The organism is Bacillus sp. FSL R5-0712, from assembly GCF_038593285.1.
GTDB classification, from domain to species: Bacteria; Bacillota; Bacilli; order Bacillales; family Bacillaceae; genus Bacillus; species Bacillus safensis.
Genome location: NZ_CP151981.1, coordinates 3,678,004 through 3,735,674 on the forward strand (window position 1 = coordinate 3,678,004; position 57,671 = coordinate 3,735,674).

The 57,671-nt window shown below is 41.5% G+C and carries 49 protein-coding genes and 1 riboswitch; of the genes, 25 read left to right on the plus strand and 24 right to left on the minus strand.

Annotation, left to right across the window (positions count from 1 at the left end; translation table 11 throughout):
• The first annotated feature begins 216 nt into the window (after positions 1 to 216).
• Positions 217 to 2,037 carry an acyltransferase family protein gene (locus tag NSU11_RS19000; RefSeq protein ID WP_024423944.1) on the plus strand — a complete coding sequence of 607 codons (1,821 nt, stop codon included), beginning with the start codon at positions 217 to 219 and terminating at the stop codon, positions 2,035 to 2,037.
• Between the two features lie 152 nt (positions 2,038 to 2,189).
• Here NSU11_RS19000 and NSU11_RS19005 read toward each other — a convergent pair whose 3' ends face one another.
• Both NSU11_RS19005 and NSU11_RS19010 read right to left on the minus strand, forming a co-directional pair.
• The gene (locus NSU11_RS19005; RefSeq protein ID WP_342493724.1) at positions 2,190 to 3,287 is read right to left on the minus strand and encodes a saccharopine dehydrogenase NADP-binding domain-containing protein; all 1,098 of its coding nucleotides are present in this window, start codon (positions 3,285 to 3,287) and stop codon (positions 2,190 to 2,192) included.
• Positions 3,284 to 3,991, minus strand: a complete 708-nt coding sequence (locus NSU11_RS19010) for a class I SAM-dependent methyltransferase (RefSeq protein ID WP_024423945.1) — start codon at positions 3,989 to 3,991, stop codon at positions 3,284 to 3,286. The genes NSU11_RS19005 and NSU11_RS19010 overlap by 4 nt, the downstream gene beginning before the upstream one ends.
• 129 nt (positions 3,992 to 4,120) lie before the next feature.
• Here NSU11_RS19010 and NSU11_RS19015 point away from each other — a divergent pair, with 129 nt between their 5' ends.
• The gene (locus NSU11_RS19015) at positions 4,121 to 5,128 is read left to right on the plus strand and encodes a helix-turn-helix transcriptional regulator (protein ID WP_024423946.1); all 1,008 of its coding nucleotides are present in this window, start codon (positions 4,121 to 4,123) and stop codon (positions 5,126 to 5,128) included.
• 36 nt (positions 5,129 to 5,164) lie between these two features.
• Here the strand turns inward: NSU11_RS19015 and yidA are convergent, their stop codons facing one another.
• Complete coding sequence (gene yidA, locus NSU11_RS19020) at positions 5,165 to 5,977, minus strand: sugar-phosphatase (protein WP_024423947.1); 813 nt, start codon at positions 5,975 to 5,977, stop codon at positions 5,165 to 5,167.
• Positions 5,978 to 6,278: 301 nt separating this feature from the next.
• Here yidA and NSU11_RS19025 point away from each other — a divergent pair, with 301 nt between their 5' ends.
• Positions 6,279 to 6,638 (plus strand): MerR family transcriptional regulator, encoded by a 360-nt coding sequence (locus NSU11_RS19025; protein WP_073208013.1) that lies wholly within the window; start codon positions 6,279 to 6,281, stop codon positions 6,636 to 6,638.
• A gap of 129 nt (positions 6,639 to 6,767) precedes the next feature.
• On the plus strand, positions 6,768 to 7,751 hold the full coding sequence (locus NSU11_RS19030) for a Gfo/Idh/MocA family oxidoreductase (RefSeq protein ID WP_151862743.1): 984 nt from the start codon (positions 6,768 to 6,770) through the stop codon (positions 7,749 to 7,751).
• A gap of 40 nt (positions 7,752 to 7,791) precedes the next feature.
• Here NSU11_RS19030 and NSU11_RS19035 read toward each other — a convergent pair whose 3' ends face one another.
• A complete protein-coding gene (locus tag NSU11_RS19035; RefSeq protein ID WP_073208019.1) occupies positions 7,792 to 9,306 on the minus strand; it encodes a PAS domain-containing protein in 1,515 nt (504 codons plus the stop codon).
• A 315-nt stretch (positions 9,307 to 9,621) separates the two neighbouring features.
• Between NSU11_RS19035 and NSU11_RS19040 the strand changes: the two genes are divergently transcribed.
• On the plus strand, positions 9,622 to 10,959 hold the full coding sequence (locus tag NSU11_RS19040; protein WP_044334970.1) for an amino acid permease: 1,338 nt from the start codon (positions 9,622 to 9,624) through the stop codon (positions 10,957 to 10,959).
• A 31-nt stretch (positions 10,960 to 10,990) separates the two neighbouring features.
• Here NSU11_RS19040 and NSU11_RS19045 read toward each other — a convergent pair whose 3' ends face one another.
• The 6 genes from NSU11_RS19045 to NSU11_RS19070 form a co-directional block, all read right to left on the minus strand.
• Positions 10,991 to 11,974 carry a DNA alkylation repair protein gene (locus tag NSU11_RS19045; RefSeq protein WP_259279832.1) on the minus strand — a complete coding sequence of 328 codons (984 nt, stop codon included), beginning with the start codon at positions 11,972 to 11,974 and terminating at the stop codon, positions 10,991 to 10,993.
• Positions 11,975 to 12,189: 215 nt separating this feature from the next.
• Entirely contained in the window at positions 12,190 to 13,518 is a 1,329-nt protein-coding gene (locus NSU11_RS19050) for a GntP family permease (protein ID WP_024423953.1), read from the minus strand.
• Positions 13,519 to 13,542: 24 nt separating this feature from the next.
• The gene (gene gntK, locus NSU11_RS19055; RefSeq protein WP_342493725.1) at positions 13,543 to 15,087 is read right to left on the minus strand and encodes a gluconokinase; all 1,545 of its coding nucleotides are present in this window, start codon (positions 15,085 to 15,087) and stop codon (positions 13,543 to 13,545) included.
• 184 nt (positions 15,088 to 15,271) lie between these two features.
• A complete protein-coding gene (locus NSU11_RS19060; protein WP_034624103.1) occupies positions 15,272 to 16,129 on the minus strand; it encodes a MurR/RpiR family transcriptional regulator in 858 nt (285 codons plus the stop codon).
• A 162-nt stretch (positions 16,130 to 16,291) separates the two neighbouring features.
• Entirely contained in the window at positions 16,292 to 16,630 is a 339-nt protein-coding gene (locus NSU11_RS19065; protein ID WP_024423956.1) for a DUF3969 family protein, read from the minus strand.
• Positions 16,631 to 16,633: 3 nt separating this feature from the next.
• Positions 16,634 to 17,077 carry a hypothetical protein gene (locus tag NSU11_RS19070; protein WP_024423957.1) on the minus strand — a complete coding sequence of 148 codons (444 nt, stop codon included), beginning with the start codon at positions 17,075 to 17,077 and terminating at the stop codon, positions 16,634 to 16,636.
• Positions 17,078 to 17,457: 380 nt separating this feature from the next.
• Here NSU11_RS19070 and NSU11_RS19075 point away from each other — a divergent pair, with 380 nt between their 5' ends.
• Positions 17,458 to 19,134: a hypothetical protein gene (locus NSU11_RS19075; protein WP_024423958.1), complete on the plus strand. Its 1,677-nt coding sequence runs from the start codon at positions 17,458 to 17,460 to the stop codon at positions 19,132 to 19,134.
• Positions 19,135 to 19,149: 15 nt separating this feature from the next.
• On the opposite strand, the gene NSU11_RS19080 is transcribed toward NSU11_RS19075, so the two are convergent.
• Positions 19,150 to 20,049 carry a LysR family transcriptional regulator gene (locus NSU11_RS19080; protein WP_122632005.1) on the minus strand — a complete coding sequence of 300 codons (900 nt, stop codon included), beginning with the start codon at positions 20,047 to 20,049 and terminating at the stop codon, positions 19,150 to 19,152.
• A gap of 172 nt (positions 20,050 to 20,221) precedes the next feature.
• Between NSU11_RS19080 and NSU11_RS19085 the strand changes: the two genes are divergently transcribed.
• The 7 genes from NSU11_RS19085 to NSU11_RS19115 all read left to right on the plus strand — a co-directional run bounded on the left by NSU11_RS19085 (position 20,222) and on the right by NSU11_RS19115 (position 29,805).
• Positions 20,222 to 21,217: a LacI family DNA-binding transcriptional regulator gene (locus tag NSU11_RS19085; RefSeq protein ID WP_024423959.1), complete on the plus strand. Its 996-nt coding sequence runs from the start codon at positions 20,222 to 20,224 to the stop codon at positions 21,215 to 21,217.
• Between the two features lie 172 nt (positions 21,218 to 21,389).
• The gene (locus NSU11_RS19090; protein ID WP_024423960.1) at positions 21,390 to 22,655 is read left to right on the plus strand and encodes an extracellular solute-binding protein; all 1,266 of its coding nucleotides are present in this window, start codon (positions 21,390 to 21,392) and stop codon (positions 22,653 to 22,655) included.
• Between the two features lie 167 nt (positions 22,656 to 22,822).
• Positions 22,823 to 24,040 carry a sugar ABC transporter permease gene (locus tag NSU11_RS19095; RefSeq protein ID WP_303623496.1) on the plus strand — a complete coding sequence of 406 codons (1,218 nt, stop codon included), beginning with the start codon at positions 22,823 to 22,825 and terminating at the stop codon, positions 24,038 to 24,040.
• Position 24,041: 1 nt separating this feature from the next.
• Positions 24,042 to 24,884: a sugar ABC transporter permease gene (locus NSU11_RS19100; RefSeq protein WP_024423962.1), complete on the plus strand. Its 843-nt coding sequence runs from the start codon at positions 24,042 to 24,044 to the stop codon at positions 24,882 to 24,884.
• A gap of 11 nt (positions 24,885 to 24,895) precedes the next feature.
• Complete coding sequence (locus NSU11_RS19105; RefSeq protein WP_024423963.1) at positions 24,896 to 26,104, plus strand: glycosyl hydrolase 53 family protein; 1,209 nt, start codon at positions 24,896 to 24,898, stop codon at positions 26,102 to 26,104.
• A 23-nt stretch (positions 26,105 to 26,127) separates the two neighbouring features.
• On the plus strand, positions 26,128 to 28,197 hold the full coding sequence (locus NSU11_RS19110) for a beta-galactosidase (protein ID WP_311164957.1): 2,070 nt from the start codon (positions 26,128 to 26,130) through the stop codon (positions 28,195 to 28,197).
• A 279-nt stretch (positions 28,198 to 28,476) separates the two neighbouring features.
• Positions 28,477 to 29,805 carry a citrate:proton symporter gene (locus NSU11_RS19115; RefSeq protein WP_024427570.1) on the plus strand — a complete coding sequence of 443 codons (1,329 nt, stop codon included), beginning with the start codon at positions 28,477 to 28,479 and terminating at the stop codon, positions 29,803 to 29,805.
• 41 nt (positions 29,806 to 29,846) lie between these two features.
• Here NSU11_RS19115 and NSU11_RS19120 read toward each other — a convergent pair whose 3' ends face one another.
• The 7 genes from NSU11_RS19120 to NSU11_RS19150 all read right to left on the minus strand — a co-directional run bounded on the left by NSU11_RS19120 (position 29,847) and on the right by NSU11_RS19150 (position 36,599).
• Entirely contained in the window at positions 29,847 to 30,275 is a 429-nt protein-coding gene (locus tag NSU11_RS19120; RefSeq protein WP_024427571.1) for a DUF4064 domain-containing protein, read from the minus strand.
• Between the two features lie 24 nt (positions 30,276 to 30,299).
• A complete protein-coding gene (locus tag NSU11_RS19125; protein ID WP_034624085.1) occupies positions 30,300 to 31,250 on the minus strand; it encodes an ABC transporter permease in 951 nt (316 codons plus the stop codon).
• A complete protein-coding gene (locus NSU11_RS19130) occupies positions 31,247 to 32,176 on the minus strand; it encodes an ABC transporter ATP-binding protein (protein WP_025093740.1) in 930 nt (309 codons plus the stop codon). The genes NSU11_RS19125 and NSU11_RS19130 overlap by 4 nt, the downstream gene beginning before the upstream one ends.
• A gap of 319 nt (positions 32,177 to 32,495) precedes the next feature.
• The gene (locus NSU11_RS19135; protein WP_024423969.1) at positions 32,496 to 32,834 is read right to left on the minus strand and encodes a zinc ribbon domain-containing protein YjdM; all 339 of its coding nucleotides are present in this window, start codon (positions 32,832 to 32,834) and stop codon (positions 32,496 to 32,498) included.
• Positions 32,835 to 32,927: 93 nt separating this feature from the next.
• A complete protein-coding gene (locus NSU11_RS19140) occupies positions 32,928 to 34,067 on the minus strand; it encodes a glycerate kinase (protein ID WP_197202742.1) in 1,140 nt (379 codons plus the stop codon).
• Positions 34,068 to 34,096: 29 nt separating this feature from the next.
• Positions 34,097 to 35,368 carry a GntP family permease gene (locus tag NSU11_RS19145; protein WP_197202741.1) on the minus strand — a complete coding sequence of 424 codons (1,272 nt, stop codon included), beginning with the start codon at positions 35,366 to 35,368 and terminating at the stop codon, positions 34,097 to 34,099.
• A 118-nt stretch (positions 35,369 to 35,486) separates the two neighbouring features.
• The gene (locus NSU11_RS19150) at positions 35,487 to 36,599 is read right to left on the minus strand and encodes a sugar diacid recognition domain-containing protein (protein ID WP_342493726.1); all 1,113 of its coding nucleotides are present in this window, start codon (positions 36,597 to 36,599) and stop codon (positions 35,487 to 35,489) included.
• 161 nt (positions 36,600 to 36,760) lie between these two features.
• Here NSU11_RS19150 and NSU11_RS19155 point away from each other — a divergent pair, with 161 nt between their 5' ends.
• The 5 genes from NSU11_RS19155 (at position 36,761) to NSU11_RS19175 (ending at position 43,667) form a co-directional block, all read left to right on the plus strand.
• Positions 36,761 to 37,411, plus strand: coding sequence for a TetR/AcrR family transcriptional regulator (locus NSU11_RS19155; protein WP_171464824.1), 651 nt, complete (start codon positions 36,761 to 36,763; stop codon positions 37,409 to 37,411).
• A 69-nt stretch (positions 37,412 to 37,480) separates the two neighbouring features.
• Positions 37,481 to 38,734 (plus strand): MFS transporter, encoded by a 1,254-nt coding sequence (locus NSU11_RS19160; protein ID WP_281237466.1) that lies wholly within the window; start codon positions 37,481 to 37,483, stop codon positions 38,732 to 38,734.
• Positions 38,731 to 41,058 carry an ABC transporter permease gene (locus NSU11_RS19165; protein WP_171464826.1) on the plus strand — a complete coding sequence of 776 codons (2,328 nt, stop codon included), beginning with the start codon at positions 38,731 to 38,733 and terminating at the stop codon, positions 41,056 to 41,058. Before NSU11_RS19160 ends, NSU11_RS19165 begins: the two co-directional genes overlap by 4 nt.
• 13 nt (positions 41,059 to 41,071) lie before the next feature.
• Complete coding sequence (locus NSU11_RS19170) at positions 41,072 to 41,833, plus strand: ABC transporter ATP-binding protein (RefSeq protein ID WP_133744354.1); 762 nt, start codon at positions 41,072 to 41,074, stop codon at positions 41,831 to 41,833.
• Positions 41,834 to 42,488: 655 nt separating this feature from the next.
• Entirely contained in the window at positions 42,489 to 43,667 is a 1,179-nt protein-coding gene (locus NSU11_RS19175) for a Rap family tetratricopeptide repeat protein (RefSeq protein ID WP_151039575.1), read from the plus strand.
• Positions 43,668 to 43,764: 97 nt separating this feature from the next.
• Here the strand turns inward: NSU11_RS19175 and NSU11_RS19180 are convergent, their stop codons facing one another.
• The 4 genes from NSU11_RS19180 to NSU11_RS19195 all read right to left on the minus strand — a co-directional run bounded on the left by NSU11_RS19180 (position 43,765) and on the right by NSU11_RS19195 (position 49,225).
• Entirely contained in the window at positions 43,765 to 44,613 is an 849-nt protein-coding gene (locus NSU11_RS19180) for a PRD domain-containing protein (RefSeq protein WP_171464827.1), read from the minus strand.
• A 30-nt stretch (positions 44,614 to 44,643) separates the two neighbouring features.
• Positions 44,644 to 46,110 (minus strand): glycoside hydrolase family 1 protein, encoded by a 1,467-nt coding sequence (locus NSU11_RS19185; protein WP_342493727.1) that lies wholly within the window; start codon positions 46,108 to 46,110, stop codon positions 44,644 to 44,646.
• A 4-nt stretch (positions 46,111 to 46,114) separates the two neighbouring features.
• Positions 46,115 to 47,974: a beta-glucoside-specific PTS transporter subunit IIABC gene (locus NSU11_RS19190; protein ID WP_103131829.1), complete on the minus strand. Its 1,860-nt coding sequence runs from the start codon at positions 47,972 to 47,974 to the stop codon at positions 46,115 to 46,117.
• Between the two features lie 351 nt (positions 47,975 to 48,325).
• Positions 48,326 to 49,225 (minus strand): hypothetical protein, encoded by a 900-nt coding sequence (locus NSU11_RS19195; RefSeq protein WP_281237465.1) that lies wholly within the window; start codon positions 49,223 to 49,225, stop codon positions 48,326 to 48,328.
• 194 nt (positions 49,226 to 49,419) lie between these two features.
• Between NSU11_RS19195 and NSU11_RS19200 the strand changes: the two genes are divergently transcribed.
• Positions 49,420 to 49,971, plus strand: a complete 552-nt coding sequence (locus NSU11_RS19200; RefSeq protein WP_024423982.1) for a PadR family transcriptional regulator — start codon at positions 49,420 to 49,422, stop codon at positions 49,969 to 49,971.
• 4 nt (positions 49,972 to 49,975) lie between these two features.
• Positions 49,976 to 50,458 carry a DUF4188 domain-containing protein gene (locus NSU11_RS19205; RefSeq protein WP_171464830.1) on the plus strand — a complete coding sequence of 161 codons (483 nt, stop codon included), beginning with the start codon at positions 49,976 to 49,978 and terminating at the stop codon, positions 50,456 to 50,458.
• An 11-nt stretch (positions 50,459 to 50,469) separates the two neighbouring features.
• Here NSU11_RS19205 and NSU11_RS19210 read toward each other — a convergent pair whose 3' ends face one another.
• Positions 50,470 to 51,093: a CoA pyrophosphatase gene (locus tag NSU11_RS19210; protein ID WP_342493728.1), complete on the minus strand. Its 624-nt coding sequence runs from the start codon at positions 51,091 to 51,093 to the stop codon at positions 50,470 to 50,472.
• 170 nt (positions 51,094 to 51,263) lie between these two features.
• On the opposite strand from NSU11_RS19210, the gene NSU11_RS19215 reads away from it, so the two are divergent.
• On the plus strand, positions 51,264 to 51,470 hold the full coding sequence (locus tag NSU11_RS19215; RefSeq protein ID WP_003215336.1) for a helix-turn-helix transcriptional regulator: 207 nt from the start codon (positions 51,264 to 51,266) through the stop codon (positions 51,468 to 51,470).
• Positions 51,467 to 52,147: a DUF3169 family protein gene (locus NSU11_RS19220; RefSeq protein WP_311164966.1), complete on the plus strand. Its 681-nt coding sequence runs from the start codon at positions 51,467 to 51,469 to the stop codon at positions 52,145 to 52,147. Before NSU11_RS19215 ends, NSU11_RS19220 begins: the two co-directional genes overlap by 4 nt.
• Positions 52,148 to 52,194: 47 nt before the next feature.
• On the opposite strand, the gene NSU11_RS19225 is transcribed toward NSU11_RS19220, so the two are convergent.
• Positions 52,195 to 53,541: an amino acid permease gene (locus tag NSU11_RS19225; protein ID WP_044334843.1), complete on the minus strand. Its 1,347-nt coding sequence runs from the start codon at positions 53,539 to 53,541 to the stop codon at positions 52,195 to 52,197.
• Between the two features lie 164 nt (positions 53,542 to 53,705).
• A riboswitch (glycine riboswitch) is annotated at positions 53,706 to 53,785 on the minus strand.
• 264 nt (positions 53,786 to 54,049) lie between these two features.
• Here NSU11_RS19225 and NSU11_RS19230 point away from each other — a divergent pair.
• The 3 genes from NSU11_RS19230 to NSU11_RS19240 all read left to right on the plus strand — a co-directional run bounded on the left by NSU11_RS19230 (position 54,050) and on the right by NSU11_RS19240 (position 57,617).
• Positions 54,050 to 55,069 (plus strand): LacI family DNA-binding transcriptional regulator, encoded by a 1,020-nt coding sequence (locus NSU11_RS19230; protein WP_024423987.1) that lies wholly within the window; start codon positions 54,050 to 54,052, stop codon positions 55,067 to 55,069.
• A gap of 445 nt (positions 55,070 to 55,514) precedes the next feature.
• A complete protein-coding gene (locus NSU11_RS19235) occupies positions 55,515 to 56,696 on the plus strand; it encodes an MFS transporter (protein ID WP_024423989.1) in 1,182 nt (393 codons plus the stop codon).
• Positions 56,697 to 56,714: 18 nt separating this feature from the next.
• On the plus strand, positions 56,715 to 57,617 hold the full coding sequence (locus NSU11_RS19240) for a quinate/shikimate dehydrogenase (RefSeq protein WP_341319619.1): 903 nt from the start codon (positions 56,715 to 56,717) through the stop codon (positions 57,615 to 57,617).
• The last annotated feature ends 54 nt before the right edge of the window (positions 57,618 to 57,671 follow it).

The window sequence follows — 57,671 nt, forward strand, 5'->3', positions numbered from 1 at the left end:
CAACACCACTCCTTTTTTTCATATATTATTCTATATTATGGTTTTAAGTCAATATAAAACCAAAAATGTTATATATTAATATATGCTGGTTTACAATAAAAATTTATTGAATAAATTCAAACTAAATATTATGCGTTAACGTCTATTATATATACAATATATGAGTAACCTTTATTAAATACAGGTTCTTTTTCAATTGATGGGGGATTCATTTTCATGAACAGCAAGGAAAATCGTTTTCGTTATATTTTAGGATTAGATGGACTAAGAGCCGTTGCTGTATTGGCAGTCATTGCTTATCACTTACATATCGGACCCGCAAGCGGCGGGTTTCTTGGCGTTGATTTATTTTTTGTCATTTCTGGTTACTTGATTACAACGATCTTGTTACATAAGCAGGATTTAGGCTATCAAGAGCTTTTGCCATTTTGGATGGGACGGATCAGGAGGCTTCTTCCAGCCGCTTACATCATGATTTTTATAACCGTCAGCTGGTGCGCGATTGCTGGATCAAACGCATTATTGTCCATTCGTGGCGATGCCATATCGTCCTTTTTTTATGTCAGTAACTGGTGGTACATTTTTCACCAACTTTCATATTTTGATAGCTTCAATGCCCTATCTCCACTGAAAAATTTGTGGTCTCTGGCAATAGAAGAGCAATTTTATATCATTTGGCCGGTACTGTTGATTGCAGGGCTGAAATGGGTAAAAAACAGATCCCATCTGCCTATGATCACCTTTGGACTTGCACTTGTCTCTGCCTTATGGATGACGATTCTTTATTCACCAGATACCGATCCAAGCAGGGTTTATTATGGAACAGATACTCGTGCATTTGCGCTCCTGATTGGATGCAGCCTGGCATTTGTGTGGCCTATGCAAAGACTGTCCAGCAAAAAATTACTTCCTGTTGGCAGACGTATTTTACATATTGCCGGGTTCGGTTCGTTTGCGATTTTCCTCCTTTGTGTTTATGCAGTGGACGATTTCGATGCCTTTCTCTATCAGGGCGGCATGCTTTTATTCTGTCTGAATGCGGCCATCTTAATTGCGTGCGTCTGCCACCCTGCTAGTCTTATAGGAAAATGGCTGTCCTTTCAGCCGCTCGTCTGGCTTGGTAAGCGGTCTTATGGTATTTACCTGTGGCATTATCCCATTATCGTACTAACCACACCGGTCATTGAAATTGGACAGCCTTCCATAGCGCGTGTCACATTGCAGCTCATCGCCATTTTACTAGTTGCTGAGGCTTCCTATCGCTTCATCGAACAGCCGATCCGCCAGCATGGTTTCAGACAATATTTTTCCTCTTGGTCTATTTGGAAAAAAGGAATCAAACAGTGGTCTACATCTAATAAGGTGTTCCTTGGAATCACAGCAGCTCTTTTGATCTTATTTATCATTGGCATGTCTAACTCGTCCACTTCCTCCCCACATGTGAAGGAAGTGACGCAAATTAAGACCGCACCGAAAAAAACAGCCGAACCGGAATCAAAAGCGAAGAAAAAGAAAGAAAAGCACGAGAAAAAAGCAGCTGATCAAAAACAATTTCACCAAGTTCTTGCCATTGGTGATTCTGTCATGCTAGACATTGCGCCGAATCTTGAAAAAGCATATAAACAAATCACCATCGATGGGAAAGTTGGCAGACAGATGAACGAAGCCATCAGCATCGCCCCTCAATACAAATCATTTAATCAATCTGATGCTGCTGTTATCATTGAACTTGGGACAAATGGTTATTTTACTGAGGACACGCTGAAAGCATTCATTCAAAACTTTTCAAAGGCACATATTTTCCTAGTGAATACGAGGGTTCCAAGGTCATGGGAAAATGATGTGAATGCGGTCATTCAGCGAGTGGCTGATCAAGATCAAAACGTCACCTTAGTCGATTGGCATTCAGCCGCTACTGGACAGCCATCCTATTTTCAGTCCGATGGGGTCCACCTTTCAAAAAAAGGTTCTGACACATTGACACAGCTCATCACAGCAAGCATTAAGAAAAAAGGGGATGTGTCGACGTCATCATAAAAAGACTAGCAGAATGCTAGTCTTTTTTTCAGCGTGATAGAAAACCTTTGCAGTCGAGGAAGGGCGAGTACCGGCGCGGAGCGAATTTGACATTCGTAAGCACCGGCACGCAGACCTGACACCGAATGCGAGGGTTTGTCTGCACGCTGCTTTTATGCTGTCAAAAGGCTGGCTCTTATCGCTAATGCCTGCTCTTTCTTTGTTATTTGATCCATCAAAGCAAAATAAACGTTCTCAAATGTTAGTGAAAATAATTCTTCAATATGAAAAATTCCTGGCTGAAACCGCCTGCTCAATAAATGCAGGGCCGCAGCACAGGCGACTTGAGCTGTTGCTTGAGACTCGTCGTGTCCTTTTATACCAAGCGCTGCATGATGAACCTTTTTCCCATCCGTCCCTGCCGCTTCCACTTTGACTGCATATTGATCTGTTCCCACTTGAGAAGATTGAATCATTGAAATGGCTCTGTCCTTCATCTTCGGCAGTGTAAGGAACGACGTCAGTCCAAGGCTCCTTGTGAAGGCCAATGCACCCGTCGCGAGACGTGAATCAAAACAAAGCCTTGTCGTCACAGATGGCACACGAAGTGTGGAAGGCAATGTCTGTTGATCAGAGAAGGGGAATCGATAGGCATACCGCTTTCCAAGCTGTTCACCAAAGTTGACCTGTCTGCCTCCAGTAAAGCTTTTCACTCTTTTCCGCTGATCATGCTCAGTAAGTTCATAATCAGTATGGACATGATCAATCGTCCATTCAATGGCGGCTTTTCCATGCTGATCCCCCAACCCAAGCATAATCCCAATATCTATTTGATCCACTGATGAAAGCATAGATGCCGCTTTTGCAGCTAATAAATTTGTAAGACCGGGCGCGAGACCTACACTGAGCAAAGCCGTTGCACTGATTTGCTGCAGATCCAGCTGTGCCATTTGCTCCATATACGCCCCCTTTGCAGAAATATCAATATAATCAATGCCTGCCCGCAGAACGGTTTCAGCAAATGACGTGTCATCTTGATCGAGACACATGATCACCAGCTTTGTTTCATCCATCCAGTCAGAATGTAATGGCTGACTAACATCTAGTTTGTAAGAACGGACCCTTCTTTTTGTCTGCTGTGAAAATTGTTCGGCCTTCTCATAGCTCCTGCCCGCCGCAACAATTTGCCCTGGATACACTTCACTTAACTGAAGACATATTTGCTGTCCGACATGTCCATAGCCGCCAATTACCATCACCTGTGATCTCATCTCTCATCCGCCTCTCTACGACCTCGCTTGCAAACAAGCCCTTTGATCATTCCTGCCTGAAAATAAGGTCTGATGTCTCGAAACCCCGCCTCCATTAAATGTCCTCTCATCTCCTCCTCAGGCACAGGATATGTTGCACGTCCCACCCTGTCATTAAAGGACGAAAACACTTCTTTTCCTAGACCTTGCCGCTTCATGAAAAGAGACAGCATATGAAGCTCTTGCTGAAATGCGCTGGAATTCATCTCTCCTTGTATAAATGCGAGTACAAACGGGGCCCCTGGTTGAAGCCTTCGGGCAATCTCCTGTAAAAATGGCAGCCGATTTTCTACAAAATGAATCACGAGCAGGCTCACTGCGGCATCGTAAACAGCTTCAGCAGACACCTTGTTTAATGCGGTCTCATACCAGGTGACACGCGCCTGCATATGGAGCTGTGAAACCCGCTGTTTCGCCATATCCAGCATAGATGCAGACGGATCGACTCCTGTGATGAGCCAGTCTTCTTTTCTCTGAAGCATGTTGATGATCTCTTCGCCCCCACCCGCTCCGACAGTTAGAATACGAGAGGCCGCTCCCTTTATTTCAGTTTCTAATACATCTACTGATAACTCATGCAAAAGGTGATAGCCGGGTACTTTATGTGAAATCGTTGCTGCGTATGATTCAGCAACAGGGTCTTGCCAATGCTGGTTTCCTTTCATATGATTCTCCTCCAGTTCCTTTCCGCTTTCCATCGTTTCCTGTACACTAACGATATGACGTCTTTATTGTAAAAAGAGGCACCAGAAAAAACGATCCCTAAAAGTGGGGGTTTTTGAGGAGGAGATCATGTGGTCAATCCAGCCACTCATTTTCAGCAGATAAGGCAGCACATACGGGACGAGCTTGCTGCTGTCATTGATTTTGATGCCGTCTGTATCACAACCATCGATCCAGCCACTCTCCTCTCGACAGGTTCCTACACTGATGAACCGATTGAAGAAATTCATGACCAGCTCTTTCAAAATGAATTTTTAAAAAGGGACGTGCATCAGCATGAGTTTCTAGCCAAAGGCCCTATTCATGCTGCGAGTCTCATCCAAAGCGGGGCATATTTGAACAGCGAGCGCTATCAGCATATTTTGTTACCTAACGGTTGGTCTGATGAATTGCGGGCAGCCCTTGTGATTCAAGGAGAATGCTGGGGTATCGCCAGCCTTTATCGTCAAAAGGGCAAGGAACCTTTTCAGAAGCGAGATATACAAGCAGTCATCGATCTAACACCGGCACTTGCAGCCAAGCTGAGAGATGAGCTTTTCAAAAAAAGAGACACTGAAGATGATGATGCGGCGGAGCAGCAAGGATTTCTCATGCTTTCAACTCATTACAAGCTTCTTTATGGAAATGAGACAGGGCTCCATTGGCTTCGTACATTTCAAGCCTTTGAACAAATCCATGACCAATCCGTCATGCCCCGCCCGTTCAGAGCATTAGGCGCTAAACTTTTATACGGCGGGACCGATCAAACAGCAGCAAGCATCACAAGAATGCCTACGGGGGTCTTTCTTTCCCTTCAAGCCTTTCGATTGGCGCAGGCTGACAGGCAGGAGGAGGCTATCATGATTCACATCAAACGAGCCCAAACAAATGATATTCTTCCTTATGCAGCGAAAACGTACAGGCTGACAGAAAGAGAGATGAACGTCCTCGACTGCTTATTAAAGGGCCAGTCGACAAAGGAAATTGCGAGTACGTTATATATTTCACCCCATACCGTTCATGATCATGTGAAAGCGATGCTGCAAAAGACGAATTTAAGCAGCAGACGTATGCTTGTTTACTTTTTCTCCAATATATAAAAAAAGCGGCTACCGCACTGGCAGACCGCTCTTTTCTTATTTTCCTAAAACCAGCTCATGCAGGACATGTGCTACTCCGGCTTCATTATTAGATTTTGTTACAACATCTGCTACGGCTTTGACATCATCAATGGCATTTCCCATAGCGACGCCGCAGCCCGCAAACTCTAGCATTGAGACGTCGTTCCCGTTATCCCCAATAGCCATGACTTCTTCACGAGGAATTCCCAGCTCCTTCGCTAGAAGCTTCACGGCATTTCCCTTACTCACATCAGGATGCAGGATTTCAAGGAAGAAATCTGTACTTTTTACCATCATATACTTTTCCTTCACTTCAGATGGAATGGCTTGTATCGTTTTTTCCAAACGTTCTGGCTGATCAATATACATCATTTTTGGAAGTCTCATCGATGAATCTGCCTCTTCAACAGGCATATATTTCAGCGGGAGTTTTGTTAAGTAGGATTCAAGCACTGTGTATTCACTAATATCGCGATTCGGTGTGTATAAATTGGCTGAATCGAAATAATGCATCGGCGTGTCCAGCTGACGGCTCAATTCATATAACGAAGTTAAGTCATCATAGGATAATGTCAGCTCTGACACCACTTCATTTGTATGGCTGTTTTGAACAAGCGCTCCATTATAGGCGATCACATAATCTCCCTCTTGATCAAGCTGAAGATCAGCTAAATAGCGATTTACCCCGCCAATTGGCCGGCCTGTACATAAAACAATTTTAATCCCTTCTGCCTTAGCCTGTTGAATGGCTTCAAACACTTCATCCGGCACCATATGTTGATCATTTAATAACGTACCATCCATATCAATTGCGACTAATTTATACATTCACTGGTCCCCTTTTCTCAGCAAAAACGTGCTGTCACTATTTTGAGCCACCATTACGATGATGACAGGTTATTTCATTACTATTTACCTATTTTAGCCTATCGTTTTTTCTTCACGCTGTCTACTTGTTCTTATCTGTAACAAATATCACATGAGTCTACTCTATTATAACGCATTCTATTCATCGTGCTGATCACCCATTTGAAACAAGTAAAATAGAAAAATTGTCCACCACTATAGAATGTTTTGAAACGAGCAAATCTAATTGTATGATGAATAGCAAAGAAAGGAGGTGCAGGAAATGATTACGTTTACGAGAGGTAAATTGTCAAAAATGTCTGGAGTACATATTGAAACCATTCGTTTTTACGAAAATGAGGGGGTGCTCCCAGAACCACAGAGAGCACATAACGGCTATCGTCTATATGATAAAAAATATGTACTCATGCTGTCATTTATCACCGAAGCGAGAAAGCTAGATTTCTCACTTAAAGAAATTCGTGAAATTATCAAATCACTTTTCGAAAAACAGTCAAAAACAGAAGCTGAACAGCTGCTCGAGCAAAAAGTCGAAGATATCCAGCACTCTATTCAAGAGTTAAAAAAAAAGAAGGCAGCTATTCAATTGTTAACAAAGCAAACATTAGCAAATATCAGCTGATTGTAAGGGCTGCCAAAGGTGTGTCAGTGTTGGTCACTGGCACACCTTCGCTCAGGTATCTCAGTACACGTTCAATGAAAACATCGGTTATACTAGAGTCAGCTTAAACGAGTGGAAGGGGTTTTGAGAATGAACATCGCAACCATCGGAACAGGTATCATTGTGGAAGGCTTCCTGCAAGCGATTGAACAGCTCGACGGTGCTTCTTGTCACGCTGTCTATTCAAGAAAGGAAGCAACGGCAAAGAAGCTCGCAGACAAATTTGGAGTGCAGACAACTTATACGGATCTAACTGCTATGCTAGAAGATCCTCACGTAGAAGCCGTTTACATCGCATCACCGAATCGTTTACATAGCGAGCATGCAACGAAAGCATTGAAACACGGAAAACATGTGATATGCGAAAAGCCTTTCACCTCTAATGTGAAAGAGCTGGAAGCCTTAATCGCTCTCGCAAAGGAAAAGCAGCTTCTCCTATTTGAAGCCATTACGACCGTTCATATGCCAAACTATCATTTGATCAAAAAGCACCTTCATCAATTAGGTAAAATCAAACTGGTTCAATGCAACTATAGTCAATATTCAAGCAAATATAATCAGCTGCTAGCCGGCGAAACGCCAAATGTCTTTAACCCTGAGTTCTCTGGGGGAGCGCTGATGGATATTAATATCTATAATGTCCATTTCATCATGAACCTCTTTGGATCACCAGAGCAAGTCCGATATCAGGCAAACCGCCATCCAAACGGTATTGACACATCTGGTGTTTTGACGTTCACTTACAGTGATTTTATTGCGACAAGTGTCGGCAGTAAGGATACAAGCAGCATGAACTTTGCATTGATTCAAGGAGAAAAAGGCTTCATTCATGTGAAAAATGGGGCGAATGGGTGCGAGGAAGTGCTGCTGCATGTTGATGACAGGGTCATCTCACTCAATGCACAAACGAATCCAAATCGTCTGTTTTATGAAGCAGAAGCCTTCCAGCAGATCATTGAAACAAAAAATCATGAACAGTGCTATGCATGGCTTGATGAAAGTCTCTCCGTGATGAAAGTTCTTGATGCCGCAAGAAAAGATGCAGGTATTGTTTTCCCAGCAGATCAAATTTAATGAAAAAAACCGCCTTCTATGAGAGGGCGGTTTTTGACGATTAAATACTCTTTGAATACGCCACAAGACGCTGAGACATGTGATTCACTTCATCGACTGCAGCATTCACTTGCTCTGTTAAAGCAGCCTGAGTTTGCGTAAGAGCTGTCATATTCGAGATATTTTCAAGAATTTCATCAATTTGTGTTTTCATATCCGTTAAACTAGATTCAATATTTTCCGTTGCATTGGCACTATGCAGCGCCAGCTTTCGTACTTCATCTGCAACGACAGAGAATCCGCGGCCTTGTTCACCAGCTCTAGCTGCTTCAATCGCAGCATTTAGACCAAGCAGGTTCGTTTGGTTTGCCACTTCTTTGATTAAGTCAGAAATATTTTTTGTCTCATCTGCACTATTTTTTGCTAAGTGTGCGGCAGACGTTGACTGCTCTTGAGCGACAGCCAGCTCCTGTGCTTGATTTGTCACAGAGCTAATGCCCGAAACCATCTCACTAATAGAACTTGAAAGCTGTTCTACTTGTGAAGCCATTTCATCTGCTGTTTTCTCTTTGTTTTTTTCTAACGTGATGTCACGAATGGTTCCTGCCACACGAAGAGGCACACCTTTTTCATCACGGATGGTTTCACCACCTGCATGATACCAGCGGTACTCACCATTTTTGCGTTGCAATCTGTAATCAATATCAAACGGTGTGCGTCCAGAGTGGTCATTTAAATGATCTGCAAAGGCTTGTAAAGCCATTTCTTGATCCTCAGGATGCAGACGGTCGCTCCAGCTGCTCAGAACATTCGGGAAATCTTTTTCGTCTGTAAAGCCAAGAGTTGTTCTGAACTGCGGAGACCACCAGAATTCGTTATTTGGATTGACTGGATCGCCGGCCTCTACCACCATGTCCCAAGGAGCTTCGACAAGCGCACGGTTGATTAAGTCATATCTTGTGACAAATGCTTGCAGCTCTTCTTCTTTCAATTTCTGATCATGAATATCAAAAAGTGCTCCCGCCACACGAAGAGGGACACCATTCCGATCGCGAACAGTCGTTCCAGTTGCTTTGAACCAGCGATAATCTCCGTTTTTTAACTTTAAGCGATATTCAATATCATACGGCGTACGCCCTGAATGATCCAATAAATGCGAAGCAAATGCATCTAATGTATATTCTTGTTCATCCGGATGAATTCGAGATGCCCAACTGTCTAATAGGTTTGGAAAATCGTGCTCATTTTGAAAGCCGAGCATTTTTCGGAATTCATCCGTCCATGTGAATTCATTTTTTGGATTGACCGGGTCTCCAGCGATGACGACCATATCCCATAAGCCAACTTGAATGGCTTTTGTCACTAAATCCATCCGCATTTGAATATTTTCATTGGCATCCTGCATCTTTTGCAAAGCTTCATTCATTTGCGCCACTGCTTCTATTGTTTGGCTAGAAGAAAATGCAGCAGTATCTAATCTTGCTGAAAGGTCTCCCTTTTCAATTCGTTCTATTAATTGGCTGCTTTCACTCAGAAGGATTTCAGCCGATGAATCATTTGCTTTCCTCTTAAACATCTTTCATAACTCCTTTCAACTCTAACGTTCTTGAAATATTTTACAGTTATAAACAATTCTTTATTAGGACTTTAGTAGTACAAATGATATATCGACAAAAACTGAAAATTGTTTATGTCATAAATAAGGCAAATGTTCATTTATTTGAAGTTTCATTTTTAGGATATGGATAAAATAAGTTAATTATGGATATAAATATATGTTTTGATAGAATCAACCTCTATTTTTGTCTGAAAAATCTCTTTTTTTATATTGACACTGACGTCTTGAAAAAAGAAAATGGAACATAAGCATTTTTTAAAAAAGGAGAACGTCATGAGCGCGAATCAGGAGCAACAAGAATTAAAAAAGCTTTTATCACCGCGTCACATTCGCATGATTGCGATGGGCGGGGTCATTGGTACAGGAATCTTTAAAGGAAGTGCCGATACAATTGGTTTAGCAGGCCCTGGGGTCATTTTTTCCTATGTATTTGCCGGATTGCTGCTCCTCATTGTAATGGCAGCATTAGCCGAAATGGCCATTGTGTATCCGGGAAATAATCTTCGCGACCTTATACAAATTGCGCTTGGTCAACGTTTTTCATTTGTCGTCGGGTGGGTTTACTGTTTTATGTGGCTCACTGTATGTGTCATTGAGATTATTGCAGCTGGAAGTCTGCTTCAATACTGGCTGCCGAACGTGCCGTTATGGTCACTCTGTTTACTTTGCTCACTCTTAGTCATCGGAATTAACTTAAATAATGTAAAATACTTTGGTGAAATTGAGTTTTGGTTCGCTGGAATGAAGATTTTCGTTATTATTGTCTTTATTATTCTCGGTGCAGCATTATTATTTGGGATCATTCCAAACGAACAAAGCACACCAGCGCTTACCAACTATCAAAACTTCGTCCCGAATGGATGGGGTGCGATCTTTGCATCACTTTTAGTGGTTATTTTCTCTTACGGAGGCTCTGAATTGATTGGGCTGACCATTACTGAAACAAAGGATGCGGAGAAGGTTCTGCCTGGAGTAGTCAAAAGTATGATGTGGCGGATTATCTTATTTTACACATTGCCGATTTTGATCATCTGCGGCCTTATTCCTTGGAATCAAATTGACCCAAATAACAGTCCTTTTGTCCAAGTCTTTTCTGCTGCTGGTATGCAAGGTGCCTCTCACTTCATTAATTTCGTCTTAATTACAGCCGTTCTATCTGCCGCGAATTCCGGAATTTATGGAACGACGAGAATGATTCATTCTCTTTCTAAATCAGACGGCGGTCCGAAAAAACTGGCACGGGTCAACAAAAGAGGCGTACCCATTTTAAGTTTATGGGTTACCGTTCTATTTCTTCTCATCGGAACATTTTTTGCTTACTTATATCCAGACCAAATTTTCAGCTACATGCTGGCTATTCCTGGTTTTGCTGTTTCACTCATTTGGATCAGTATTTGTATGGCACATCTGAAGCTGCGTCCAAAATATCCACAGGAGCCGTATTTCAAAGTGTGGCTGTTTCCGTATCTAACTTTATTTGCAGGTCTTGTACTCAGTTTGAGCTTTGTTTTGTTCCTATTCAGACAAGAAAACCTGCCTAGCTCCATTATCAGTATCGGCTTCTTAGTCGCTGCCATCATCGCTTCATTCTTAATGAAAAAGAAGGCTTAAACGCCAAAACCCGCCGAAATGGCGGGTTTTTTTATGAGCTGCTATCTTCTGTTACCTCAAAATCAATCGACGCTTTTGGAATGCCGTTGATGATAATCGTTAAAGTATGGGTTCCCTCATAGTGCTTTCTCGTCGTCATATTTTGAAAGGACTGAGACCTGATAAATTCTCTATGTAACGCTGAACTTGTTTCAAACTCTGTGATTTTAAATACCTTTTGATTGCGGGTACCCCGAGCTTTGACATAGTCTATGGCATACTCTACACGCAGCTTTAGTGGCTTAGCAGCCTGAAGTGTAAATTGAAAGGTCATTTTCTCTCCAATACGAATAGGGTCTTGCACTACCTTCAAATCTGTTACTTGAACAGATGGATCATCCCCATAGCCAAACAAAGCCATGATATCTGGATCGCCTTTTTTTAGTAAGGTACGAGATGCATGTTTGATGATCCAGTTCGTATGTTCATTCGTTTCATACCAGCTTTTAGCCGTCTTCTTCATCAGATCAGGCCGAATCGCTGAAATGTCATTTAAGTGGTTTGCTACACTTTTTTGCACATAGCGCGCTGGGTCTGACTTCAAGTTTTCTAAAATAGGCAGCGTAACCGAAGGGTCCTTTTTAAGCGCAGGAACAGTTAATCCCCATGGCAAACGTGGTCTGCAACCTTCACTCGCCAGCCGCCGAATATGCTCATTTTGATTCTGTGACCATACAAGCATTTGCGCCAGCATTTTGTCTTGATCCTGAATCAGAAAAGGCCGAACGGCAAATTCAGAAGTCGAAAAAGGCGTAAAGAATTCGAGCGCCTTGATTGAGATATCCCAATGTGCTAGACCGTACGTTTCGACGTAGTCTGGAAATACAAGCGCACTAAGTCCTGAAAAATGCGGGGCTGTCTGACGCAGCACTTCAATTGCCTGCTCATAATCCTTAGGCAGACAGGCATGCATCGATTCAGTGACTCTTCTCATTCTGCCTTTTAACTCAAGCTGCTGCCAATCCTTTTGAAACACAAGCCGCTGGAATTCTCCAGCATCAAACCCAGTCGACGCTTGTACAAGTTTCTCCGCTAATTCTTCAATAAATAATTCATGATAAACATGTTTTAATGGTTCGATCGTGTCCGCCTCCCGCTTCTCAATATCTTTATTTTACCCCAATCTGAAAGAGGTGGTATTGCCAAAAGCAAAAACAGCCCAATTCCGTAGAATCAGGCTGTTGCGTTTCACTATATAAACATATTAATGATCATAATAAATGCAATGGCACTAACGGAAATGATCGTCTCCATAGCCGTCCATGTCAAAAACGTTTCTTTAATGGTCATCCCAAAATACTCTTTGATCAGCCAAAAACCAGAGTCATTGACGTGAGACAAAATCAATGAACCCGCCCCTGTAGCTAACACTAGAAGCTCTCTGCTCACATCCGGCATAGATGCAGCAATCGGTGCGACAATACCAGCTGCGGTCATCATGGAGACCGTAGCAGATCCTGTTGCCACACGAATAACCGCAGCAATCAGCCAGCTAAGCAGAATTGGTGAGATCGGCGAGTGTTTTGCTAAATCTGCAATATAATCACCAACACCCGAATCGATGAGCACATTATTGAAAGCCCCGCCTGCTCCAATGACAAGCAGAATAGAAGCAATCGGTCCTAAGCACTCATTACTAAAGGAAAGCACCCGGTCACGGCTCATCCCTTGCACAAAGCCAAGACTGAAGAAAGAATACACCGTTGCAATCAGCAGTGCTGTAATTGGATCTCCAATGTACTTAAATACCTGATACCAAATATTGTCCTCTGGTAAAATAATATCCGCCAGTGTGGCAAGAAGCATTAGAATCACTGGCACCAAAATCGTAAACATCGTATTTGCAAAGCCGGGAAGTTTTCGATCTTCATTGCGTTCAGTAAATTGCTTTCTCAGCAGCTCTGGAACTGGTTTATGAATCCGCTTTCCAATCCACTTTCCATACAGCGGCCCAGCAATAATAGCTGTCGGCAAACCGACAATAATGGAAAAGAAAATGGTTTTCCCCACGTTGGCATGATAGATGCCGACAGCTGCCATAGCAGCTGGATGAGGCGGCACAAGACCGTGAACGACAGACAAGCCAGCAATGAGCGAAATCCCAATTGTCACGAGCGAGATGCCCGTTTCAATCGCAATCGTAAACAATAAAGGAATGAGAAGAACGAATCCGACCTGGAAAAAGACAGGTATTCCTACAATAAAGGCAACAAACATCATCGCCCAATGCACATTTTTTGTCCCAAACCGGCCGATTAATGTGTGAGCGATCCGCTCAGCTCCACCTGATTCAGCCATCATTTTCCCAAGCATGGTTCCAAGCGCTAGAACTATGGCCAGCAATGATAACGTATTTCCTAAACCCGTTTTGATGGATTGAATGATTTCCTGCAGGTCCATCCCTGTGGCAAAGCCGACTAACATAGAGGTAATAATTAAACTCACAAACGGATTCAACTTAGCAACTGTTATGAGGATGAGTAAAAGGACAATTGCGGCAATCACGATGAATAAAAGCATGCTCTCCCACCTTTTCCCTGATGTTTAATGATTTTGTTTTAATTGAAGCGCACTAATGACATCAAATTCATCCTTGAGTTTGTCATAGAGACGCTCATATAAGTAAAACAGTTCTATGTATGTTTCATTGTTCTCCATATTTGGTTCATGACGAGCAGAGATTCGAATCCAATCTTGAACCTCTTCTATCTCTTCCATATAACCTAAACTATGAAGTGCGAGCACAGCCGCCCCAAGTGCTGATGCTTCGTAGCTTTCTGGGACAAGTACTTCCCTGCCCATCGTATCCGCTAAAATTTGCCGCCACAGCGGAGATCGCGCAAATCCGCCCGACGCCCTGACATCCTTTGCTGAACCGGTTAAATCCCTTAAGGCAACACCGATTGAGAACACACTCATAATGACGCCTTCTAACACAGCTCTTATAAAATGCTCCCGCTTATGCTGAAGACCGATCCCAAAGAAAGTGCCTCTCGCATTTGGATTCCAATAAGGTGCACGCTCACCTGTTAAAAATGGCAGAAACAGCAGTCCCTCTGAGCCGGCTGGAACTTTTTTCGCAATATCAATCATCAGGTTGTAAGGGTCCACTCCAAGACGCTTTGCTACCTCTACCTCCGAGGATCCAAATTCATCCTTCAGCCATCTCAGCATGATCCCGCCATTATTCGTCGGTCCTCCAACCACCCAATGCTTATCAGTCAACGCATAGCAGAACGTTCTTGACTGTTCATCTGTTATTGGTTTATCCACAACCGTACGGACTGCACCGCTTGTCCCAATCGTGACAGCCACCTCACCTTTTCCAATCGCTCCCACACCTAAGTTCGCTAGAACCCCATCATTCGCACCAACAACAAATGGTGTATCTTCCGCAATGCCCATTCGCAGGGCGATCTCTGGCTGAAGCCCTCTCAGCTGATACGTCGTGGGAACAAGTTCAGACAATTGATCAGCCTCAATTCCAGCAATACGCAGCGCCTGCTCATCCCATTGAAGCGTTTCCAAACGGAACAGTCCCGTTGCTGAAGCGATTGAATAATCGACGACATACTGACCGAAGAAATGATAAATAATATATTCTTTGATGGAAATGAATTTCGCTGCCTTCTTGAAGACATCAGGTGCCATTTCCTTGATCCACCGTATTTTTGAAAGCGGTGACATTGGATGGATCGGTGTACCGGTTCTTTTATACACTTGGAAGCCGTCCATGTCTGAAGTGATTCGCTTCGCTTGTTCTGCACTTCTGTTATCTGCCCAAATGATACTGTTCGTTAACGCCTTGCCATGCTTATCCATCACAATCAAGGAATGCATCGCTGTACTAATCCCGACGCCTATGAGATGTTTTGTATCAAATGCTGCTTTCGTCAACGCACCTCTTACACTTGCAATGACAGCTTCTAATATATGTTCAGGGTCTTGTTCAACCCATGCTGGCTGGGGCTGAATGAGATCATAAGGAACCGAATGTTTTGCTATCACTTTCCCCTGTGGTCCAAACAGAACCGCCTTTGTACTTGTTGTTCCAATATCCAAACCAATTACCGCCTGGTTTCCCTTCATCTGTATCACGCCCAATCATTGATTTGAAATCATATTTATTGTTTTGATATACCTGTTAAATCCCATTATAGGAATAATTTTTTCGACATTCAACGACTGAAAAGAAAATTATTTTCACTTAAAAGCTCACAATCGCTAACACAACAGCATTTTTCACTAATAGAAAAATTTATTTTTGAAACCATTACACCCTTTTTTGTGAAATGGTTTCTCTCATTTGTTTTAAATTTGTTAAAGTTTCCTGCTGCCTTAAGTGTGCAAGGGCAAAGTATAGTACGTCAATGACAGTGAGCTGAGCAAGTCTTGCAGACATCGCTTCTGTTCGAAAAGCCGTTTCTTGCGTAGAAGTATACAACGTGACATCGGCAAGCTGGCTCAATGGAGAGCGCTGATAGCTTGTAATACCGATGGTTTTCGCTCCTTTTTCCTTTGCTGTTTTCATCGCATCGAGTAAATCTTTATTACGGCCAGAATGAGATATACCGATCACTGTACTGTGCTGGTCGAGAAGACCGGCAGACATCGCTTGAAAATGAGAATCGGTGTGAACAATACAGTTAATGCCTGTCCTCATAAATTTATGAAAAGCGTCTGTTGCAATGAGTCCGGACCCGCCACTCCCATAAAACTCTAAGCGCTTTGCTTCATGAATGATTTGTATGGCTTTTTCTACATCCTCTGGATTCAACAATTGAAAGCTATCCTTTAATGCGGTTATATTTGCCTGAAAAACCTTTTGCATAAAAACGGCCGTATCATCATCAAGACTCATTTCTTCATCTACATAATCAGGCTTTGTTTGATCTATTTCCTGGGCAATTGCAATCTTCAAATCTTGAAAGCCCTCAAATCCAAGCCTTTTACAAAGACGAAAAATCGTTGCCTCTGAACTCGCTGTTTTTTTGGCAAGCTCAACAATTGATAAATGAATAATGTCGCCAGGTTCACTCGTAATATGTTCTGCAATTCCTTTCAGCTTTGGCGGCAATCCTCTGCTTGCTGCGCGTATTTTTTCAATACTACTTAAACTGACAGAAGCCAATTGACTTCACTCCTTCCTTAATCATGTGAGCGCATACATTTCCTCATGTTCCCATCTTATAAAAAAGAAGCCTGTTTGCACAGACTTCTTTTTTATGAATTCATCGTTTTGATCAATAAATCGAAAAAATTTACTCAAAATTTTATAATATACACTTTTAGCTCAACAATCTACCACATTATTTTCAACTTCATTTTCTGTATTTTTTTCCAGAAACCTTAAGCATTTTACCCTTATTTCTTCTAAACTATCACTTAATTCATGTGGTATTAAACTTTCTACATCTTCAAGTTCTGTTCCCAAATGAAGTATATTTATCAGCTCTTCATTTATCCCTTTCTTCTTTAAAACATCGATTGTTCGAGGACTGAACATGAGCTTTTCCGCTTCTTCTATAGTAATTAAACCTTCTTTTAACGATATGATTATACCAATGATATTTATAACAATAATCCTATCTAAATCTTCATGTGAAGAATATCTTAGTTCTATTTTATTCATAAATCATTTCACACTCCAACCTTTTTTAACTTTCACATCATACACCAAACCAGATTTACTTTGAAAATAATGTACAGAAACCTTTTTTCCGTCTTTATAGCCATCTTTATATACTTTTTTCCAAGTCCCTCCTTCAATCTGTTTTAACTCAGATAACAACTTCTTATTATTTACTGTAACTTTTTTAGTCCCATTTTGAACAGCTTTAAAACCAGCAGGATATTTAGGGGCATATTTTATTGATTTATACAAATGTTTACTTGCTTTAACCCCGTTTACAAAAATAGTCCGAATGACAAGACCCCATACAGCATCGGCTTCTTTATAACCAATTTGGACTCTTTTGTCTCTTGAAGAAGCCTCTCGATTAATATTGAATGTTACAGACGGTGAAAATAACGATACAATTAAAGTAAAAATAATGAGAAAAGGGATACGTCTTTTCAATTTAAATTACCTCCTGATATTAACTATATAAAACACAATATAACATACTAGGAATATTATAACTATTTCATTCTGTAGAAAATTAAAACGAATCTTTATACTGTTTAAAAGATATCTCTGTCTTTTAACATCTTATTTATTACAATATAAATTCATAAAGTAATGAATAAAAAAGAATATACCCCTCGGAACGTCCACAAAATATTCACTAAAATCTAATCATCTAGCGCAAGGACAATATCATTTAACCTACCGAAATATTAAAAGACCCTTTTCAACTCATTTTTTCTTAAAATTGAATTGGTATGATTCTTCTGAATCTTTTCCCCGCCTCACTCGTATATACTAAAAGAGTGATTGATTTGAAAGGAGATCTGTTTGTGGGATATATTTTGTTATTTTCGGTTGTGATCGGTCTTGTCTTGACCCTTTTGCTCACACCGCTCAGGTTGATCGTTAGAAAGAAAGGAACAGAACAGCAGGTGCCCCTCATGTGGATTGCAGGCCTTGCTTTGCTGTTCATGATCGGTATTTTTGTTTTCTATTACATTACCAATTTAGACCGTAACCCTTCATCTCTATGGCTGATTGGACTTGTTGTGACAGCAGCAGGCGCCTTTTTGTCAGTGGGATTGGAGCGTAAAATCAAAGGCGTGCTGTTTCTTATTCTATTGCTGCTCGGTGTTTACATGGCGACAGCTTTTCTATTCAATGCGAATGAGAAATTCGATGTCTCCAAAATGGAGCAAAAAGTAGAAATCAAAGCATTTGATGAAAAAGAAACACCTGCGAGTGTGCCGCCTCAATTTGCTCGGAACAAAATGAAGAAATCGTTCGGACAGGTGCCAAACACAAGCTACTATGAGCTTGGCAGCTTGCAAATTCAGAAGGTCAACGGTGAGTATGTATACATCGCTCCAGTGGAGTTCTCGGACTTCTTTAAATGGATTCGTGCAGGCAGCACGCCGGGTTATTTTACATTAAGTGCGACCGACTCCTCTGCTAATCCAAAGTTCGTGAAAACAGAGATGGTCTATACGCCTTCTTCCTATTTCAACAAAGAAATTGAGCGGCATATCCGTCTCCAGTACCCAGATTTAATTTTCTACGGCGGTACACAGCTGGAAATCAATGATGACGGCAAGCCTTATTACATTCAAACGTATGGCGATTTCATCTCTGCCCGAAACGGCTTTAAAGCTTCCGGTGTGGTCGTTGTTGATGCCAAAACAGGTGCGACGAAGAAATATGCTCTAGATCAAGTACCTGCCTTTATCGACGGTGCTGTTTCACCAGAGGCGGTCAGTCTGCAAAACAGCTATTTCGGAAACTATATTCACGGGTTCTGGAACAGTATGTTTGGAAAGTCAGATGTCAAGCTGCCTTCCGATGAAGGAACGGAAGCCAATGTGAGCCCTGTATTTGATTCAAAAGGAGATATGTATTACTTCACAGATTTCACAAGTCCGAAAGAGGGCGTTGATTCCATGCTAGGATATGCCCTGACCAATGCCCGGACAGGAAAAGCGACTTATTATACTGGAAATCTTGAAGAATCCTACATGGATTCTCAGGGCGCTCTGCAAATTATTGAGAAACGATTCATCGAGAAGAAATGGAAAGGCCGCATGCCAATTCTCTATAATTTCTATGGGGAAGCCAGCTGGCTCACACCGGTTCTCGATTCAAATGGATTCCTGCAAAACTACTTTATCGTTTCTGCAGCCAATCCAGAAATCGCCGCGTACGCTTCTACACCAAACGAAGCACTGAGAGCCTATAAGACAGCTCTTCAAAAAGGCGGCGGTACCGTTAACAGTTCCTCTAAGCAGGAAAAGAAAGAAGCAGCAGGGAAGGTCAAACGTGTCTACAAAGAAAAGACCGGTGATTATACAACCGTCACCTTCCTGCTAGACGATGGAAAAAGCTACACTATGTCATCTGAAAAAGAACCTCTCGTCATTTATTTAAAAGAAGGCGATCAGGTCACGATGAAATATACAGATACAGGTGAGATTTTCCTTCCAGTCGATGAAATCAAAATTAAAGGGTTATAAAAAAAGACGTTTCTCCTACTGAGGAGAAGCGTCCTTTTTCTCTTTCCTTAACAATTCAACGAGCAATTCCTTATTTTTATTTCCCCCGGTCATCGGTGACTCGACATAGGAGAACTTTCGTTTGAAATCCATGCCTCTCACAGAAATAACAGCCAATTCACCGCCAATGCTGCCTCGCTGGAGGACATATTTAGATAAAACAGAAAGACCCATTCCATGGATCACAGCTTCTTTAATCGCTTGATTGCTGCTAAAGGTCACAAAGGTTCGCGCTTTCAGTCCATTTGATTTCAGGACATGCTGTAAATATTCTCCTGTCCCTGATCCCTCTTCTCTCGTGACCCATGTTTCGTTTTGTAATTGATCAATAGTGACATCTTTTCTCTTGGCAAAAGGATGATCTAATGGCGCCACAATATAAAGCTCGTCCTCTAGAAAAGTTTCTACAGAAAGCTCTTTGTCATTGGTCTGTCCCTCGATCAAACCGATGTCGACATGGAATAAACGGACATGTCTGGCGATCGCCTCTGTATTATCAATGACCACCTCAATATCAACATGCGGATAGAGCTGATGAAACTCCGCCAATATTTGCGGCAGCACATACTCACCAATTGTGAAGCTCGCTCCGATGGTCAGCTTTCCTCTTGCCAGGTGGTGATGCTCATAAATGTCCTGCTTCGCCTGTTCATAGAGACGAATGATTTGTTTTGATCGATGGTACAGCATATCTCCTGTTGGTGTAACGGTTAATTGCTTTGGCGAACGATTCAGCAGAACGGTCTGGAATTCCTGCTCCAAGTTCTTAATATGAAGACTGACACTTGGCTGAGAAATCCGCAGCTTTTGGGCTGCTTTTGTAAAATTCTTCTCCTCCACCACTGTCACAAATGTCTTCAGTGCATCGTAATACATCGGTCCCTCTCCTATCAGAAATCTTAATCCAACACCTTACCTATATATATCTTACTAATTCCTTTCCAGCACGTAAAGAACCGCCTAAACGAAAACAATTTAATAAAAATATTTACTAATTTTTTTAAAGACTCTATACTAAGAGGAGATATTTTCTATAGGAGGTGCTGATTTGGCAGCTAAAATAAAGGACATTGCAGAAAAAGCAGGCTTATCCATTGCAACGGTATCTCGCGTACTGAACCAAGATCCCAACCTATCTGTCACCGATCAAACACGCGAAAAAGTATATGCCGCCGCAGAAGCTTTGTCCTACCAAAAGAAGACATTCAAACATTCATTAAAAAAAATCGCCTTTCTCTATTGGATGACCGAAAAGGAAGAGCTTGAAGATATTTATTTTAAATCCATTCGACTCGGCATTGAGGAACTCACCAATACTCGGAGCTTAAATGTCACCGCTTACAATCCGTCTGATGGGCTACATTCCATTGATTCTGCTACAGAAGGAATCATTGCCATCGGCCGCTTTAAAACGTCAGAGCTTGACCAATTATATGCGATCACTCCGCATATTGTCTTTATTGATACGACGCCAGATGAAGACCGTTTTGATTCTGTAAAGCCGAACCTGAAACGAATTGTTGAAAAGATCATCGATTCTTTTATCGAAAAAGAGCACACATCTATTGGATTCATTGGCGGCACAGACCTTGATCTGAATACGAATGTGCACATTCCAGATATTCGTGAAACGACTTTCCGTGAATACATGCTGGCCCGCCATATGCTTGATGAGCGATTGGTCTATATCGGCCACCATTTCTCAGTAGATGAAGGATATTCGCTGATGATGAAGGCGATCGACGAGCTTGGTGATGATCTGCCCACCGCTTTTTGTGTCGCTAGTGACCCTCTTGCCATCGGCTGCTTACAAGCATTAAATGAGCGAGGATTTTCTCTGCCGAACCGCGTCAGCGTCTTTAGTATCAACGATATTCATGTGTCTCAATATGTATCGCCGCCGCTCACCACGTATCACATCCATACGTCATTACTTTGTGAGACAGCGATCGATTTACTTTTAGAAAGACTTGTGGACGGCAGAACATTGCCTAAGACTGTTCTGATTGCCTCAGAACCTGTTTTTCGGAAAAGTACCATATAATCAACTGGAAGTCCCTCCTAATGTGGAGGGCTTCTTTTCTCTCTACATGAGTAAAAAATTTTACTTAATAAATTTAATAAAATATGTTTACTTTTTTTACTTAAGTTGATATTCTCACATTAAGAAAGCGTTTTCTTATCATCTGTGAAAAAAGAACGAGAGGGGATTACCAATGAAAAAGGGAAAATGGGCGACATTATCAGCAGTCGTTGGTACTGCTGTGCTTCTGCTTTCAGCATGCGGGCCAGGAGATGACAATTCAAGCGGGACACAGCCAGCATCTACAGGTACAAAGACCTTGCTAGTATGGGAGGATGTCAAAAAGTCTGATGGGATTCAAGACGCTGTAAAAGAATTTGAAAAACAAAACGATGTGAAAATCAAAGTGGTCGAAAAAGCGTATGCCGACCAAATCGAAGCTCTCCGCCTTGATGGAGCAGCCGGGACAGGCCCAGACGTCATCACGATGCCTCACGATCAAATTGGATCAGCCGTCACTGAGGGGCTGTTACAGGAAATCAAGCCTGATCAAAAAGTGATCGATTCCTTTACAGACGAATCCATTCAATCACAAACGATAGACGGCAAGCTGTATGGCCTTCCTAAATCCGTTGAAACGACAGTGCTTTTCTATAACAAAGACCTTGTCAAAAAGGCACCAACTACACTTGATGGCTGGTATGACCTTTCGAAAAAGCTGACAAAAGACGGAAAATACGGTTTTGTTGCGAAATGGGATGAAATTTACTATGCCCAAAGTGTGTTAGGCGGATCAGGGGGCTATATTTTCAAACAGAAAAGCGATGGCTCTTATGATGTGAATGATATTGGCCTGAACAACGATGGCGCGGTTGAAGGCGGAAAATACATTCAAACATTCTTTAGCGAAGGACTTTTCCCGAAAGGCATCATTGGTGAACAAGGAATCAATGTCCTCAACTCCTTATTCACAGAGAAAAAGGCCGCAGCTGTCATTTCTGGTCCATGGTCATTTGGTCCATATAAAGAAGCTGGTATTGACTATGGCGTAACAGAGCTGCCAACACTCCCTAATGGAAAGCATATGAGCTCATTCTTAGGTGTAAAGAGCTACAACGTCTCCTCTTATTCTAAAAATAAAGACCTTGCTGAGAAATTTGTTGAATTTATCACGAATGAAAAAAATTCGAAGAAGCGATTCGAAGTAACAGAGGAAATTCCACCAGTGAAAAAGCTGATGAAGGATCCAATCATCACAGGAAACGCCAATGCAGATGCTGTTTCAAAACAAACGAAATATGCCACACTGACACCAAATACCCCTGAAATGGCAGAGGTGTGGAAGCCGATTGACAGCGCGTTAGGTCTCATTGCAACAGGCCGGACAGATGTGAAAAAGGCATTTGATGATGCGGTCAATCAAATCGACTCTCAAATTAAAGCAAATCACTCTAAATAATCATCAAACACGGGTAGCCTTTAAGTCTATCAAGCTGCCCGTATTTGATCTAATTTCATATGAAGTAGGTGTTAGACGTGACGGGTAACCTTGAACTAGACCGCACACACATAGTGGAATCAAAGACACACCGGAGACGGGCGCTAATGTTCTCCTTAATACCCGGGATGGGGCAGATGTACAACAAACAGTACGGCAAAGGGGCACTTTTTTTCCTGTTCGGCGTCTCTTTTTTCATCGTATTTTATGATTTATTCAATATTGGCTTTTGGGGGCTGTTCACACTTGGTACGATGCTGCCTCGTGACAACTCTGTTTTTCTTTTAGCAAAAGGGATTATTGCGCTGTTAACAGCTTGTTTTGGTATCGGCTTTTACGTACTCATGATGCGTGATGCTTTTATGAACGGAAAGAAACGTGATCAAGGGATTCCGCTTCATTCTATCCGATCTCAATATCATCAGCTGATCGACCAAGGCTTTCCTTACTTAATGAGCACTCCTGCTTTCTTTTTACTTCTATTCTCTGTTGTCTTTCCTATTATGTTCAGCTTTGCGCTTGCCTTTACGAACTACGATTTATACCACTCGCCTCCTGCCAATCTGATCGATTGGGTAGGGATCAAGAACTTTCAAAATATCTTTTCAATTGATATTTGGAGAGACACTTTCATTGATGTACTTGGCTGGACCGTCGTATGGACGCTGGCTGCTTCGACCCTTCAATGTGCTGTCGGCATCTTTCTAGCGGTTCTGCTCAATCAGAAGGATTTAAAAGGAAAACGTTTTTTTAGAACCATTTTGATTCTCCCTTGGGCTGTTCCGGGTTTTGTGACCATTTTGGTGTTTGCCGGACTGTTCAACGATACATTTGGAGCCATTAACAACACACTTTTTGCATCGATTGGAATTGATCCAAAACCATGGCTGACAGATCCATTTTGGAGCAAAATTGCCCTCATTGCGATGCAGACTTGGCTTGGATTTCCTTTTGTTTTCATTATGACAACCGGTGTTTTGCAAGCAATTCCAGAGGATCTATACGAAGCTGCGACCATTGATGGGGCAAACTTCTTTCAGAAATTCCGGTCCATCACGCTACCGCTTGTCCTTTATTCCATTGCGCCTATATTAATCACGCAATATACGTTTAACTTTAACAACTTTAATATCATCTACTTATTTAATGGCGGAGGACCGCCTGTCGCTGGCTCAACTGCTGGGGGAACGGACATCTTGGTTTCTTGGATTTACAAACTCACGATGCAGTCTTCTCAATATGCACTCGCTGCAGCTGTCACGATCTTACTTTCAATCTTTGTCATCGCCATTGCACTCTGGCAGTTTAAGAGAACGAATTCATTCAAAGAGGAGGACATGATGTGATATGGGATCAAAACAAAACAAGCTCATTCGCCTGAGCATCACTTATTTTATCCTTTTCATTGCCTCCATTTGTATTCTATATCCACTGCTTTGGACGATCGGTGCTTCCTTTAACCCTGGGAACAGCCTCATGAGTACAAGCATGTTTCCGAAGAATCCAACGTTCAGCCACTTCACCGAGCTGTTCTTCGGTCAGGGGGCACTTTATGCAAAATGGTATTGGAACTCAATGAAGATCAGTATTGCCACAATGGTTTTAACGCTCGTTCTTGTCAGTTTTACAGGCTATGCCTTTTCCAGATTCCGCTTCAAAGGACGGAAAAATGGGCTGATGCTCTTTTTGCTGCTGCAAATGATCCCTCAATTTTCAGCGCTGATAGCGATTTTTGTTCTTGCTCAAATGCTTGGACTCATTAACAGCCACCTTGCCCTGATTTTGATTTATGCAGGTGGACAAATTCCGATGAATACGTATTTAATGAAAGGCTATCTTGATGCGATTCCAAAGGATCTCGATGAATCAGCCAGAATGGACGGCGCAGGGCATTTCCGGATTTTCATCCAAATTATTATGCCGCTCGCTAAGCCCATCTTAGCTGTTGTCGCAATCAACTCATTTACAGGTCCGCTGGGTGATTTCATCATTTCCAGTGTCATTGTCCGCTCACCCGAAATGTATACGCTCCCAATCGGTCTGTACAATCTTGTGTCAGACAAAATGGGTGCAAGCTACACGACCTTTGCAGCCGGGGCTTTACTCATTGCGATTCCAGTCGCTTTATTGTTCCTTGTTTTACAAAAACAATTTGTGTCCGGTCTCACACAAGGCGGGACAAAAGGATAAGGGGAGATTTGATGAAGAAATGGTTGCTTGTCACTGTTGTCGTTTTCTTTCTGATGGGATTAGGTATTCTGCCTGAAGCAAGGGCCGATACGATTTCTGTGAAACCGATCAATGGACTGCAAGGTGATTTCATCAAGGGAGCCGATATCTCGATGCTTGCAGAAGTGGAGAAAAGCGGCGGCAAATACTACAACCAGAACGGACAGCAGGTTGATCCGCTCAAGCTATTAAAGGATAAAGGTGTCAACTATGTGCGTATCAGACTGTGGAACCATCCATATGACAATCAAGGCCGTGCCTATAACGGCGGCACAAATGATCTCAATACAGCCATCGCTTTATCGAAACGTGCAAAAGCACAAAACATGAAAGTGCTGCTTGATTTTCACTACAGTGATTTCTGGACTGACCCCGGTAAACAATTCAAACCGAAAGCGTGGGCATCCCTCTCACAAAGCGATTTAGAAAAAGCGGTCGGCACTTACACAGGTGATGTGCTCAAAGCGATGAAAGCGCAAAATGCCTTGCCGAATATGGTTCAGGTCGGGAATGAGTTGAACTCAGGTATGCTGTGGCCAAACGGAAAAAGCTGGGGTGAAGGCGGTGGTGAATTTGACCGGCTCGCTGCTCTGCTAAAAGCTGGTACAAATGCCGTCCGCTCTGTCGATTCAAACATCAAAATCATGCTTCATCTTGCACATGGCGGAGACAATGGTGCATCCCGCTGGTGGTTTGATGAAATCACAAAACGAGGCGTCTCCTTCGATACGATCGGTTTATCTTATTACCCGTATTGGGACGGCGGCTTTAGCGGTCTTACGTCCAATATGAATGATATTAGTGCCCGCTATAACAAAGATGTCATCGTGGTAGAAACTGCTTACGGCTTTACGACAGCAAACGGTGACAACCTAGATAACTCATTTAACCAAGACTCTGTCAATACTGCCGGCTATCCAGCCTCACCTCAAGGTCAGGCATCTTTTATACGAGATCTATCCGAAAAAATTTCACAAGTAAAAAACAACCGCGGGAAGGGGTTCTTTTATTGGGAGCCGCTTTGGATTCCAGCAAAAGGCGCTCCGTGGTCTAGTCAATACGGGCTCGCTTATATCCAAACAACCGGGACTATCGGAAATGCGTGGGAAAATCAAGCGATGTTTGATTTCAACGGAAAAGCACTGCCTTCTCTTGATGTATTTAAACAAATGACACCGTAACTAAAAGGATAGGACGTGACAAAATGGGAAAGCGTTACCCACTCGTTCACCCAAATGTGAAAGGTTTTTTGCATGGTGGCGATTACAATCCAGATCAATGGCTCCATATGCCAGAGATCATAGACGAAGATTTTCGATTAATGAAGCTTGCACACTGTCAAACATTCTCCATCAACATTTTCGCATGGAGTAAGCTAGAGCCAGCAGAGGGTCAGTATGACTTTGCATGGCTGGATGACATCATGGACCGCTTGGCAGCACAGGGGGCACACGCCATTCTCGCAACGCCAAGCGGAGCAAGACCTGCTTGGCTGTCACAAACATATCCAGAAGTATTGCGCGTCGAAGCGAATCGTCAGCGTAACTTACATGGACTGCGCCATAATCATTGCTTCACCTCTCCGGTTTATCGAGAAAAAACGAATACACTCAACCGGCTGCTTGCGGAACGCTACAAGGATCATCCAGCACTGATCATGTGGCACATTTCGAATGAGTACGGCGGCGAGTGTCATTGCGACCTGTGCCAAGAAGCATTTCGAGACTATTTGAAGGACAAATACAACCACGATCTTGAGGCTTTGAATCAAGCATGGTGGACGGGATTTTGGAGCCACACGTATAGTGATTGGTCACAAATCGAGTCACCCGCACCACACGGGGAGCACATGATTCACGGCATGAACCTGGATTGGAAGCGCTTTGTCACAGCACAAACGATCAATTTTTATCAAAATGAAATTAAGCCGCTGCGGGAATTGACGCCTCATATCCCAGTAACCACGAACTTTATGGGCGACTATCCGCATATGCGTCCATTTCTTGGGCTGGATTATCATCAGTTTGCAAAAGAGGTCGATGTGATCTCATGGGATAGCTATCCTGCTTGGCACAGCGGCAGAGAAACAACGGCCGAATTAGCATCGAACGTTGCCTTTGTACATGATTTGTATCGTTCCTTAAAGGACGGACAGCCGTTTCTCGTCATGGAGAGTACGCCGAGCCTTGTAAACTGGCATGAAGTGAACAAGGTCAAACATAAAGGCATGGCACACCTTTCTGCCATGCAGGCAATTGCCCACGGATCAGACTCCGTGCTTTATTTCCAGTGGCGGCAAGGCCGAGGCGCCTCTGAGAAATTCCACGGTGCCGTTGTCGATCATTCTGGTCATGAACATACGCGCGTGTTTCAAGAGGTAGCTGATCTAGGGAAACAACTGGAGCAGCTGCACCCAATTGCGGGCACATCCGTTCAGCCAGAGGTCGCCATCATTTATGATTGGGAAAATCACTGGGCCATTGATGATGCGCAAGGCTTAAATAATACAAACAAACACTATGTAGAGGCTTGTCAAACTCACTATCGAAGCTTTTGGAAAAAAGGTATCTCTGTTGACATAGTCGGGATGGAAAAGGATTTCTCATCCTATCGTGTGCTCATCGGGCCAATGCTCTACATGATCAAACCAGGCGTTGCAGAAAAAATTGAAGCCTTTGTCAAAGCGGGCGGCATTTTTATCGCGACTTACTGGAGCGGCATAGTCGACGAAAATGATCTCTGTTTCCTCGGCGGTTTTCCTGGCCCTCTCCGCCATGTACTTGGCATTTGGGCAGAGGAAATCAACACATTGATGCCTGATGAACATGTGTTAATGACCACAGGGAATGGACGCACCTATCATGTCGGACAATATTGCGAATCTATACATCCTGAAACGGCCTCTGTGTTAGGGCATTTTGAAAATGGCTGCTACGAAGGACAGCCAGCCCTGACTGTCCGTTCATTAGAAAAAGGGAAAGCATACTATATGGCCTCAGAAAATGAGCAGTCTTTTTATGATGAGTTTTACGAAGACCTTATCGCAGGTATTGGCATACAGCCCGTCCTATCCACTGCAATTCCAGAAGGAGTCAGTGTACAAAAACGAACAGACGGGTCGCAGGACTATGTGTTTTTGATGAATTTTACAGAAGAGCAGCAGAACATGTCACTAGATTCAGAGGCAAACTATGAGAATATGCTGACTGGACAGCAAGTGCCTGAGCAGCTTCAACTTAATCCTTACGAGTATTTCATCTTGAAAAATCGTTGAAAGAAGCGTCCATTTAATGGGCGCTTTTTAATTTAATAAGTCTAAATACCCATATTAATTACTGTGAACTTTAATCGTTATTTTTATCTAAATTTTTTTACAATATTTGATGCCGCGCCACTACTGGTCCCTCCATCCTTTTTTACCATTGTATAGGTATGAAAGCGGTTGCTTAATACTCATAAATTTGATACCCTTTTTTTTCAATGCACCTGTGGGAATGCATTGGATGAAAAGTATAGACAAATGTAAACGTTTTATTTGTAGGGGGAGGGGCTTATGTTAACGTTTGTTGGATTGATGATTATTTTAACGATTGTTGTGCTGCTGATTTGGGGGAAAGCAAGTCCAATTGTCGCCATGGTCATGGTGCCTTTAATAGGGGCGCTCATTGCGGGATTTGGGATCAATGACATTCAAACCTTCTTTGAGGAAGGGATTATCAAAGTATTGCCGGTGGCGACCATGTTTATCTTCGCCATTTTATTTTTTGGTATTTTGCAAGATACAGGGTTCTTTGAACCTGTAATTAAGACTTTGATCAAGCTGACAAAAGGAAATGTTGTCACAGTTGCAATGGGAACTGCTTTGATTGGGGTTATCGCACACTTAGACGGAGCAGGGGCTACGACCTTTTTATTAACTGTACCTGCACTGCTTCCGCTTTATAAAAAATTACATATGAGTCCTTATTTACTGCTGTTATTAATCGGGACGAGTGCTGGATTAACCAATATGATTCCATGGGCTGGACCGACTGGACGGGCAGCAAGTGTACTGAATATGGACCCCTCTGAACTCTGGGTGCCGCTCATTCCAATTCAGCTCATTGGCGTTGTACTCGTGTTAGGAATGGCATTCATTTTAGGAAAGAGGGAAGAAAAGCGAATTCGGGTGAAAATTGCTGCAAATGAAATAGCCGCGGTTCAACTAGAAGGTGCAGATTGGGATCGTGCCATTCAGTCTATTAGTGAAACGGGAGACGCCTCTTTAAAGCGTTACCATCTCATTTGGGTGAACCTTGTTCTGTTTTTGTGTGTTGTGGTGCTTCTCGTGTTGAACGTGATGCCTGCTAGTTTTATGTTTATGATTGGCCTGTCTCTCGCACTATTAATTAACTTCCCGAATGTGAATCTGCAAATGGAAAGGATCAAGGCACACGCACCTAGTGCGCTGATGATGGCAGCTGTGATTTTTTCCGCAGGGTCATTTTTAGGAATTCTTGAAGGCACAGGGATGCTGAAAGCCATTGCTGTTGACAGTATTCACATTTTACCAGCCTTCTTGCTGCCATTTTTACATATCATTGTTGGGATGCTTGGAGTGCCGCTTGATATGCTGACAAGTACAGACGCCTATTATTACGCTCTTCTGCCAATTGTTGAATCCATTACATCTGAAGTTGGCGTACCAGGCACTTCTGCGGCATATGCGATGATGATTGGGAACATCATCGGAACCTTTGTCAGCCCGCTTGCTCCCGCTGTTTGGCTCGCTGTAGGTCTTGCAGGGGTTGATATGGGGAAACACATCCGCTACTCCTTCTTTTGGATGTGGGGATTCAGTATTATCCTTCTGTTCGTGGCGATGCTGATTGGCATCATTTAAAAAGAAAGACATGCGCGGATATGCGCATGTCTTTTCTTTCATTATGAAGGATATTCACTTGTGTGAATGTCTGAATTCGGCTTTCTAATAAGAGACATTAATCCAATGATAAACAATAGAACCATTGGAGCGAATGCAAGGCCAACTGTTCCAATTAAAAGAGTCACAGCAGAAACCAAGAAAAGAATACCTGAAAGCACGGCACGACGGTCGGTTTTCAAGAAAATCACACCTACAATCGACAGCACAGCCGCAATGGCGGAAACGACCATGAACTGAGTACCAAACGCATGAACCGAAGCCTGAAGCGTTTCAATCGGCAATGTTTCCCCTTCCTCTTTTAACACTTCATTGATTTCATCATAAAATGATGGACCCACAGAAAGGATTAATGCCCCAAACCCGACACCAATGGCATTGAGGACAATACTAATAATCCCCATAATTTTTTCACCTTTACGTTTAATCATGTGTAAACCTCCTAAAAAATTAAATTAACCTGTTTTTACTTCTCGTTTTTGGAAAACGATTAAGGCAATAGCTAAGAAAATAGCCCAATAGATGACTAGGACGGTTAGTGAGAATCCTAGAGACATACCATCGATAATAGTAACCTGTTCCATAAAGTATTGAGATGGATCGTTTGCAAATAACAGATATTTTGACCAATCAAAGAAGAGCATTAAAATACCTGTGACTGATCCACCCACAATATACGCTAAAACACTAATGGCAATGGAGATAGCTTCACTTCTAAATACTGTAGAAATGGCGAACGAAAGGGTTCCCAAAACGACAAACATTGCACAATGAGCAAGATAATAATAGACCATATTTGCAAACTGCGAACGTTCAATCACTTCACCATTTTGATACACCAAATTCACATAATCAGTGTTAAGTCCAAAGAAAATAGCACCCAATATGAATGACAAGATAAATAGCACCACAACAAGTAAAAGAGCATACAGCTGCACCGTAATATATTTAGATATTAGGATCTTTAGCCTTGATGGTGGACGAATCAATAATAATTTAATTGTACCATGCTTGTATTCAGCCGATACAATGGTGGAAGCAATAATGATCACAAACACACCGACTAGCTGAAGTAAATTGGCGTTTGTTTTCACATAGTCCCATACACTGTCTCTAAACTGATCAGCTGGCGGCAAGTTATGCTTGATTCGATAATCATTAATAGTGATCTCTTTTTCAAGCTCTCTTTTAAAGAAACCATTCTCTGTCTCTTTGAGCTCCTTCTTGTTTTCCTTATTCATCATTTCTAGCTGGGTTTTCCAATCACCTGAAGCTTGATCTTTGTCATTTGTTTTCACTACAAAGATCAACGTGGCAACCATACCTAAAACAAGAAGCCCAACCATAATCCAAGTACCAACACGAAAACTGATCTTCATCCACTCGTTTTGAATGAGGCGAATCATACGTCTGCCTCCTTTTTACCTGTTAAGCTTAAGAACTTATCTTCTAAGGTTTGTTTTTCAATTTTGATCTCGTACAAATGAATAGACGCGCTGCTCAAATGACGGATTAATTCTGGCATTTTTTGTTCTGGCATAGAGAAAAATAAGTACTGCTCCTCTTCTCTTACAGTGACGCCTTCCTCAAATGCATCAATGAGCTTCTGTGCTTCTTCAAGCTCCCCGGCTGCTACCTTCATTCGATAATTAACCAAATCATCCTGCTTCGTCTCAGCACGCTGATCCTCAATCGCAATCAGCTTTCCGGTTTGGATAATTGCAAAGCGATCACACATCAATTCCATCTCTGACATGAGGTGACTTGAAACAATTACAGCCAGCCCTTCTTCCTTCGCAAGCCTTCTCAAGTAATCTCGTATCATTCGAATCCCCTCAGGATCAAGTCCATTGGTCGGCTCATCTAAGATTAGCAGTTTTGGTCTATGTATGAGTGCCTGCGCAATGCCCAATCGCTGTTTCATTCCTAATGAAAATGTACGCACACGTTTATGCTTCACATGCTGCAAGCTGACTAGCTCTAACAGCTCATCAATTCGCGCTTCATCCACTTTCCCATTCATTCTGGCAAAGTGAACAAGATTTTGTCTTGCCGTTAAATGATTATACATTTCTGGATTTTCAATAATCGCACCGACATGTTGGATGGCATGCTGATAGGATGTTTGAATACTATGGCCATTAATCAGAATGTCACCAGATGTAATGGGAGAAAGACCGACCATCATACGAATGGTTGTTGTTTTCCCTGCACCATTAGGTCCTAAGAAGCCAAAGACTTCGCCCGCTTGGACAGAAAAGCTCAAGTCTTGAACAATCTTTTTCCCGCTAATATGTCTAGATACATTATGCAGTTCTAAAACGTTCGTCACGTTACCTCTCCTTCTTTGTCTAAGTATCATCTATCATTCTATTTCCTGATAAACACCATGATCCGTCAAAAATAGAAGAACACTTCCATATGGTACAGCAATGCCCAAAAGTTGTGAAGGGGATTAGCCAAAATTTAGCGAATCATCTGCCTTTTTTAAGGTAGGGTTAAGAAAACTGCGGATTTTTATGTGAAAAGAGGCTTGATTTTTTAAAAAATGAACCTTTTTCAACAGGTATATATGTATGGAATTTTGTTTGAGATTATTCCTTTCACCTATAAATAAAGAAAAGAGGCCTCTTACAGCCTCTTTTCATACATTATATCTTCTTCACAAACTCTGATTTTAATTTCATTGCGCCGAAGCTAGGAATTTTACAATCAATGTTATGATCGCCTTCAACTAAACGAATGCCTTTGACCTTCGTTCCTATTTTCAAAACGGATGAAGAACCTTTTACTTTTAGGTCTTTAATGACAGAGACCGTGTCCCCATCACTTAACAGATTCCCATTCGCATCTTTGACCACAAGCTGTTCCTCTGCCGCTTGTTCTTGTTCAAGTGACCATTCATGCGCACACTCAGGACAAACCAGCAGACTGCCGTCCTCGTAAGTATAAGGTGAGCTGCACGAAGGACAATTCGGTAGATTAGACATTTTTGTTTCCTCCAACTTTCTACATCATTTATAACAATTTTACCACATTTCGATAGAAAGGAATGTGATAGAAAAGGAAACATTTTTCATCGTTTACTTTTTTATTCCAATTTCTAACACAGCCGCGATATTCCGAGCTGTTCTTTCTACATGAAGAGCCGCATCTCGTATCGCCTCAGACAGAGAGGTAATACCTGGAACGATACTAAACAGTGCATCAATTCCATGATCGTGTACGACTCCACTGTCGTTTGCAAGAGAGCCTGCAATCCCAATCACAGGCAGATTATACTGCTTTGCTGCTTTGGCTACGCCGATTGGGGTTTTTCCATAAATGGTCTGCCGGTCAATTCGGCCTTCTCCCGTAATGACAAGGTCTGCCTCCTTGATGACGTCATCAAAATGAACAGCCTTCAGCACAATATCGATTCCTCTTTGCAAATCAGCTTTTAAAAAGCCTAATAAACTCGCACCAAGTCCTCCTGCCGCTCCTGCCCCTGCTGCATCTCCAAAGGAGACATTGAACTGCTTTTCAGCTACTTGTGCAAAATGAGCCAGATTCTTGTCTAACACTTGAACCATTTCTTCATCTGCTCCCTTTTGAGGACCGAAAACAGCAGACGCTCCTCTCTCACCCGTTAAAGGATTATCCACATCACAAGCCGCCTCCAGACGGACGGATTGCAGTCTTGGATCGAGTCCAGATAAATCAATTGAAGCTAACTGATGAAGTACCCCGCCGCCTGACGTCAGGGAAAGTCCTGTTTTATCAAGGAAATCTGCACCTAATCCTTGCATCATCCCAACACCGCCATCATTTGTTGCACTTCCGCCAAGGCCAATGATCACGTGCTTCGCTCCTTTATCCAGCGCTGCAAGTATTAATTCTCCAGTTCCTCTGGATGTGGTCCATAATGGATTACGTTTTTCTCGCGGTACATGATGTAAACCAGAGGCTGCAGCCATCTCTATGACAGCAGTCTGACCGTCTCCTAACATGCCAAAAAAGGCATCCACTGGCTCACCAAGCGGGCTCGTGGCCACTTGATGAACAATTTGCCCGCCAGTCGCATCAACCAACGATTGAACGGTCCCCTCTCCTCCATCTGCCATCGGCAGTTTGATATACTCTGCGTTTGGCAAAATAGAACGAAATCCTCGTTCAATGGCACATGCTGTCTCATAAGCAGATAAACTTTCTTTAAATGAATCTGGTGCGATCACAATTTTCATCCTAAAGCCCCTCTTTTCTTATCATGTCCTCAGCCAAACAGCTGGAAAACGCCAAAAATAAAGGTCGATACAACGGTTAACGTCAAACCGATTAACGATTCAAAAGGCATGAGCTTCAAACGATCTTTAATATCCATTTGAACACTTCCTGCTGTTGCATGGAAAAAGCTCCCGTGCGGCATATGGTCAAGCACTGTTGCGCCAGCATGAATCATGGCTGCCCCTGAAAGAGCAGATACACCAAGCCCAATCAGTGTTCCGCTAAACACACCACTCGCTACCGCCGTTCCTGCTGTTGTCGAAGCGGTCGCGGCTGACATAAATATCCCGGAAGTAGGCGCAAGTAAATATGGAGGTAAACCCGATGCATCCAGTGCCTGAATAAACACATCTTTTAAGGAAGAATTCGATACGATTCCTGCTAATGTACCTGTCCCTAATAACATGATCGCGACACCTGACATTTTATGAAGCCCCGACATCGCATAATCATTGAGAAATTTCCCTTTTTTCATGAAAAGAGCACCTACAATCCCTCCAATCGGTAAAGCGATCATTGGGTCTATATTGATTTGAAAAAGCGGCCTTAAAGCCAACAATAAAATGGTAACCAGCGGACCAGCCAGTGCTTGAAAAAAAGAAGGTATTTGAACTTTACTTTGCCCAGTTTCTTCTTCAAGAACGGGCGTCCCTTTGTTTGCAAGCTTTTTAGCTAATACATATGTAACAGCCAACCCGAACACAGCTGGAATGATTCCAGCAGCCATCATTGAAGTCAGAGGTACACCAAAAGCGTCTGAAGCGGCAATGGCATTCGGATTCGGTGACATGATATTCCCTGCCTTCCCGCCTCCAATCATAGCAAGGAGAATTCCCGTTTTTGAGAGCTTTGCGCGTTTGGCAATGGCAAGTGCGATGGGCGCTACTGTAATAACCGCAACATCTACAAAAACGCCCACTGTTGTTAAAATCATCGTTGCAAGAGCGAGTGCTAATAGTGCCCTCGCCTCACCAAGCCTTCTCACGATGGCCTCAGCGATAGATAACGCTGCACCTGATTCAATGAGAACACCAGCCAGTACACCTGCGGCCATAATTCTAAGGACAGCCGGAATCATGTCCTTAGCACCTTCCATCATAACGTTGACGGTCTGAACAATGTCTACCCCGCCAACCAATCCGCCTATGAATGCACCAGCCAGCATGCCATAAGCAGGTGATACTTTTTTTAGAATGAGAACAATCGCGACCACAAGCGCCGCCATGGCTCCCAGAGTACTTACCGTCACATCTCCACCCATTCTCAATCCCCCTAAAAATATCTTTCTCCAATTGTAAGCGTTTACCCTAAGGGATTGTGTTGTGAATCTGGATGAACTTTTTTAACTGACCACTCTTCCGAATTGTGCATTTGCACAATCAATATAGTTGAGTCATTAGCTGCGCCATATAAAGCTCGATTAACTGTTTTACATGACGAGGGTCTTTTCCGGTCAATCCTTGAATTTTGTCTAAACGATAACGCAATGTATTCCGATGAATAAATAAACGATCAACAATTCTTTGCAAATCACCGCCCTCTTCAATGTAAACCCTTAATGTATGGGCGAGCTCTGCTTCTTGTGTCAGCGGCTTGTAAAAGTCAGTCCATAGACTTTTCTTTTCAGCAATACCCGCCATCATGAATACGCTTTCCAGCTGATAAGACTCAAAGAAATACATACTTTCTTCCGGATCAAGAGCTTTCCCTAATCTCAGGGCTTCTCTCGCATGCTGAAAAGAAATTGGCAGCTGGCTGATGTCGTCAGCGACAGTCCCTATCCCCACTAGCACTTGGCCTCCTATTGCTCTTTGCATTGTTTTTTGCAGATGACCTGCAGCCTGCTTTACTCGATGTTCAGGTATGGGCTGACTTAAAAGAATCAATTCATGACAAAAGGTCATGCCAAGTAAATCATCCGCATTCTTATCATATTGAATCGCATGCATCAATTTATGAACAGCATCCTCTGAGGATGGAACTGGCTGAAAAACAATAGCCATTCGGCGCTTGTCTAAATCCATCCCCAGCCAAGCAGCTCGATTTTTTAGCTGATGATCCCCAACGTCAGAATATGAAACCAACTGATTGACAATTTCACTTTCTAGTCGATGACGCCATTGAACCCGCTCAAGCAGAAAAGATTGCTCTAACACCAGTTCAGCTGCCATCTTCACCAGCTCGGCATGATGCCGAATGTCCTCTGGTTCACCAGTAATCCCAATCACACCAACTACTTGTTCATGGAAGCAGATAGGCAAGTTAATCCCAGGTTTCACCCCTTCTAAGCGCAAAGAGGTCTCCTGATCAATTTCCACACTGTTCCCACTTGTCAGCACAAGCCGTGCACCATCATGTTTCTGGCCAATCCTGTTTCGTTCACCAGAACCAATAATGACACCATCTGCATTCATCACATTGATGTTTTTATGTAAAATATGCATTGTACGTTCAACCATTTCTTGAGCCAATTCACTGGTCAAAAATTGCATTTGCCATCTCCCCTGAAGGTTTTTTTCATTCAATGTATCATAGTGTCTTTGAACAATAAATGCAAAGTGTTTAAAAAACAGCCATTGACAAAGACACCCTGAAAAGTGTTTAATCAAATCAAGAACCGACCGACAGTCTAATTAAGAGAAAGGATGGCTTTATGAGAACCGTTAAACATCCTGAGGAACGTAAAAATGACATATTAAACGCAGCCGAAGCGCTTTTTTCAACCAAAGGCTATCAGAAAACAACGATTATTGACATATTAAAAGCCGTTGGCATTGCAAAAGGCACCTTTTATTACTACTTTGCATCCAAAGAAGAAGTAATGGATGCCATTATTGACAGGATCATCAAAGAAGATATCATCGTAGCAAAGCGTATTGCAGCTGATCCAGACCTTCCAGTCGTTGACAAACTATTTCGTATCATCATGGCGCAATCACCTCAGCAAGGAAGCCATAAACAGGGCATGATCGATCAGTTCCATCAGCCTTCTAATGCAGAAATGCATCAAAAAAGCTTAATCAAAGCCATTAAAGAACTATCACCCGTGTTGGCAGATGTCATTCAGCAAGGTGTAGAGGAAGGGACATTCAAAACGAAGTATCCGCAAGAGACGGTTGAATTTCTTCTTGCTTCTGCACAGGTCATATTTGATGAAGGCCTTTTTCAATGGACAGCCGAAGAAAGTATACAACGCGCTTTAGCTTTTATTGATATACTCGAATCCTCATTGCATGCAGATAAGGGGAGCTTTTCATTCCTGCTGAAGCGATTATCTGGAGAGCTGGATGAAAATAATCAGTGATTGGTCACTTCAATACCAATCCTGCATACATTATAGACTGACGGTCGGTCTAAAAGGAGAGTGATATTCATGTCTTTGTTATCCAAAAGAGGGTCATCCCACTTTATCTACCTCGTTCTCGGGCAGATTATTTCCGTTTTCGGATCTTCTCTCATTCGGTTTGTTCTATCTTTACACGTATTGGATATGACGCATCGAGTTGATTTATATGCCTTACTTTTCGCTTTATCCAATATCCCGCTCCTTCTCTCCCCGTTAGCTGGTGCAATCGCTGACCGGTTTAACAGAAGGAACTTAATGATTTTATTTGATGTCCTCACCGGCATGATGATTCTTGCCTTTTATTTTTGGTTATTTTCGGGAAATGATTCACTCTATATGATCGGAGCTGTCATGATACTGCTTGGCGTGATGAGTACGTTCTATGCTCCCGCTGTCATGTCCAGCATTCCACAGCTAGTGAAACAAGAGCAATTAGAACAAGCAAACGGCATTGTCAATGGCGTTCAGGCACTTTCAGGTGTTCTCGCACCTATTATCGGAGGAGTTTTATACGGAATGATTGGAAGCCAATCCATCATCGGTGCAAGTGCCATCGTATTTTTTCTATCAGCTTGCATGCTTTTAAGGTTAAACATTTCCTTCTCCCCTAGTCCGCTGACAGAGTCTATGGGCAAAGTGCTCATAAAAGATATGAAACAAGGATTTTCTTATATTGGCAGCCAGCCATTTTTAAAAAGAGCCATGCTGCTTGCTGCAATGTTAAATTTCATCCTTACACCATTTTTTATTGTTGGGGGTCCAATCATTTTAAGGGTCACAATGAAGAGCAGTGACATCATGTATGGAATAGGCATGGGCTTGCTTGAGTTCGCTGTCATCGCAGGGGCTCTGCTAGTTGGACTTGTAGCGAAGCATTGGCGCATTCCTACTTTATATCGCTGGCTTCTTGTCATCGCAGTCATCTTGCTGCCTGTGGCATTCTCAACATCCAAAACAGCTCTTCAATTTGGTACTTATCCAGCTTATTTTCTCTTTTTAGCAGGATGTCTTCCAATTGCTATGCTGCTAACTATGATCTCAATCGTTGTGATTTCACATGTTCAAAAGAAAACACCAAATCATCAATTAGGAAAAGTGATGGCCAATCTGACAATGGTTTCTCAATGTGCTGCTCCGCTTGGCCAAATGATGTATGGATTTTTGTTCAATACGTTTTCAGCCACCATGTATGTGACTGTGCTCATCGTCAGTACTTTCATGTTTGCACTAGCCTGCTTAACAAAAAATATGCTTCAGCATGAAGGAGAAGCAGCCTCATGAGATTAGCGTTTATAAAGAAAGACTTAACCCGACACCGTCTCATTTCAATCGGCTTAACCATTTGCATCATGATGACTTCATTTCTCGCAGCAAGTGCAGCTCAAATGATCGTACAGCTGAATGGTTCCATTTCTAACCTGCTCCATTCTGCCAAAGCGCCAGACTTTGTCCAAATGCATGACGGCGACCTAAATGAAAAAGACATTGAAGTATTTTCAAGCAAGCAATCCATGGTAAAAGCCCATCAAATCGTCCCAATGATACCAATTGAACATGCAAACATCAGGTTCGGACATGAGCCTGCCAAAGCAGGTGTGATGGATCATTTATTTGTGAAGCAAAATCGCAACTTTGATTTTCTTCTAGATGAACAAAACGAAAAGCTTACTGTCAATAAAGGTGAAGTGGCTGTCCCAATTTATTTTCAACAAAAGTATCGGCTTAACATAGGTGAAACATTACTGATTGAGAAAGGAGCTAATCAATTCATCTTTCGCATCAAAGCGTTCTTGCGAGATGCACAAATGAACCCCAGTCTTGTCAGTTCAAAAAGATTTCTTCTTCATAACGAGGATTGGGATGCAATAAATCAAGTGTTTCAACAAAAAGAGTACTTAATCGAATTTTTACTACATGATGCCGCTCAGACAGATACCTTTCAAGCAATCTATCAATCATCACAACTGCCACAACAAGGTCCATCTGTCACACTACCTTTACTGCGTATGCTGAATGCATTGACAGATGGAATGGTCATTGCCATTCTCCTGCTTGTTTGCCTGCTGCTCATCAGTATAGCCCTTCTCTCACTCCATCTTGCTATGACGGCTTCAATAGAAGAGGATGAACGTGAAATTGGCATACTGAAGGTGCTTGGGATCTCTTTAACAAGAATCAAGCAATTATACGTTGGTAAGTATGCCGCGCTTGCTTGTGCAGGGTGTATAGCGGGATATGTGTTAACACTTATATTTGGTGATATGTTTACAACCAATATTCACCGTTACATGGGGAATCAGCCTTCTTTTGCTCATTGGTTAATCCCGCTTTTTGTTTCTATTGCGACGGCAATAATCGTCATCTCTTGCAGCTATGCTGTCCTAAGAAAGTTTGGTCAAATATCAGCTGCTCAAGCACTTCAAGGCGTTATCAATTCACCGAGTCAAAAGAAAAGAATACCTATGCATCTTAAGAAAAGCAGGTTCATACCGATCAATATTTGGCTTGGTTTAAAAGACCTGATATCACGAAAGAAGTTGTACACAACGATTTCTTGTATTATTGCACTCTGTACATTTTTAATGCTCATGCCTATTCAGCTATGGCATACCTTACAATCACCGGATTTCATCACATACCTTGGCTCTGGTAAAAGTGACCTTCGAATGGATATACGCCAAGGAAATCATCTAGCGAAAAATACAAACGAACTAGAATCAATGATTCGTCAAGATCAGAGCATACAAACAGCAGCCATCTATAAAACTACTTCTCTTCAGGTGAAATCAAAGGAGAACACATTAGAAACGCTCTACTTAGAAACAGGTGAGCTCTCAGCATTTCCTCTCACCTATTTAAAAGGGCGGCAGCCTTTAAAGAATGAAGAAATTGCCTTATCCGTATTAAATGCAGATTCACTTCAGAAAAAGATAGGAGAAAGAATCACACTCGTGAATAATGGGCATGAAATCCAAAGAACGGTAACAGGTATTTATCAGGACGTAACCAATGGGGGCAAAACAGCAAAAGCAATATCACAGCCATTTCCTCAAACAGCTCTTTGGCAAACCATTCAAATCCAACTAAAGCCAGGAGTAAATATTGCAGAGAAAAAGACAATATTTGAAAAAAAGGTATCTCCTGCAAAAGTGACAGATATGAAAGAATACGTTCATCAAACGATCGGCAGCACAGCAGCTATTGTAAAAGTCATTGCATTTTTTGCTGCATTAGCTGCCTTTGGAACCGCCAGCTTAATGCTATTCATGTTTCTGCACATGTTAAAGGCAAAAGATTCGAGCCGAAACCACATGCTAAGAACAATTGGATTTTCTATAACAGATATAACAGCACAATATATAACGAGTTTTATCGTTGTTCTCTCTTTTGGCGCCCTTATTGGAACAATCGCAGTCAATACCATTGGTCCTGCTTTGATGAGTATAGGTGGAGCATCATTAGGGGCGTCGAGCCTTCAGTGGCTGTCACCGCAATGGGTGTCAGTTGTGTACCCCGTTACACTAGTTATTGTCAATTTAGCTTTGACCACCTGGTTATTGAAGACGTTTTTTTCCAGTCCAACGACAAGGCAAACACTTTTATAAGGAGATGTTTCACATGGAACACTTGATTGAAACGAAGCGATTGTCATTGCATATCGATTCATTAAAAGGACAGAAACAAACGATTCTTAAGAATATTCATTTATCGATAAAGCGTGGAGAATTCGTGACCATTATGGGACCTTCTGGATGCGGGAAAACATCCTTACTTTATCAGCTTAGCGGCATAGAAACAGCTTCAACAGGAGAGATCAAATATAAAGGCCGATCACTATCAGAAATGACAGACAAACAGTTAACTGCTCTGCGCTTAACAGAGATGGGGTTTGTCTTTCAGCACAGCCATTTATTAAAAAATCTTAATCTATTTGACAACATCATTGCTGCAGCTTATTTAGCAAAGAAAAAGCCAAGACAAAAATTGAATGAACGAGCTCAATATTTAATGGAAAAACTTGATATTGATCATTTGGCAAATAGATATTTGACAGAAGTATCAGGAGGACAACTTCAAAGAGCCGCTATCTGCCGAGCGCTCATGAATGAACCAGACATACTTTTTGCTGATGAACCAACAGGTGCTCTTAATTCCAGTACAACGAAGGAAGTGATGAATATTTTTTCAAGAGTACACGCTGAAGGAGCAACACTGCTGCTTGTCACACATGACCCCAAGGTGGCTCTTCGTTCTGAAAAAATCATGTTTATGAATGACGGAGAAATTGCAGACAGTTTACAATTAGGAAGATATGACCTTTCAACTGCCGAGAACCGAGAAATGAGATTAAATCAATGGCTGCAAGATTTAGGTTTTTAATCTGAGTTCAAACAGGCAGAAAACTGCCTGTTCTACTTTTTTTGGCACTCAAAGGAGTAATCCATAGACAAACTATTTGTTTCTAAGATGATTTTGCCGCCAGCTTGTTGACATGATTCTGTCAACAGCTCAATTTCTTTGCCATAAAAGTATCTCTTTGACATATAAAGAGTCACTAAAACAAGTAACAGAGTCGCGATAATGACTGTGATTTGTCTATTTAAACTTTGAAATCTTTTTTTCATTTCAACATCCTTTCTAAAGGGCTGAGTTTGTGTTTAATACTTACATTTGGCTGCATCTATCAGTTTCTTATCTCATGATCTAGCAACATCATACATGATTTTCTTTCCTAGATCGACCTTCCATTTTCCCTCTGAAATAGCTAAAACTTCTTTATTCCAAATATACGAGTGATATTTTCGTTCATTATCACAAAATCCATTGTATATATCCCTTTTTTAGATTTCCAAAAAGAGATTTTATTCATTTGTGCTAACAAGCAATCACCCTTACAATATCGTACATCACATGACCTTAGGTCCTTTTTATTACCTCTTGTCAATCTCTTCACAGAAACGATTATATTTTACCAAAAATTGTGATATCGTTTTTTATGAAACAGGTGAAAGGATCTTAAAGAGGTGAAATTTCCATGGCTATCATTTCTGCTGAACAGGTGGGGAATCGTTTAAATGATTGGAGAATTGCAATTCGCAAGCATGATGTACACAGTGCAAAAGCAATGTATACAGAATTAAAAGAATTACTTCAAAAAATGGAAGAAAATCAGGAAGTCTTGACCTATTACTCATTGCTAGAAGGCAAGTATAAACTCATGTTATATGAACGGAGAGGTACAAAACTGAAGGAACAGCCAGAGCCAGATTGCCCCTCTAAAACAAACGACTTAATTGAATACTATTTTTACCTGTACAAAGCCCTTTACGCTTCATATAAAAGAGACTATGCATCAGCCATTGGACTGTTTAAAATTGCCGAGAAAAAACTACAACACATTCCTGATGAAATAGAAGTAGCAGAATTTCATACGAAAATCGCTAACTTATATATGCTGCTTCGTCAAAGCCTGATTTCTCTACACTATATTCAGAATGCTATTGATATTTTCAAAAGTCATGAAGGATATGAGAGAAGACTAGCTGCAGCCTTTGTCATCGCCGCTGCTAATTATATGGACATTGGTGACTTTATAAGAGCAGAAGACTACTACAAAAAAGCATTACACATCGCAGACAGTCTCAACGATCATTTTCTAACATCACAGCTTTATCATAATATCAGCATTTTGTACGCCGAAGCTGGCGAATCAAAAAAATGTATTGATGCCCTAGAAAAGGCTCTTAGTGATGAAGACTATCTCTCTTCGTGTTACTTTCATCACTCCATGTACATGTTAATGAAAGAGCTGCTTTCTATCGATGAAAGGACACAAGCTCTCTATTACTTCGAATTGGTGAACCAAAAACATGAATCAGAGAAATGCCCCATCTATACAGCAAAAATGAATTTGCTTTACCATCTATATTTCACTGAAGATATGGCTCAAAAAACTCAAGCCTGTTTCGATGAAATCAGCATTCTTAAAAAATTAAAAGATGCTGAAGGAGTCTGTGAATTAAGTGCATTAGCTGCAAAACACTTTGAAGAGCTGGGAGCCATTCATCAAGCCTATCTCTTTTTAAAGGAAGCTGATCGCATGAAACATCCTATCATTGACTGGGGGAATTCTAATGAAAAAAATGAGTTTATTGATTATCACTTTGACCATCGTTGTTTTAGGACAAACAGGGGCTTTCAATTCATTAAATGATGGCAATCCTGGTACAACAGAACGACCTATCGGAACTTAATATAAACATTGGTCATACAAAGAACCACTCGCCTCATCAAGGCAAGTGGTTCCACATTTATTTTAGTTGCTGATAAGATATGAGGCGGTGTATATGTACCGCAAGATAAGTAAGCTCATCATTAGGAATGACAATACTATGCACCTGTTTAATATAGTCTTTGATCTTAAAAGCAACATCCATCGCTTGAGGATATAAATGTGCAATTTGTTCAAATAACTCATTTTCCTGATCTGATAATAATTTATCAGCATAAAATCTCTCTACAAAGAATTTCACATGTGTAATGAACCGACTGTAATGAATATTCTCTTGATCCATTTCCATATTCAACGTATAGCGCACAAGATTGACAATACTTCCGATCATCTTGGCGTATTTCATACCATCTTTCGACTCGGACTCTTCACCTAATGCATTAATTAAGTGAAAGGCGATATTGGCAGCTTCTTCTTTTGGTAATTGTATGCCCAATGTGTCATTGACTAACTCAAGTGCGTAATTTCCTACTTCAAATTCTTCTGTATAGTAATTTTTGATTTCCCAATACACGCGATTCGTAATATTAATATTCTTTTTATGACGTTCCACTGCAAAATTCAAATGATCCATTAAGGTAAAATAAACACCTGTATTTAAATTTGAATTTAAACGTTTTTCTGCAAATTTGACGATTTGCTGAGTTAAATCGATAAACTCCTGAGGCATTGAATCTAACAGTTGAAGAAATTCTTTTGCTCTCATGTTATCGACTGACATAAAGACTTGGTCCGCTTTTTTCTCTTCTATCATTTGACCTGGTTTCTGTCCATAGCCAATTCCTCGGCCGAACAAAACCATCTCCTGTTGGTTCTGATCTTCAGCCAGGACCACACTCGAGTTTAAAACTTTTTTGATTTTAAACATCGTCATCACCTGTTTTCATGATTGTGGTGTTCAATCAAGCGATTCTCCATTCGTCTCAATGACTTTTTTGTACCAATAAAATGAGTCTTTTCGAGATCGTTTTAATGTCCCGTTCCCGTCATCATCTTGATCTACGTGAATGAAGCCATAACGTTTTGACATTTGTGATGTACCTGCACTAATAATATCAATCGAGCCCCAGCTCGTATATCCAAAGAGATCGACGCCTTCTTCAATGGCTTCTCTCATTTGACGGAAATGCTCTTTAAAATAGTTAATACGATAGTCATCATGGATTGAGCCATCATTTTCAACTACATCCTTTGCACCCATGCCGTTCTCGACTATGATAAGAGGTTTTTGATAGCGATCATACAATTCGATCAAAGAAATTTTTAGACCAACCGGATCAATTTGCCAGCCCCAGTCAGTTGAAGGAAGATAAGGGTTTTTGACTCCACGAATGGTATTTCCTTCTGTCTCTTCTAATCCTTCTTGGGCTGATTCCGTTAAAGACATATAGTAGCTGAATGAGATAAAATCTACTGTGTTTTCCTTTAAAATGGTTAGATCATCTGCTTCCATTTGAATATGAATATCTTTTCTCTCAAGCATGCGCTTGATCAGCGGTGGATACTCGCCAAATACCTGAACATCTGCATAGAAATAGTTTTCTAAGTTTTGTTTCAAAGCTTGTTCCACATCATTCGGGTGGCACGTATGCGGATACGTTGTCAATTTAGTCAGCATACATCCTACTTGGCTGCCTGGGATGATACGATGGCAATCTGCTGTTACAAGAGCAGATGCAATAAATTGATGATGAAGTGCTTGGTACACCGTCTCTTCCACTTTTCCTTCTGGACAGCGATCAGGAATAATTCCCGCTGTAATGAAAGAGTGGCGGTGAATACTATCAATTTCATTAAAAGTGAGCCAATATTTCACATCATCTTTATAACGTTCGAAACAAACATTGGCGAACTTCACAAAGAGGTCGATTACTTTTCTTTCAACCCAGCCGTTATATTTCACACTAAGGGCTAATGGCATTTCATAATGAGAGAGTGTCACGATCGGTTCTATGTTGTGTTTTTTCATTTCTGCAAATACACGATCATAAAATTGCAGCCCTTTTTCATTCGGTTCCGCTTCTTCTCCAGTAGGGAAGATACGACTCCATGCAATAGAAATGCGAAGTGTTTGAAATCCCATTTCAGCAAAGAGAGCCAAATCCTCTTTATAGTGATGATAGAAATCAACACCTCTGCGCTTTGGGTATTTTTTATCGTCTGGATCTTTCATCGCACGATCTATATTTTCAGTGGTAACAGCAAGATGACCTTCATAATCTTCTACACTCAAGTTGGAACGGTACATTGCAATATCTGCAACAGACGGTCCCTTTCCATCTATATTCCAGGCGCCTTCTGCCTGGTTAGCAGCAATGGCGCCGCCCCATAAAAATCCTTTTGGAAAACCTTTGATTTTTTTCATATGATTAGCCTCCTAATTGTGTAACAACCATCAATGTATCTTGACGATTGACCTCTTGTAATGGCTGTACCTTAATATCATATTGATCTGTATTTGTGACTACAGCAAGAGTTACTGGATCATACCCTGCTTCCATGATTTTTTCTAGGTCAAATTCAATCAATAAATCACCCGCTTGAACACGATCTCCAGCCTGCACCTTTGGATGGAAATACTGTCCTTCCAACTGAACGGTGTCAATGCCGATGTGGAATAATACTTCAACTCCATGGTCCGTCTTCATACCAAGTGCATGGTTTGTTTCGAACAGTAAGGTTACCTCTCCATCTACTGGTGCATAAAGTGCTCCCTTTGAAGGTACAATGGCAATTCCTTCTCCCATGACCTTTGAAGAGAAAATATCATCTTTCACTTCAGATAGAGAGATCATTTGACCAATCACAGGGCTTTTGAATGTTTCTCCTGCTCCAATTTTTTCAGCAAACCCAGCTTGGTCCTTTGTCTTTTCTTCTACAGTTCGATCTTTACCTAATACAAAAGCAGCGATAAAGGCGACAATAAACGAAATGACCGCTCCAATGATAGCAAACATCAAATTTCGCGGGAGCTCATCTGATATAAACATCGACATGCTTGCTAACCCAGGGCCAACAAGCACAAAGGCTTGTATACCAACTAAACCAATGAAAATCCCGCCAACAAACGAACCCATCATAACACTTCCAAGGACTCGCTTATTTTGCAGTGTCACACCATACAGCGCCGGCTCTGTGATGCCAAAAAAGGCTGATATTCCTGCCGAAATGGCTGTTGATCTGAGTACCTTGTCTTTTGTTCGAAGTGCCACAGCAAAACACGCTCCACTTTCCGCGATATTATGCGCAAGTGATGCCGGTAAATAAAGTGCTTCTTTCCCAAGGGTTCCCATCGTTGTGACTGCATAAGGGACCATTGCTTTGTGCATGCCTGAAGCAACCATGAATGGGAGGACCGCTGCTAAAATTGCGACAGCTACCCAGCCTACCGTATTAAACATCGCAAGAATAATAGATGAAAAGCCTTGCCCCGCTGTAAAACCAATCGGTCCTAACAGAAGTAGCGTAACTGGTACAGTAATGACCAATGACATCATCGGAACGAAGAAAATCCGAATTGGTTTTGGTGAAAACCGTGTAAAGAATTTTTCCATTTTCGCGTAAAGCAATACAGAAAGGATTGCCGGAAACACTTGATATGCATAAGCTATATTTTTTACATCGAATGAAAGTAATTGCGCACCTTCTGTAAGCATCGCCGTCATGTTCGGCAGAAGGAGCGCACCGACTGCTGATAGAGCGACCAGTGGATTTACTTTTAGTTTATTCGCCGTCGTTACAGCAACTAGTAAAGGCAGAAAGTAAAGTGGTGCATCACCTACCATGTTCAGTATTTGATAGGTTTGTCCCTTTGCATCCATCCAGCCTAATAAAGAGAAAAGGAGAAGAAATGATTTTAAAATTCCTCCGCCTGCGATAGCTGGTACAAGCGGTTGGAAGACACCGACAATGAAATCTAACAGAACTGTGCCTGCTTTTCTTTTTTCTTTTGGCTGGTTGGATGGCACGTCTTGGCTTGATGAGGTGCTGCCTATTAAACTAGTTACCTTTTGATACACTTCAATGACATCATTCCCAATGACTACTTGGCATTGTCCTGACATTCTGACAGCTATAACACCTGGTGTTTTTTCTAGTGCTGGTACATCTGCTTTTTTCTGATCGATTAGTGTGAAGCGAAGCCTTGTTGAACAGTGTTCAAGGTGCGCAATGTTTTCTTTGCCGCCTACATGCTGTAAAACGTCTTTGGCAACTTGTGTGTAATTCATTTTTTCTTCTCCCCCTTTTCTCATACACGAGACCTATATTTTGGCAACAAAAAAAGGATCTAAAACGACAAATAAAAGAAATTCATCGTTTTTAGATCCTGCCTGCATGACCAGTCACATGTCTAATTTATTCATATTGGATTTGTTTTTAGTATATATTGATTATATGAAAGCGTCAACATTTATTTTTCTAAAAATTATTAAGGTCTTTATACCCAAATTACTCTTCTTTCATTGTTGAAGTAACCTTCCTGTTTTTTTATACAATAAATATCCTTTTATCACTCACCAAAAACTACTTCCATCTAAAAACCAGATAAGTTTAAAATGACTTATCTGGTTTATCATCATCTATTTTTTCTTTTCTTCAGCCTGCTTTTTGAATGCTTCCGTTTGTTCCTGATATTCATCTTTCGTGACAGCTTTAAACTCTATTGTACCGCCTGCCAATTTAAAAGGAAGCTTAATTGATGTTGCGTCTCGATCGGTTTCACCTACAATAAAATCATTTTCAATTCCAATTCCTGGGTAAGTGACCAAATCAAACATTATCCCGTCTGAAATACCTCTGGCCTCATATTTCGTTTCTTTATAAGTTTCAGTACTATCTTCAGGAACAGTTCTCATCAGAAAAGATCCTGACCATTCAGACTCAATATGCATGCGTTTTACTTGTAAAAAAAGCTGATATGAACCATCCTCTGCCGTGTACAGATAACCGTAAGTACCTGTTACTTTTTTGATGAAGTTTCTTACATAATCATAAAATCTATTCTCACTGTCATCCATCAGTTCATCATATCGGTCATGAATGTCCTTTTGAACAGCTCGTAGTTTATTTTGATCAACTGCTTTGTATGTGATGCTTTGTTTTTCACCTTGTTTTTTCACAGAAAGGTGTTTTTCAGCAGGGTGAACTTTATATGTGACCGTCTCTTTCCCTTGCTTCACTTGAAATTCGTAACCGTTTTCAACAGTTTTTCCAGTTAATTTATATTTGTTGATAAATAGATTAGGATCAAAATGTCTTTTTGGATTTTCCTCCAAAATGGTTTCATTCAGATAACCTGTGACTTTCCCTTTTCTCTCCGTTACCTTGAACCAGTTCACTTGATCCTTTGTCTTATATACAAAGGCGTAAGAGTGGTTCAATACACTCTTTTTTACATTTGCTTGATATGCTATCCAGCTGACAGCACCGATGACTAGTACCGTTAGAATTGCCACGATCCAGATTTTCGATTTATTCATATATACCTCCTCTGATCATTGATCTACGGATGTTTATTTTTTCTATCAATATATGATTGATGCATCTCTTACATAAACAAAATCAACGATCTCTTCACCTCCTTCATTGGATTTTTTCTAAAACCTCTTGTATCACCAATGGATATCGCATATTATATATCTAAATGATATATCTTTTAGATAGGTGTGCTGACATGAAAAAATACAATGATACGACGTATGCGATTTTAGGTATTTTAACGACTGATTGTAAGTCAGGGTACGAAGTGAAGCAATTAATTGATAGAAGCCTGCATCATTTTTGGAAAATCAGTTATGGACAAATTTATCCAGCTTTAAAGTTAATAGTCGAGGAAGGCCTTGCGGAAGTTTCACCTGCTGCTACTTCTGGCCGATCAGACAAGCGGGAATATCATTTGACTGAAAAAGGACTGGATACGTTAAGAGAGTGGCTGGCGCAGCCGCTCGATCAGTTACCAACAGAGCGTAATGAGGTGTTATTAAAGTTATTCTTCGGTCAATATCTTTCGTTTGAGAAAAAATTGGTGCTTTTACAGGATTATGAGCGGCAGCTCCGTATTCGTTATGAAACTTATGTGTCAATTGAACAAAACATTCAAGAGCTTTATCCAGATGAAGCGGATGCGAAGTATTGGCTGTTTACTTTAGATTATGGGAAAAGAGTGGCTCAAGCAGGCATCGATTGGTGCGTGGAAACATTCCATTCGATGAAGAAGGAAGGGTAAATGAATGAAAAAAGACATACGTGCTGGCAGATTTACAACGGACAATTCTGATTCGATTGTTGTGTTCATCATCGGAATGAGGATCAACAAACGCTGGGCCATTCATCAATGGCTGCCTGTGTTCATGGCGATGCCTGGCATGATCAAGGAGCTGTATACCCATCAAGAAGAGCTTGGGTTTCTTGGGACAGAGAATTACTTCGGATTACGCACGACAGCGATGATTCAATATTGGAAATCAACCGATGACCTCCTTGCCTATGCCAAGATGGAGAAGCATTTGGCTGCTTGGAAAGAATTTAACCAAAGAGCACGAAATAATGACGCGGTCGGAATTTATCATGAAACGTACCAAATTCAAGCCGGCTCGTATGAATCCATCTACGTGAACATGCCTTCCTACGGACTGGGCCAAGCGAAATCCCCTATTTCAATAAGTAAAGGACAACAAACAGCGAAGGAACGTCTGAATACAACAAATTCCTAGAGAGCGATTCTCTAGGAATTTCTTTTTGCAACGGTCACAAAATGCTTTAATATACGGGCTGTTAATCCCCATATGGTGTAGTTTTCGTAATCATAAAACCATTCCTCAATCGAACGGCTTCCCCAGCGGTACTTCTCACCATGCATGATTTTTTCATAAGGGAAATCCTCTCCTGGTGTTGGCTGAACGGATACATGATGTAAGTACGGCTCATATTGGCTGAGCCATGATAGAGGCACGGTAAAAGTCTCCTCTACTTCTTCTTGATTAAAGGATTGCTTCACTTTTTGCTCATCAATGATACCAACATATGGGTATACCACGAAGGATGGAGAAGCGATATAAGGACTAAGCTGTCCAAGGATCTCGACCGATTCTGGCGGAATGCCCAGCTCTTCATGTGTTTCTCGCAGTGCAGCTTCCTGTGCAGTTTCGCTGCCATCAAGCTTGCCCCCAGGAAAGCTAATATCCCCCGGCTGTTTTCTCATGGTGAGCGATCGTACCTCAAATAATATATGCCATTCTCCATTTACTTGCACCAAAGGGATAAGGACTGCTGCTTTGAACGCTGTCTCTTCTCCAATGAACAACGGCTGTGATTGATGTAAGTCATTTTTTAATTGATCAATGAACACGGACATCACCTGTTTTCTGTTTCTCTTTCCTTTAGCGTATCATGGTTCTCCTTTTGAATAAAGATGATCCTTCTGACAATTATTTTTATCATTTTGACAACTTTACTTGTCAAAATGAATATAATGCTTTACAATCAAGGAAAGATTTCAAGCAAAATTGAGGTGACAGAATGAAAAATCGGTTAAAAGAGCTTCGTGCGCGTGATGGTTTAAACCAAACTGAGCTGGCAAAGCGTGCAAAGGTCTCTCGTCAGACCATCAGCTTAATGGAACGAGATGAGTTAATGCCGTCTCTCTTGCTCGCGGTTAAGCTTTCACGAATTTTTCAGGAACCCATTGAACGTATTTTTCTATTCGAGGAGGATGAACTTTCATGAAAACTGTATACAAAATGCTCTTAGGTGCTCTCCTTGGCTTTCTCGGCGCTTACTGTCTGCTGGCAGCTGAATTTGAGATGACACTTCTTGATGTTGCATTTGAAGCGACTCTTGTCATCAGTGGATTGACGATTTTATTGATTATTTATTGTTTTTCAGGGATTTCACGTATGAAAAAAAGAGTATCTCTTTCGGTCTCTGGAGATGAGGAGGATGAACTGGAGGTAAAACAATATCGGACCTTTACTGATTTGACTTTAGCCAATACGGTAAGTACCATTTTTTCCATTGTTGCCATCGGTATCGCGATCGTCACCGAGCAGCCACTCTGGCTGATTCTCGTCAATGCTGCTTTATTTATCGTCACCGTTATCTGTTCATATATATCGATATCTGTTCTAAAGCTTGTCTACCCTAATCGGAACCTGCCAAGTCCATCTGACAAAGACTACAGTAAAAAGCTGCTCGCCATTTCGGACGAAGGCGAAAAGCATGTGATGCTTGGCGGACTGTTTCATACGTATCAAATGATGAATATCCTATTGACCAGCGCCATGTTTATTTTGATTGTGTATTCCCTTGGAGCCAATCACTCTCAGCTGTTCTCAATCATGGTCATTGGGGTTGTTTTGATCATTTTGAATGCAAATTATGTGCTAAAGATTAGAAATCGTTAAATGAACAAAAGCACAGCCTCATGCAAAGGCTGTGCTTTTTCCGTTCATTATGACGCGCAGCGTTTCTTTCGTGCATAGATCAATAGTAAGAAACCAAACCAGACCGGCGTTAATAAGAGCGCGGGGCGTGTTGCATCTGCAAACAGCATGATCACTAGAATCGCAGCGAAGAGAACCAAAACACATATATTCACAAAAGGTGTGAACGGTGCTTTAAAGGTAGATGCTGCATGCAGTTCAGGCTTTGTTTTTTTATATTTCAAATGACAAATTAAAATAATACTCCATACCCAAATGAAACAAATGGCACTGATCGTTGTCACAATACCAAAGGCTTGTTCGGGAATCAGCTTGCTTAAAAGAGCTCCAACCGATACCACAATCGTCGAAACAAACAGGGCATTACTTGGGACAGCATTCTTGTTCAAACGTCCAAAGGAAGCTGGCCCCTGCTTTTGATGACTGAGATTATACAGAATGCGGCTCGTCGAGAACATGCCGCTATTACAAGCTGATGCCGCAGATGTCAGGACGACAAAGTTGATGAGCCCTGCTGCTACTGGTATCCCAATGAGTCCAAAGGTTTTCACAAAAGGACTTTCTGATGCACTGAGCTCAGTCCATGGGTTGATACATAATAAAACAAAGATCGCACCCACATAGAAAAATAGGATTCTTAATGGAATCTTATTAATCGCAGAAGGGATGTTTTTTTGCGGATTGGCTGTTTCTGCTGCGGACACACCGACCAGTTCAACTCCCACATACGCAAAAATCACCATCTGGAATGACAATAAGAAACCTGTGACACCATTCGGGAATAACCCGCCATGAGACCATAAATTCGTTACTGTCACCGGTCCAGCATCTGTTTGAAAACCAATGATTAAAAGAACCATTCCAACCCCGATCAATAATAGAATCGTAATTACTTTAATGAGTGCAAACCAAAATTCCATTTCTCCGAAAAGCTTTACCGTTAACAAATTCAACCCTAGTAAAATCAACAAACAAATGATGGCAGGAATCCACTGCGGGATGTCAAACCAATACTGTACGTACACCCCGACCGCAATGACATCCGCCATCGCTGTCATAATCCAGCAAAACCAATACGTCCACCCTGTTACAAAGGATGCCCACGGGCCGAGATAGTCCTCCGCAATATCGGTTAATGACTGATAGCCCGCCTTCGATAAAAGCAATTCTCCGAGTGCCCTCATGACAAAAAAGATAGCCATCCCGACAATTAAATAAGCAAAAATGATTGAAGGACCTGCCAATTGAATCGCTTTTCCAGATCCTAAAAACAACCCTGTTCCAATGGTTCCGCCAATGGCAATCAATTGCACATGACGGTTTGATAAATCTCGTTTTAATTCTTGTTGTGCCAATGCTAACACCCTCCTACGACACGATCTTATACTGAAATAATGAACCCTTTAAAAAAGTCCATAAAAAAAGAGATTGGATGCGCTCCAATCTCACGGTCATAAAAGAATAGCAAAATAGAGAAAAGTCATACACGGCATCATCCATGCACCACAAATACAATATTTCGTACTCTTCTGTCCTTTTGCCTGAGATTGTGAACCCTTCGGCGCCGCACACACTTGCGGTCTCTCCAGAAGCTGCTCCTGCTATAGTGTGACCCACAGCATTCATAGCCTTCGTTATTTAATTAAAATGTTGCTATTTCTGAATAATTTCATATTTTACGCCTCATTCAGAAAGCTGTCAATGGTAATCTTTTATGATTTACGGCGGTACGCATATGTCTTCACTTCATCAATCCCCCCTGATTCATGTATAATAAATCAAAAGACGTTCGGCTCGTTTGATGGAGAAATCCCTCTTGATCATGAACAAAGTTAAGCAATCCATGGAAGTTGGTGAAGATAAATGAAAAAAATGAACAAACAGCGTGTTACATTACAGGAAGTCGCCAAGCATGCCGGTGTCTCGACTTCAACGGCATCACTCGTTGTTCGAAATAATCCTAGAATCTCTGAAGCCACTCGAAACAAAGTACTGCAATCCATGGAGGACTTAGGATACGTATACGACCGCGTTGCTGCCAACATGCGGTCAAAAAGCTCAAATATCGTTGGTGTGATTGTGACGGATATTTCTAACACCTTTATTTCGGAGTTTTTAATTGGCGTACAGACCACACTTGAATCGCTGGGCTATACTGTTTTACTTGGTACAACCTTTGACAGTGTCGATAAACAGGAGCGGCTCATTTCCACTATGGTAGAGCACCGAGTGGGCGGGATTATTTTAAACCCAGCTTCGAAAAGCTCTGCTCGAACGGTCAAACAATTAAATCAAATTCGCACCCCAAAAGTACTGGCAAATCGTGAATTATCAGACGTGCAATGTGACTATGTCGGCGTTGATTATGAACAAGGTACTTGGATGGCGGTTCATCACCTTCTTCAAAAGGGACATCGCCGCATCGCTTTTTTAGGCGGCATTAAGACCTCTTCGACTTGGATTGAGCGGATGAAAGGTTTCAAAAGAGCTCATGACGAAGAAAATGTGACGATTGATGAGTCGCTTATTATTGATATAGTACCTACTCGCGAAGGCGGGAAAGAAGCACTCGCCCAAGTGATGGATCAGCCCGAGCCCCCTACTGCTATTTTTTGTTTTAGTGACTTAGTCGCTTTTGGAGTCATTCAAGCACTGTCAGCACGGGGCATCCAGCCTGGTGAAGATATCGATGTCGTTGGATTCGATAATGTTCCTGAAGCGGAAATGTACCATCCGCCGCTCACCACTGTATCCTCCTTCCCCCGATCCATCGGGGTAAAAGCAGCGAACCTTTTATATCATAAAATGAACGAACAGGATGAAGAGCTGCAGCGATTGATTTTAAAGCCCCAACTTCATATTAGAGAAACCTCCCCATCATGATGAAAAAGAGAATTGTGTGCAGCAATTCTCTTTTTTTATTGATCAAGTCAACTATTTCTTTGTTTCATTTTTCTTTTTTTAAATCACAAAGTCATAAACTTGACACATTTAAAATGCAGGAGTATATTTATCTCGTTGCTTCTTTTAGTATATCGTTATACCTATTTCGTCATATCATTATTTCTATCAAAAAACAGTTAAAAGTGGTTTTTTATGATTCTGATCAAATCATGAAGTTTCACTTCCTAATCAAGGCTGTTATTATTTTTTCATTTTAGTAGAACGATGTACTTGATTGAAGAACAGATGAATATTCATTATTTTTTTCATCAATCACATAAGGGGTGTTGTGATGGGCTTCATATTATTCATTTTGAAGGAAACAATAACAAAGGGTATACAAAGAATTTGACCTTAAAGGGGTTTCAAATATAGGAGTGGGAACATGAAAAATCCTTATATAAAATCGTCACTTGGCATGTATTTAAATTACTTCATGCTTGGCATGATCAACATTATTGTAGCTTCCAACATGGACAGCTTATCTGAACGCTACCATGTAGATATTCCGAAAATCAGCTTGCTTGTATCTGCGATCGGAATTGGTAAACTCATTGCGCTCTTTTTCTCAGGCCGGTTAGCCGACAGCTGGGGACGTAAGCCTGTCATTATTACAGGAAATTTTCTTTACTTATTATTCTTAATCGGTATTCCAACGACAACAAGTTATACACTGGCATTTATCTTTGCGATTTCAGCAGGTATTGCCAACTCACTGCTTGATTCAGGAACCTATCCTGCTTTGTCAGAGTCATTTCCTAAAAAAGCAAGTTCAGCTTCTGTTTTAGTAAAAGCGTCTGTATCCATTGGGGCGACTGTTCTTCCATTTATCTTGGCATTCCTAGTGGCACATGACATCTTCTGGGGCTGGGCGTTCTTTGGACTAGGGCTTCTTTATTTACTCGTAGGGATTTACTTAATCTTTATGCCATTCCCGAACCATAAGCAAGTTTCTTCACAAGACGCTCTTCCAGTACAGGATCAGCTGAAGAAAGAACCAAAAATGCTTGGCGAAGGCTTAGCTGTTGTACTGATGGGATTCACATCGACTGCATTGTTTGTCGTATGGCAGACATGGCTTCCGCAGCTCGGGTTGAAATTAATCGGACTTGGCACAGAACAAGCCACACAGCTTCTTTCTTATTTTAGTATTGGTGCACTGGTATCTGTTCTATTGCTTTCGATCGTCTTAGATAAATTCATTTCACCGATTATGGTGGCGATCATTTATCCAATTGGGGCGTTCCTTGCAATGCTTTCACTTTTCCAAATCGAAACGTACAGCATTGTCATTGTCAGCACCTTCTTCTTAGGACTATTTACAGCGGGAATCTTCCAGCTGGCGATGAGTATTATGATGAAATTGTTCCCGACAAACAAAGCAACAGCTTCATCCTACGTCAACATTGCGGCAAGCTCAGCGTTTATTCTCGTGCCGCTCATTACAAGTGGATTGGTCAGCTCGTACGATATTAAAATGACGTTATTTTTCGATATGATCATTGCGGTTATTAGCGTATTACTAGCGGTCTTTGTTCTTGGACGCATGAAAAAATTATTTAGATAATTAAAGGAGATGTCAATCATGACAAACATACATGAACGAAATATTGATGGAAAAACAAAATTAGTCGGTCTTCTTGCTACACCAATCGGGCACAGCCTTTCACCACGTATGCATAACCTTGGCTATACACTAACAGGTATCAACTATGCTTACCTTGCATTTGAAGTAGGGAATGATGAACTAGAAGCAGCTGTAAACGGTATGAAAGCAATGGGTGCAGCTGGATTTAACGTCTCTATGCCGAACAAAATGAAAGTACTGGATTACTTAGACGAACTAGATGATTCTGCAAGATATACACGTGCTAGTAACACTGTAGTAAACAAGGATGGTAAGCTCATCGGCTACAACACAGATGGTCTTGGATATGTGAGAAACTTGATTGAACACGGCGTTGAATTAGCCGGCAAGAAAGTCACACTTGTTGGTTCTGGCGGCGCTGCAACTCCGATTGCGATTCAGCTTGCACAGTCCGGCATTCGTGAAATTAGCATTTTCGCTCGTAATGACCAATACTTTGTTCAAGCAGAAGAAAATGTAAATTACATCAACAACGAAATGAAATCCTTCGGTGTCAAAGCAAACATTTTCCCACTTGAAGACAAAGACGCATTCCGCCGTGAAGTAGCAGAAAGTGCGATCCTAGCAAATGGGACAAGCCTTGGCATGAAACCACTAGATCAGCTCAGTATTATCGATGATACACTTGATGTACTTCGTGAAGATTTGATCGTGACAGATGTTGTGTACAACCCGCAAAAAACAAAGCTTCTTGCACAAGCACAGGAAGCTGGCGCCAAAACCATTAACGGTCTTGGAATGATGCTGTGGCAAGGTGCACTTGCTTACAAACTCTTTACTGGTGATGATATGCCAGTTGATCAAGTAAAACAAATTCTTTTTGAAAATGACCGTTTCTAAAATAAAAAAGACAAAGGGCTAAAATGATGATCATTTTAGCCCTTTGTTTTATTT

Excerpts from the sequence above, each read along its gene's own strand:
- NSU11_RS19115 (WP_024427570.1), top strand. The coding sequence starts at position 28,477 with ATGTTAACGTTTGTTGGATTGATGATTATTTTAACGATTGTTGTGCTG.
- NSU11_RS19030 (WP_151862743.1), top strand. The coding sequence starts at position 6,768 with ATGAACATCGCAACCATCGGAACAGGTATCATTGTGGAAGGCTTCCTG.
- NSU11_RS19120 (WP_024427571.1), bottom strand. The coding sequence starts at position 30,275 with ATGATTAAACGTAAAGGTGAAAAAATTATGGGGATTATTAGTATTGTC.
- NSU11_RS19235 (WP_024423989.1), top strand. The coding sequence starts at position 55,515 with ATGAAAAATCCTTATATAAAATCGTCACTTGGCATGTATTTAAATTAC.
- NSU11_RS19110 (WP_311164957.1), top strand. The coding sequence starts at position 26,128 with ATGGGAAAGCGTTACCCACTCGTTCACCCAAATGTGAAAGGTTTTTTG.
- NSU11_RS19220 (WP_311164966.1), top strand. The coding sequence starts at position 51,467 with ATGAAAACTGTATACAAAATGCTCTTAGGTGCTCTCCTTGGCTTTCTC.
- NSU11_RS19095 (WP_303623496.1), top strand. The coding sequence starts at position 22,823 with ATGGGGCAGATGTACAACAAACAGTACGGCAAAGGGGCACTTTTTTTC.
- NSU11_RS19150 (WP_342493726.1), bottom strand. The coding sequence starts at position 36,599 with ATGCAATTTTTGACCAGTGAATTGGCTCAAGAAATGGTTGAACGTACA.
- NSU11_RS19160 (WP_281237466.1), top strand. The coding sequence starts at position 37,481 with ATGTCTTTGTTATCCAAAAGAGGGTCATCCCACTTTATCTACCTCGTT.
- NSU11_RS19240 (WP_341319619.1), top strand. The coding sequence starts at position 56,715 with ATGACAAACATACATGAACGAAATATTGATGGAAAAACAAAATTAGTC.
- NSU11_RS19170 (WP_133744354.1), top strand. The coding sequence starts at position 41,072 with ATGGAACACTTGATTGAAACGAAGCGATTGTCATTGCATATCGATTCA.
- NSU11_RS19125 (WP_034624085.1), bottom strand. The coding sequence starts at position 31,250 with ATGATTCGCCTCATTCAAAACGAGTGGATGAAGATCAGTTTTCGTGTT.
- NSU11_RS19230 (WP_024423987.1), top strand. The coding sequence starts at position 54,050 with ATGAAAAAAATGAACAAACAGCGTGTTACATTACAGGAAGTCGCCAAG.
- NSU11_RS19035 (WP_073208019.1), bottom strand. The coding sequence starts at position 9,306 with ATGTTTAAGAGGAAAGCAAATGATTCATCGGCTGAAATCCTTCTGAGT.
- NSU11_RS19185 (WP_342493727.1), bottom strand. The coding sequence starts at position 46,110 with ATGAAAAAAATCAAAGGTTTTCCAAAAGGATTTTTATGGGGCGGCGCC.
- NSU11_RS19050 (WP_024423953.1), bottom strand. The coding sequence starts at position 13,518 with ATGCTTTTATTCATCGTGATTGCCGCAATTGTCCTTTTACTCATCCTC.
- NSU11_RS19010 (WP_024423945.1), bottom strand. The coding sequence starts at position 3,991 with ATGAAAGGAAACCAGCATTGGCAAGACCCTGTTGCTGAATCATACGCA.
- NSU11_RS19080 (WP_122632005.1), bottom strand. The coding sequence starts at position 20,049 with ATGTATTACGATGCACTGAAGACATTTGTGACAGTGGTGGAGGAGAAG.
- NSU11_RS19065 (WP_024423956.1), bottom strand. The coding sequence starts at position 16,630 with ATGAATAAAATAGAACTAAGATATTCTTCACATGAAGATTTAGATAGG.
- NSU11_RS19100 (WP_024423962.1), top strand. The coding sequence starts at position 24,042 with ATGGGATCAAAACAAAACAAGCTCATTCGCCTGAGCATCACTTATTTT.
- NSU11_RS19000 (WP_024423944.1), top strand. The coding sequence starts at position 217 with ATGAACAGCAAGGAAAATCGTTTTCGTTATATTTTAGGATTAGATGGA.
- NSU11_RS19025 (WP_073208013.1), top strand. The coding sequence starts at position 6,279 with ATGATTACGTTTACGAGAGGTAAATTGTCAAAAATGTCTGGAGTACAT.
- NSU11_RS19105 (WP_024423963.1), top strand. The coding sequence starts at position 24,896 with ATGAAGAAATGGTTGCTTGTCACTGTTGTCGTTTTCTTTCTGATGGGA.
- NSU11_RS19175 (WP_151039575.1), top strand. The coding sequence starts at position 42,489 with ATGGCTATCATTTCTGCTGAACAGGTGGGGAATCGTTTAAATGATTGG.
- gntK (WP_342493725.1), bottom strand. The coding sequence starts at position 15,087 with ATGAAGGGAAACCAGGCGGTAATTGGTTTGGATATTGGAACAACAAGT.
- NSU11_RS19180 (WP_171464827.1), bottom strand. The coding sequence starts at position 44,613 with ATGTTTAAAATCAAAAAAGTTTTAAACTCGAGTGTGGTCCTGGCTGAA.
- NSU11_RS19135 (WP_024423969.1), bottom strand. The coding sequence starts at position 32,834 with ATGTCTAATCTACCGAATTGTCCTTCGTGCAGCTCACCTTATACTTAC.
- NSU11_RS19090 (WP_024423960.1), top strand. The coding sequence starts at position 21,390 with ATGAAAAAGGGAAAATGGGCGACATTATCAGCAGTCGTTGGTACTGCT.
- NSU11_RS19200 (WP_024423982.1), top strand. The coding sequence starts at position 49,420 with ATGAAAAAATACAATGATACGACGTATGCGATTTTAGGTATTTTAACG.
- yidA (WP_024423947.1), bottom strand. The coding sequence starts at position 5,977 with ATGTATAAATTAGTCGCAATTGATATGGATGGTACGTTATTAAATGAT.
- NSU11_RS19040 (WP_044334970.1), top strand. The coding sequence starts at position 9,622 with ATGAGCGCGAATCAGGAGCAACAAGAATTAAAAAAGCTTTTATCACCG.
- NSU11_RS19140 (WP_197202742.1), bottom strand. The coding sequence starts at position 34,067 with ATGAAAATTGTGATCGCACCAGATTCATTTAAAGAAAGTTTATCTGCT.
- NSU11_RS19165 (WP_171464826.1), top strand. The coding sequence starts at position 38,731 with ATGAGATTAGCGTTTATAAAGAAAGACTTAACCCGACACCGTCTCATT.
- NSU11_RS19190 (WP_103131829.1), bottom strand. The coding sequence starts at position 47,974 with ATGAATTACACACAAGTTGCCAAAGACGTTTTACAGCATGTAGGCGGC.
- NSU11_RS19215 (WP_003215336.1), top strand. The coding sequence starts at position 51,264 with ATGAAAAATCGGTTAAAAGAGCTTCGTGCGCGTGATGGTTTAAACCAA.
- NSU11_RS19145 (WP_197202741.1), bottom strand. The coding sequence starts at position 35,368 with ATGGGTGGAGATGTGACGGTAAGTACTCTGGGAGCCATGGCGGCGCTT.
- NSU11_RS19005 (WP_342493724.1), bottom strand. The coding sequence starts at position 3,287 with ATGAGATCACAGGTGATGGTAATTGGCGGCTATGGACATGTCGGACAG.
- NSU11_RS19195 (WP_281237465.1), bottom strand. The coding sequence starts at position 49,225 with ATGAATAAATCGAAAATCTGGATCGTGGCAATTCTAACGGTACTAGTC.
- NSU11_RS19205 (WP_171464830.1), top strand. The coding sequence starts at position 49,976 with ATGAAAAAAGACATACGTGCTGGCAGATTTACAACGGACAATTCTGAT.
- NSU11_RS19155 (WP_171464824.1), top strand. The coding sequence starts at position 36,761 with ATGAGAACCGTTAAACATCCTGAGGAACGTAAAAATGACATATTAAAC.